Origin of the sequence: Pseudomonas fildesensis (assembly GCF_001050345.1) — a bacterium.
Lineage (GTDB): Bacteria > Pseudomonadota > Gammaproteobacteria > Pseudomonadales > Pseudomonadaceae > Aquipseudomonas > Aquipseudomonas fildesensis.
Window position 1 is genome coordinate 173,015 of the sequence record NZ_LFMW01000005.1, and the last position, 57,671, is coordinate 230,685.

Below are 57,671 nucleotides of genomic sequence, written 5' to 3' on the forward strand. Positions count from 1 at the left end.
CCGCCGCGTCCAGCGCCGAACTCGCACGCTTGGGCATCTACTTGCAGACCCTGGTGGGGCGCTTCCGCATCTGACCCGCCCTTCGCGGCGGCCAATCGAGGCCGCCGCACTTCGGCAACTTGTGAAATTTCCTACACAGTTATCAGCCCGCACTCTCTCCGAATCGATATAGCGTTTCCTTGATTGCGAAGTGCTCTCTCGACTGTGGAGGCTCACCATGTTTTCTCGGCTGACCCGCTTGCTGGTCAACGCCAGCGTCCGTATGAAGCTCGTGCTGGGTTTCGGCCAAGTACTGGTCCTCAGCATCATCATCGCCGTGACCGGCTGGCAAGCCCTGAATACTGCGCTGTTCCGTTCGAACAATTTGACGGTGCTGGGGCAACTGACGGCCGCCGCTGAAGCGATGCGCGCGGAACGTATCGTTTACCGAACCCTGACGGACCGTGCCAGCCTGGGCAACATGGCCACGCAGATCGAGAAAATCGACCAGCACCTGCGCTACCTTTCGGATCACCTTGTGGACCCGGCCGACGTGCAACGCATTCAGGACGCGGAACAGCAGGTGGCGAGTTTCAAAAGAGCACTCGTGGACTTGCCTCCGCTGATCGAACAACGGGAAAACACCCGACCTCCGCTCAGGAGCATTGCCCTCCAGGCCAACGACATTCTCGATCAACTGGCCCTCGAACTGCCTGACCAGCGCGACCCGAAAGCCCTCGACGCCATCGACAACCTGCGTCAGGCCATGGAGCACGCCGAGGATCGCACCCAGAGCCCCGCCTGGGCTGCCGAGTCGCTGCAAGCCTATGCCGAAGCGGTCGGCCAGACCCTCGACGCCATGGACATCGCTCAGGCCGCCGTCACGAGCCTGCCCGTGGATGCATCACGGCTCAAAGCCGAACTGGCGAGCTACCGGGTGCAGCTGATAAAACTCAAGGACGCTCAAGTCACCACCGAAACCGCGCAGAACCACTTTGAACAACAGCTCAACCAGTTGCTGGAGCACAGCGACCGGGTCAGCCAGGGTCAGATTTTCAAGCGCGACCGCGAGGCGGATCACACCCGTACGCTGCTCGTCAGCGTCACGCTCACCGCACTGCTGCTCGGCTCACTGGCCGCTTGGTGGATCGCCCGGCAGATTGCCGTGCCGTTGCGCCAGGTGCTGTCCGTCGCCAACCGTATCGCCGGGGGTGATCTCAGCCCCGGCGCCGAGGTGGAGCGCCGGGATGAGGTGGGCCAATTGCAACAAAGCATGCAACTGATGACCCGCAACCTGCGCAGCCTGATCAGCGGCATTGGTGACAGCGCCCGGCAGATCGCCAGTGCGGCCGGGCAGCTATCGACCGTGACCGAACAGACGCGCGCCGGGGTCAACCGGCAGAAACACGAAACCGACCAGGTCGCCACCGCCATGAACGAAATGCTCGCCACGGCCCACGAAGTCGCCCGGCATGCCGAACACGCGTCGCTCGCGGCCAATGAGGCGAATAAACAAGCCAGCGCCGGTGACAAGGTCGTCGCGCAGGCCATTGAACAGATCGGCTATCTGGCCAGCGAAATGGCCCTCTCCAGCCGGGCGATGCTCACGTTGCAGCAGGAGAGCCAGAAGATCGGCAGCGTGCTGGACGTGATCAAGTCAGTGTCCCAGCAGACGAACCTGCTGGCGTTGAATGCCGCCATCGAAGCGGCTCGCGCGGGCAGCGCTGGCGAAGGGTTTGCCGTGGTGGCCGACGAGGTCCGCAGCCTGGCCCAACGCACCCAGGACTCCGCGGAAGAAATCGAAGGGCTGATCCTCGGCCTGCATGCCGGCACCCAGCAAGTGGCGGACATCATGGACAGCAGCCGCAGCCTCACCGACAACAGCGTCGGCCTGACCCGCGATGCCGGTGACGCACTGGCGGCCATTGCCCGGACGGTGTCGATCATCCAGGAAATGAACCCGCAGATCGCCGCCGCCGCCGAGCAGCAAAGCGCGGTGGCCGAGGAGATCAATCGCAGTGTGTTGAAGGTGCGGGATGTGTCGGAACACACCGCGGCCGCCAGTGAAGAAACGGCGGCGGCGAGCGTTCAATTGATGAGGTTGAGCATGGATTTGCAGACGCTGGTCGGCAGGTTCCGACTCTGAGGCTCACAGCACGCGCCTTTGTGGCCACAGCGTTTTTTTGTGGCGAGCGAGCTTGCTCGCGCTGGGCTGCGAAGCAGCCCCAATAAGCTCACCGCGACTTTCCAGACAGCGCGCTGTTGGCAGGTTTCAGGGCCGCTACACGCCCCAGCGCGAGCAAGCTCGCTCGCCACAATAAGTGCTTTTATTACAGGACCTGGCGCAGGAACGCCTGGGCCCGAGGGTCTTTGGGCGCAGCGAAGAATTCGGCCGGGGCGGCGTCTTCGAGCAGCTTGCCGTGGTCGAAGAACAGCACCCGGTCGGCCACCTCACGGGCAAAGCCCATTTCGTGGGTGACACAGACCATGGTCATGCCTTCCAGGGCCAGGGTCTTCATCACATCCAGCACTTCGCCGACCATTTCCGGGTCGAGGGCCGAGGTGGGCTCATCGAACAACATCACCTTGGGCTCCATCGCCAGCGCACGGGCAATCGCCACGCGCTGCTGCTGGCCGCCGGATAAACGTGACGGGAACTCGTTAGCCTTCTGCGCAATGCCGACCTTTTCCAGCAGCGCCATGGCCTTGGCTTCGCGATCCTTTTTGCCACGCTTGCGCACGACTTTTTGCGCCAGGCAGAGGTTTTCCAGCACGGTCATATGGGGGAACAGATTGAAGTGCTGGAACACCATGCCGACTTCACGGCGATAGGCGTTCACATCGGTTTTCGGGTCGGCCAGTTGCAGGCCGTCGATGCTCACGGAGCCCGAGTCGAACTCTTCCAGGCCGTTGAGGCAGCGCAGGAAGGTCGACTTGCCGGAACCGGACGGGCCGATCACCACCAACACTTCGCCCTTGGCCACCTGGGTGGTGACGTGGTCCACCGCGCGCACCACGTGCCCACGGGTGTCGAAGACTTTTACCAGATCGCGGACTTCAATCACTTTGCGCGAGCCTCCGCTCAAGCCGGCTGGCCATTTTCGACAGCGGCAGGTTGATCAGCAGGTACAGGCCTGCGACACAGAACAGGATTTCAAATGGCGAAAACGAGGTGGTGATCACTTCGCGGCCGCTCTTGAGCAATTCGGTAATGGCGATCACCGACACCAGCGAAGTGTCTTTCACCAGGCTGATAAATTGCCCGGCCAGCGGTGGCAGCACGCGTTTGAACGCTTGCGGCAATACCACATGGCGCATCGACTGGCTGGCACTCAGGCCCAGTGAACGCGCGGCTTCGTTTTGACCACGGGTGATGGACTGCACGCCGGCGCGGACGATTTCCGCCACATAGGCACCGGTGAACAGCGACAGTGCCGCGATCCCGGCAAATTCCCGGGACAGGTTGAGCACCGTGCCAATAAAGAAATAGAAAATGAAGATCTGCACCAACAGCGGCGTACCGCGCACCAGTTCGACGTAGATCGTCGACAGATCGCGCAAGGTCGGGTTGCTGGACAGCCGACACAAACCCGTGGCCAGGCCAATCGCCAAGCCGAGAATCCCCGACACCACCGACAGCCACAGCGTGGTCCACAACCCCCACATCAGCGGCCCCAGCGCCCAATGGCGGGTCACGCCGACTACATCGCCTTCGGCCACATCGTCACCGCGTGCCACTTGCAGGCTGTTGCCAGCCACGCTCAGCGTTTGCTCGACGCCCGAGTCGTTGCGCAGGGTAACTTCGGCCACATCGCCTTTGCGCACCAGCTCAACGACAGTGGAAATATCCGCCGCACGCTGGGACGTTTCGGCTTCGTAGGCGAAGTACTGCGGCACGCGGTTCCAGCGCCATTCGTAGGACATCAACGAAGTGGCGTAGTACAAGGCGCCAGCCAGACCGACCAGCACGACCATGGTCAGCAGGTGCCAGGGCCATTGGGCTTTTTTCTGTTTCATTGCGAGTTCCGGGATTGATTGAGATCGTTCCTACGCTCTGCGTGGGAATGCCTCACTGGACGCTCTGCGTCCGCTTTTTGACGCGGAGCGTCACGGGCTGCATTCCCACGCAGCGCGTGGGAACGATCGAGGCTAGGCGGCCTCCCTTGCCACAGCAGCTCTTATTCCATGTCCTTGAGCCACTCGGAGCTCTTGAACCACTTGTCATGGATGCGATCGTAGGTGCCGTCGTTACGGATCTGGTGCAGAAAGTTGTTGATGAAGTTGAGGCTGTCGTAATCGCCTTTTTTCAGGCCAAACGCCAACGGCTCAAAGGTGAACGGTTCTTCCAGGAATACCAGCTTGCCGTTACCGACTTTTTTCTCGGCAACCACGTTGTACGGCGCGTCATACACAAAGGCATCGGCCTTGCCATTGACCACGTCCAGCACGCCTTCCTGCTCGTTGTCGTAGCCGTGGTACTTGGCCTTGGAGATCAGCTTCTTGGCGACCATCTCACCGGTGGTACCAAGCTTGGAGGTCAGGCGGTACTTCTCGTCGTTCAGGTCTTTGTAGGACTTGATGGTGCCTTCCAAATCCTTGCGGATCAGCAAGGTCTGACCGACCACAATGAAGGGTTCGCTGAAGTTCAGGCGCAGGTTGCGTTCCTGGGTCAGGGTCATGCCGCTGCCGATCATGTCGAACTTGCCGGTGAGGAAGGCCGGGATGATGCCGTCGTAGCCGGTGGAAACCAGTTCCAGCTTGACGCCCATGGACTTGGCCATTGCCTTGAGGATGTCGACTTCGAAGCCGATGATTTCACCGCGTTTGTCGGTCATTTCGAACGGCATGTAGGTCGGGTCCATGCCGACTTTCAGCGTGCCGCGCTTGACCGCCTCATCGATGGCGCCCGCCTGTGCCGCAGTCGCGGCAACCAGCGCGGTGACGCCTAGCAGCAGCATCGAAAGATACTTTTTCATCATCAAGTCCCCTGAACGATTCGTATGAGGTCGGCGCGCAAAAAGGGCTGCACCATTTCGGGGTGCGATCCTAACCCACTCGCTGCCCGTCACAAAGGTTTCACCGGCATTTGTTGTCGGGGTATGTCAGAAAAGCCCTACAACGGTGCGGCGAAGCACACGCGCAGACACCTCGCGACACTTGATTGATGTGTAAGCAGTTATGACTTTCAGTCGACTTCAGCCATCCAGGCGGTGTCCTTGAACCACTTGTCGTACAGGCGATCGTAGGTCCCGTCCTGGGCCACCTGGTTAAGGAAATGGTTGATCCAGTTGAGGCTGTCGTAGTCGCCTTTTTTCAGGCCAAACGCCAGCGGTTCGTAGGTGAAGGGCTGTTCCAGTGACAGAAGGGAGCTGTTTTCAGGCTTGGCGATGGCGATCAGGTTGTAGGGCGCGTCATGGATAAAGGCGTCGGCCGCGCCAATCACCACCCGCTGCACCCCCTCCTCCGGCGTTGCGAAACTGCTTAACCGAGCATTCCCCAGAAACCGTCGCGCTGCGGCTTCCCCGGTGGTGCCTTCAGTGGCGGCAATGCGGTAGCTCGCGTCATCCAGGTCCTCGATGCTTTCGACCTTGCCAGCCAGCCTCGGATGCAGCAGCACGGTTTGCCCAACCACGATAAAGGAGTCGCTGAAATTGAGCTTCAAGTTGCGCTCCTGCGTCACCGTCATGCCGCTGCCGATCAAATCAAACTTCTTCGCCATCAACCCTGACAGTAACTCGGTGTAAGGCACCGCGACCAGTTCAAGCTCCACGCCCAAGGCGCGGCTCATTGCATGAAGCAGGTCAATCTCAAAGCCGACGATGCGCCCCTGTTTATCGGTCATTTCGAAGGGGACGTAGGTGGGCGTGGTGCCCACCTTCAGCACCCCACGCCGAACAGCGTCGTCAATCGCGCCAGCCTGCACCAGGCCTCCGTAAATCAATGCGACAGCGCCGATCAGCAATGCCGAACCATACTTTTTGATCATGAATCCTCCGTGACCGAGTCAAATTTGGGGGGCGATGCTAACTCAGCAGCGGGCACGGAAATACGCCTCGAACGAGGGTCTTTTGTTTCGAAATAACAAGGAGTTAGGACTAAAAGGAAGAAGCTGTAAACGCTGTAGGATCAGCGCTACGAACGCCCCCGAGGTGAGCCCTCGGGGGCGTCTGAATCAGGCCGGTTGGGCCTGGGACGACAGCGGTTGCAACGGCAGCAACGGCGCGTGAGGGTCGGATTTGATCGACTCACGCCAGGCCGCCAGCCACTCAGGGTGACCTTCGCTCCAGACCTGTTCATGCAAACGGGCCAGCGCGACCGGGTCGCTGAGCAGCGCCAGACGCTCGCCGTTGTTAAGGCCGGCAGGGCCGACTTTCAACGCATGGCGAATACGGTCGGTACGCAGCCATTCAATCGGCTCCGCCTGACCATGCCGCGAGGTCGCCAAGGCGCAGGCCAGGGCGTTCTGCTGCGGGTCGACCACCGAACGCACAAACCCGTCATTGAGGGCGTGCCAACGGTTTTCGTGGGTGTACTTCTCGGTCGACAGCAGCGCTTGCGGCGGGTTGTATTCCTCAGGGATCAGGAACAGGCTCTCGTCGCGCGACTTGAGGCCCAGCTTGACCCGGCTGGAAATCACCGACACCGGGATCGACAGCATCAGCGAACCGACAATCGGAATCAGCCACCACAGGAAGCTCGGGTTCAACCACACCACCAACAGCGCCCAGAGGAAGCCGAGCAGGGTTTGCGGACCGTGGCGCTTGACCGCCTCGCTCCATGGCGTGGAGTCGTCGTCACGCTGTGGCGAATTCCAGGTCGCCGCCCAGCCGAGGAACGCGGCGAGTACGAAACGCGTGTGGAAAATCATCCGCACCGGCGCCAGCAGCATGGAGAACAGCATCTCCAGCAGCATCGACAAGGTCACCTTGAACTTGCCGCCGAACTCTTTCGCGCCCTTGGCCCAAATCAGGATGATGCTCAGCAATTTAGGCAGGAACAGCAGCACGATGGTGGTGGAGAACAGCGCCACCGCCTTGTCCGGATGCCATTGCGGCCACAGCGGGTACAACTGGCGTGGCGCCATGAAGTACTGCGGCTCCATCAAGGTGTTTACCGCCAGCAAGGCTGTCGACAGCACCAGGAAGAAGAACCACAACGGCGCCGACAGGTAAGACATCACGCCCGTCAGGAACACCGCGCGGTGCACCGGGTGCATGCCTTTAACCAGGAACAGGCGGAAGTTCATCAGGTTGCCGTGGCACCAGCGACGGTCACGCTTGAGTTCGTCCAGCAGGTTCGGCGGCAGTTCTTCGTAGCTGCCCGGCAAGTCGTAGGCAATCCACACGCCCCAGCCGGCACGGCGCATCAGCGCTGCTTCAACAAAGTCGTGGGACAGAATCGCACCGGCAAATGCGCCTTTACCTGGCAACGGCGCGAGGGCGCAGTGCTCGATAAACGGTTTCATGCGGATGATTGCGTTGTGACCCCAGTAGTGGGATTCACCCAACTGCCAGAAGTGCAGGCCGGCCGTGAACAGCGGGCCGTATACGCGGGTGGCGAACTGCTGCATGCGTGCATACAGGGTGTCCATGCCCGACGCACGCGGCGCGGTCTGGATGATGCCCGCATCCGGCGTGGCTTCCATCAAGCGCACCAGGCTGGTCAGGCATTCGCCGCTCATGACGCTGTCGGCGTCGAGAACGACCATGTATTTATAGTCACCGCCCCAACGACGGCAGAAGTCGTCGAGGTTGCCGCTCTTGCGTTTGACGCGACGGCGACGGCGGCGATAGAAGATCTTGCCGAAGCCACCGGCTTCGCGGCAAACGTCGAGCCAGGCTTGCTGCTCGGCGATGCAGATGTCGGCGTCGTTACTGTCACTGAGGACGAAGAAATCGAAGCGGTCCAGGTCACCGGTAGCGGCCACCGACTCGAACGTCGCGCGCAGACCGGCGAATACCCGCGGCACGTCTTCGTTGCAGATCGGCATCACCAGTGCGGTGCGCGCGTCCTTAGGAATCGGTTCGTCGCCGGCACTTTTACCGGAAATCCGGTATTTATCGTGACCGGTAAGCAGTTCGAGGAAGCCCATCAGCGCGGTCCAGAAACCGGCCGAAACCCAGCAGAACAAGATCCCGAACATGATCAGGATGCTGGTTTGCAGGGCGTAAGGCAGTACCTGGGTAGCGGTTTGCAACAGGGTCTGGTTGCGAACCTCGTCGAAGTCGACCAGCGACCAGCCCTGGTACGGCATGATGCCTTTCATGTACCAGCCGGCAACGATGGTTTGGCCGAGCATCAGCACCAGCAGGATATAACGGCGGATCGAACCGACGGTGCGCCAGCGCGCAGCCGGCAACACACGATCATCTTTCGGCGGCTTTGGCGGGTTGGTGCGACCGGTCATCCGGCGCCAACCGCGCACCAGGATATTGGTGCGCCATGGCTCCGGCACGACCTTGGTCCGACGAATCGGCGGCGTGGCCTTGAGGCACACGCGACCACTGGCGTCGAGCGCCAGCATCTCGGCGTCCTGCAGTTCTTCGGCCGTGCCGAGGGTCAACCGGCGGCCGACCGACGCCTGGGCGGCGTCGGTGGGCGCGTCGAACGTCGAGGACGACAAGCGTTCGTGCAGTTCGGTGAAGGATGAGCAACCCGCCAGTTCGGCGCGCTGCTCAGCGGTCATCGGAAGATGCGCCAGGTACTCGGACAGAGTCTCTGGCTGGACTTGAGAATTACTCATCGGCAGGCAACTGATAGCTCCAGGTTTCGGTCAGGACTTGCTCTGTCTTGATCGGCTCCGGTGTGGCTGGGGCAGCTTCTGGCTGCTTGGCTTCCTTGTCTTTCGCGTCTTTCTTGGCCTGTTTCTCGTGTTGCTTGGCCAAAACCTTGTCGGCCTTGAGCACTTGGGTCGAAACCTGCTCCGGCTCCGGCTGCACGATGTCTTGCACCAGGGCCGCGCGCATTTCGGTTGGCTTGCCGGCGTCCTTGATCTTCATGCGCAGGGTCAGGCGCCAGCCTTTGGTGTGTTCGTTGTAGCGCACGCTGTTCTCAACCAGTTCAGCGTTGTCACCCACGCTCACCTGGCTGCGCACCGGGGCGTCCGGCAGCAGTTTCTTCAGGGACGGGCCCTCGAAGTCCACCAGGTAAGCCACGCTGCCATCCGGCTGACGGATCAGGTTGGATTGCTTCACGTCACCCGTGGAACGCAGGGTCTGCTTGACCCAGGCGCTTTCCGGCGAATGGAACGCAGCGTCGTCCAGGGTCCAGTGCAGGCGGTAGGCGACGTCAAGCGGCTCACCGACTTTAGGCAGTTCGGCCGGGCTCCAGAAGGCAACGATGTTGTCGTTGGTTTCGTCGGCGGTCGGGATCTCGACCAGGTCGACGGAACCCTTGCCCCAGTCACCTTCAGGCTCGATCCAGGCGCTTGGGCGCTTGTCGTAGTTGTCGTCCAGGTCTTCGTAGTGGCTGAAGTTGCGGCCGCGTTGCAGCAGGCCGAAACCACGCGGGTTCTCTACGGTGAAGTTGCTGACCGACAAGTGTTTAGGGTTGTTCAGCGGGCGCCAGATCCACTCGCCGTTACCGGCATGAATCGACAGGCCGCTCGAATCGTGCAGCTCGCGACGGTAGTTGAGCACCTTGGACGGCTGGTTGGCGCCGAACAGGAACATCGAGGTCAACGGGGCAACGCCCAGCTTGCTGACCTTGTCGCGCAGGAACATCTGGGATTTGACGTCGACCACGGTGTCGGTGCCCGGACGCAGGATCAGGCGATAGGCAGCGGTGGCGCGCGGCGAATCCAGCAGGGCGAAGATCACCAGGTGCTTGTCACCCGGCTTCGGACGCTCGATCCAGAACTCGGTAAACCGTGGGAACTCTTCACCGGACGGCAGCGCGGTATCGATCGCCATGCCACGGGCGGACAGGCCATAGACCTGGTCCTTGCCGACGACGCGGAAGTAGCTGGCGCCGAGCATGGTCATGATTTCGTCTTGCTTGTCGCCCTTGTTGATCGGATACAGGACACGGAAGCCGGCATAACCCAACTGTTCGGTGGCCTTGGGATCAAATTTGACGTCGCCGAAATCGAAGCGAGTCGGGTCGTATTTGATTTCATTGACGCTGTCAGCGGTGACTTCGTTGATTTTCACCGGTGTATCGAAGTGCATACCCTGGTGATAGAAGGACAGCTTGAACGGGGTATTTTGATCGGCCCACTCGGCTTTTTCGTTGCGGAAACGAATCTTCTGGTAATCGGCGAATTTCATTTCGCGGAATTCGTTCGGCAGATTGCTGCGCGGAGCTTCGTATTTCTGCCCGGCCAGCTCTTTTGCCTTGGCCGACACATCATCCAGACTGAATGCCCACAGTTGACCCGCGCCGAACAGGCAAAACAGGGCAGAGCCCGTTACCAGTACGTTTCGTAACCGTTTGGCAGACAATTTTGGTGCATTACAGGGACTAACAATCACGAGCAACCCTCGCCGAAAACAGATCAAAAAACCAACGGCCAGCTATCTATATGCCAGGTTGGCGAGCATTGTTCCGACTCCCCTGGGGCTAAATGATTCCCCAATGGCTATCGGACAAGTCTCTACCTAAGTCAAAAATGGACCAAACAACGCTGATCCCCGTAGCGCGCGATTATCTAGTAGCCCGCGATACAACGCATCAGGGACAACCAAGTATTTGTAGTGAAACCCTGCGTTTTTAAGCATTAAAGTCGTTTTTAATACATTCATGTCTGTAAGAGGAAGGTCACAGGGCCATCATTGACCAAATGCACCTGCATATCGGCGCCAAAACGCCCGGACGCCACCTTGCCATGCAATTGTTGCGCTTGTAACAGCAAGTGTTCAAAAAGCGCCGCTCCCAACGCCGGAGGGGCCGCTGTAGAGAAGCTTGGCCGCAGCCCGCTTTTTGTATCCGCCGCCAGGGTGAACTGTGACACCAGCAGCAAACCGCCGCCGATATCCTTCAACGACAAGTTCATTTTGCCCTCGTCGTCGCTGAACACCCGGTAGTTAAGCAGCTTGTGCAGCAGTTTGTCGGCGCTCTCGGGTGTATCTGAAGGCTCAACGGCCACCAGCACCAGCAAACCCTGGTCAATCGCCCCGACAATTTCTCCTGCCACTTCTACCCGGGCGCCACGCACCCGCTGCAACAGACCCTTCATGCTTCTTCAGGCGGCAGATCAAGCAGGCGCCGTGCCAGCTCGCCGGTCGCACGCACCAGCGCATCGGTAATACCGGGCTCGGACGCCGCGTGGCCCGCCTCGCGGATGACCTGCAGTTCACTGTTCGGCCACGCCTGATGCAGCTCCCAGGCATTATCCAGGGGGCAGATCATATCGTAGCGGCCGTGGATGATTACGCCAGGCAGATGGGCGATCTTGTGCATGTCGCGGATCAGCTGGTTGGGTTCCAGGAAAGAATTGTTGGTGAAATAGTGGCACTCAATGCGTGCAATCGACAGCGCACGCTGGGGCTCGGCAAAACGCTCGATCAACTGCGGGCTCGGGCACAGGCCCAACATACGGCCTTCCCAGGTAGACCAGGCTTTGGCGGCGTGCATCTGGGCGATCTGGTCGTTGCCGGTCAGGCGCTTGTGGTAGGCAGTGAGCAGGTCGTGACGTTCATCCTGGGGGATCGGCGCCAGGTAGTCCTGCCAGTAATCCGGGAACATCCGGCTGGCGCCTTCCTGATAGAACCATTTAATGTCCTGCGGGCGCGCCAGGAAGATGCCGCGCACGATCAGGCCATGCACGCGCTCGGGGTGGGTTTGCGCATAGGCCAGGGCCAGGGTGGAACCCCAGGAGCCGCCGAACAACACCCATTTGTCGATGCCCAGGTGTTCGCGGATGCGCTCAAGGTCGGCGACCAGGTCCCAGGTGGTGTTGTTTTCGAGGCTGGCGCGGGGGGTGGAGCGACCGCAGCCGCGCTGGTCGAAGGTGACGATGCGGTACAGGTTCGGATCAAAATAGCAGCGGCTGTTGGCGTCGCAACCGGCGCCAGGGCCACCGTGGATGAATACGACAGGCAAGCCTTCGCGGGAGCCACTTTCATCGACGTACAGCGTGTGGGTTTCATCGACGGCCAGATCGTGCCGGGCGTAGGGTTTGATCTGCGGGTACCAAGTCTGCATTGCGCGCTCCGTAAGGGGTCGGGTTCATCCCTGGGGGGACGTCTATTATTTTGCCGTCTGGCATCATAAACCCGAATTGTGCAATGAGCATGCCCTTGAGCATTTAGACCTGTGTCAGCAGTTCGCCATGCAGGTAACGCAGCAGAGCGTCGTACAGCTGATCGACCTCCGCCACCGCACCCCGCGCCCGTAAACAGCCGTGGATCAAACCTTTACCGGGGTACAGCAGCACGTCAACGCCCCCCGCTTGCAAGCGTTCGGCGTAAAGCCTGCCGTCGTCGCGTAGCGGGTCGAACTGTGCCACGGCGATGAACGCCTTGGGTAAACCGCTGAAATCCTCGGCCAGCAGTGGCATGGCGTAGGGCGACGGTTTTCCCGCGCCCAGCAGGTAGAGCGCCAGGTAGCTGTCGGTGTCGGCGGTGCTGAGCAGAGGCGCGTCCATGCAGTCGCGGCGCGATGGCAAGTCGGCCGGCCCACCCAATCCCGGGTAAATCAGTACTTGGGCGTTCGGCAGCGGTTGCCCGTCGTCCCGCAAGCCCAAACACAACGCCGCCGCCAGATTGCCGCCCGCGCTGTCACCGGCCACTACTAAACGCTTCAGGTTAATGGCGTGCGGCCCCTCCCCAGCCTGGACCGCCTGCCACACGGCGCGGCAATCGGCGTAGGCCGCCGGAAACGGATGTTCAGGCGCCAGCCGATAATCAATGGCGATCACCAGTACCTGCAGCGCGGTGGCCAACTCGAAGCAGATGAAGTCATGGGAATCCAGCCCACCGACCACCCAGCCACCGCCGTGCATATAAAGGAGGCATGGCCAGCCTTCGGGCGGAGTGGGCGTTGTGGGTAGATAGCTGCGCACACCTAAGCCGCCCAGGGCAAAGTCCGAGACCTGCAACCCTTCAGGTGGCGGCGCAGTGAAGGTCTGGCACATGCGGTTGTAGCTTTGGCGCAATCCTGCCAGCGATGAGTCGGTGCTGGTGAAAGATTCGGTCTTGGCGACGAAGGCTGCTAGCTGCGGGGATATTGGGTACATACGCAATTATCCTTAATGATGGAGATTCCAATGTGGGAGGGGGCTTGCTCCCGATTGCGGTGTGTCAGTCACTTAATTAGTTGCCTGAAACGGCGCTATCGGGAGCAAGCCCCCTCCCACATTGGAATCTTCGCTTGGCTTAGGGTTTTAGGCTGGCTTGTACGGCCGCGACACCATCACCGCCATCAAACGCCGCGACCCCGGCCAGCCAGCGCTGCAAATCCTCAGGGTGATCGCGCAGCCATTGCTTGGCCACGTCCTGAGGCGACTGGCGCTCCATGATCGGCACCATCAACTGGCTTTCCTGGGCGGCGGTGAAGGTGAGGTTTTCCAACAATCGGTTGGCGTTGGGGCAGCGCTCGGCAAAGTCCGGTGCGGTGACGGTCGAGACCGTGGCCCGGCCTTCGTCGGCGCCGAACACATCCTCACTGCCGGTGAGGTAGGCCATTTTCATGTTGATGTTCATCGGGTGCGGGGTCCAACCGACGAAGACCACAAACTCCTTGCGATTCACCGCGCGTTGCACGGCAGCCAGCATTCCTGCTTCGCCGGAGGCCACCAGCTTGAAACCGCCCAGGCCGAAGTGGTTGGTGTCGATCATTTTCTGGATATCGGTGTTCGCGCCGCTGCCGGGCTCGATGCCGTAGATCTTGCCGCCCAGTGGGTCCTTGAAGCGAGCGATGTCGGCGAAGGTTTTCAGGCCGGCATCCGCCACGTATTGCGGCACCGCCAGTGTGGCCTGGGCGTCGGACAGGCTGGGCGTACTGAAGACCCTGACCTGCTTGGCGGCCAGGAACGGCGCGATGTTGTTATCCATCGCCGGTTTCCAGTAGCCGAGGAAAATATCCAGGCGTTTGTCGCGGATGCCGGCAAAGATGATCTGCTGCACGGCGCTGGTCTGTTTGCTGTCGTAGCCGAGGCCATTGAGCAGCACGTCGGCCATGCCGGAGGTCGCGACCACGTCGGTCCAACTGACTACGCCCATGCGCACGGTTTTGCAGGAGGCCGGTTCAGCCGCCAGGACTTGCGCGCTGAGCAATGCGGCGCCGGTGAACATCAACAGGGAACGGTTGAACAGTCTTTTCATGAAAGAGGTCTCACTCGGCAGCTTTTATTGTGGGGGGTGGCGTCTGACGCGCCGTACCCACAACCTTACCCAGCGGGATCTCGATTAACACGACCTGTGGCGACCGGCAGTTGCACTGGGGCGACCGTGAGGCCGCCATCGGGGGCAAGCCCCCTCCCACATTCGACCGCGTTTCGTCAGGATGAACGCGGCCCTATGTGGGAGGGGGCTTGCTCCCGATAACTATTTCAGCAACGCCGCAAATCATCGGTAATGCGCTTGCCCCCAAGACAAAAGCCCTTCCAGCAATTGCTTCAACACCACCCGCGTCGGCTCGGCCAAATCCTTGCGATAACGGAACGGCTCGAACTCTTCCATATACGCGCTCTGGCACAACTCCAACTGCACGGCGTGGATATCCTGAGCCGGGTTGCCGTAATGCCGGGTGATATGGCCGCCCTTGAAGCGCCCGTTGAGGACGTGGGTGTACTGCGGATGACTGGCGCAGATGGCTTCCAGTTGGCTGGCCAGCTCAGGGTCGCAAGCGGCGCCGTTGAAGGTGCCGAGGTTGAAGTCCGGCAGTTTGCCGTCGAACAGGTGCGGGATCACCGAGCGAATCGAGTGTGCATCAAACAGCAGCGCATAACCGAACTCGGCCTTGAGCCGCGCCAGCTCCTCTTGCAGCGTGCGGTGGTATGGGCCCCAGACTTTTTGCAGGTAACTGGCGCGCTCTGCCTCGCTCGGCTCCAGCCCTTCCCGGAACAACGGCACGCCGTCGAACAGCGTCGCCGGGTAGAGGCCAGTGGTCGCGCCGACGTACAGCGGCTTGTCGTCGGACGGCCGGTTCAGGTCGATGACAAACCGCGAATATTCCGCCGCCAGGGTGCTGGCACCCAGCGCGTCGGCAAAGTCATACAGCGTAGGGATGTGCCAGTCGGTGTCCGGCAAGCTTTGCGCCTCGGGGATCAACCCGGCTTCCACCGCAGGCGTCAGGCGCAGGCCGGCGTGGGGCATGCTGATCAGCAGCGGTACGCGGCCTTGTTTGAAGTTCAGAACCTTATCCACAGTGATACTCCTCGTTCACAAAGGCAGCCTTAAACAGTGACGTCGACACCGTGGCGCACGACGCGTTTATCCAGCTCGCCACCCAGCCAGTAGGCGAGGTCGGCGGGGCGATCAATCTGCCAGGCGACAAAGTCAGCGACCTTGCCCACTTCCAGGGAGCCGTGCGTGTCGCCCATGCCCAGCGCGGTGGCCGCGTGTTGCGTGGCGCCGGCGAGAGCTTCTTCCGGGGTCATACGGAACAGGGTGCAGGCCATGTTCAGCATCAGGCGCACCGACAACGCCGGCGAGGTGCCGGGGTTGAGGTCGCTGGCGATGGCGATCTTCACGCCGTGCTTGCGCAGGGCGTCCATCGGCGGCAACTGGGTTTCACGCAGGAAGTAGAACGCGCCGGGCAGCAATACCGCGACAGTGCCGGACGCGGCCATGGCGATGGCGTCTTCTTCGGTCATGAATTCCAGGTGGTCCGCCGACAGCGCGTGGTAACGCGCGGCCAGGCTGGAGCCGTGCAGCGACGACAACTGTTCGGCGTGCAGCTTCACCGGCAGGCCGAGTTGTTGCGCGACCTTGAATACGCGCTCCACTTGCTCCGGGGAAAACGCCAGGTATTCGCAGAACGCATCCACCGCGTCCACCAGCCCTTCCGCCGCCAGGGCCGGCAGCATCTCAGTGCAGATGTGATCAATGTAATCGTCGGCGCGGTCCTTGTACTCCGGCGGCAACGCGTGGGCCGCAAGACACGTGGCACGCACGCTGACCGGCAGCGCATCACCGAGGCGACGAATCACCCGCAGCAATTTGCGCTCGCTGGCGAGGTCGAGGCCGTAGCCGGATTTGATCTCCACCGTAGTCACACCGTCACGCAGCAAACTGCGCAGGCGCTTGTGAGCGCTGGCGAACAGTTCATCCTCGCTGGCAGCGCGAGTGGCGCGCACGGTGCTGGCAATACCGCCACCCTTGGCCGCGATCTCGGCGTAGCTCACGCCTTCGAGGCGCTGCTCGAATTCGCCGCTACGATTGCCGCCAAACACCGTGTGGGTGTGGCAGTCGATCAACCCGGGGGTGACCCACGCGCCTTGCAGGTCGTAGACCTGGGCGTAATCCGCCGTGGGCACTTGGCTGCGCGGACCGATCCACTCGATGAGCGAACCGGCAGTCACCAAAGCGGCATCCTCGATGATCGAGTATTTGCCGTGGGCCATGGTTGCGACGTGGCAGTGTTGCCAAAGCGTTTTCATCAACGCCTCCCTAAAGTTATCGATGAGACAAAGACGGTTCGTGATGGACCCTGGCTGCTTGCCCGGCTGCAGGCTTGACCCACAGCAGGTAGGCGATGACCAGCAGCGCGATCCAACCCGCGCCGACCATCAAGGCGGCCTGGGTGTCCGGGAAGTACCCCAGCACGCCAAACACGAACAGCATGAAGACAATGGCCGCCGCAGGGGCGTAAGGCCAGAACGGTACCGGGAATTTCAGCTCGGCAACCTGCGCCTTGGTCATCGAACGGCGCATGGCGACCTGGGTGAACAGAATCATCAGCCACACCCACACGGTGGCGAAGGTGGCAATCGAGGCGATCACCAGGAACACGTTTTCCGGGATCAGGTAATTGAGCACCACGCCGCCGAGCAGCGCGGCGCCCATGACCACCACGGTCATCCACGGCACGCCTTGCTTGGAGAGCTGGGCAAAACCCTTGGGCGCCTGCCCTTGCTGGGCCAGGCCGTACATCATGCGGCCGGCGCCGAAGATGTCACTGTTGATCGCCGAGACCGCCGCCGAGATCACCACAATATTCAGGATGGTCGCCGCAGAGCCGATCCCCAGGTTGCTGAAGATCTGCACAAACGGGCTGCCTTGGCTGCCGATCTGCGGCCACGGGTAAATAGCCATCAGCACGAACAGCGTCAGCACGTAGAACAGCAGGATGCGCAGCGGCACAGCGTTGATCGCCTTGGGGATCACGCACTGCGGGTCCTTGGCTTCACCGGCGGTGATGCCGATGATTTCGATGCCGCCAAACGCAAACATCACCACTGCGAACGAGGCGATCAGGCCGCCGATGCCGTTGGGCATGAAGCCGCCGTGGGCCCACAGGTTGCTGAGGCCGCTGGCCTGGGTGTCGCCCGCCGAATGGATGCCAAACAGCATGATGCCGAAGCCGCCGAGGATCATCGCGACGATGGCGCCGACCTTGAGCAGTGACAGCCAGAACTCCATCTCGCCAAAAACTTTGACGCTGCACAGGTTCAGGCCGCCGATCAAAAACACGATGCCGAGCACCCAGACCCAACGCGCGACCTCGGGAAACCAGAAGCCCATGTAGATGCCGAAGGCGGTGACGTCGGCGAGGCAGACGATGATCATTTCAAATGCGTAGGTCCAGCCGAGGATAAACCCGGCCATGGGGCCCAAGTAGGTGCTGGCGTACTGGCTGAAGGAGCCGGCCACCGGATCGTGCACAGCCATTTCGCCGAGGGCGCGCATCACCATGAACACGGCGGCGCCGCCGATCAGGTAGGCGAGCAGCACGGCGGGGCCGGCCATCTGGATGGCAGAGGCGGAACCGTAAAACAGCCCGGTACCGATGGCGGAACCGAGTGCCATGAAGCGAATATGTCGGGCTGAGAGCCCGCGTTTCAAACCCTTTTCTTGCTGGTGCATTTCTCGTCCCTAATTATTTTTATCCTGAGAAAGTTGAACGCCTGCGAACGGCGCGCTTTTGTGGCGAGCGAGCTTGCTCGCGCTCGAGTGCGAAGCGCTCGCGGCCTTTTTTGGGGCTGCTGCGCAGCCCAGCGCGAGCAAGCTCGCTCGCCACAGAGAGCCATGCCGTCCTCTGAACCGCTTACAGGCTCGGCAGCAACGTGGCCGGCACCAGCTCATTCAGGCAGCGGCTGGCAAGCAGTTCGCTGGCAGCGATGATGTCCGGGGCGAAGAAGCGGTCTTTGTCGTAGAACGCCACTTTGGTGCGCAGGATGCCGCGTGCCTTTTCCAGCTTCGGCGAGGTTTTCAAACCATCGCGCAGGTCCAGGCCCTGGCACGCGGCGAGCCATTCAACGGCCAAAATGCCACGGGTGTTCTCGGCCATTTCCCATAGGCGCTTGCCCGCTGCCGGCGCCATCGACACATGGTCTTCCTGGTTGGCCGATGTCGGCAGGCTGTCGACGCTATGGGGATGAGCCAACGCCTTGTTCTCGCTGGCGAGTGCGGCTGCGGTCACCTGGGCGATCATGAAACCGGAGTTCACGCCGCCATTGCCCACCAGGAACGGCGGCAGTTGCGACATGTGCTTGTCCATCATCAGCGAGATACGACGCTCGCTCAGGGAGCCGATTTCAGCGATGGCCAACGCCATGTTGTCGGCGGCCATGGCCACCGGTTCGGCGTGGAAGTTACCGCCCGAGATCACATCGCCTTCGGCGGCAAATACCAGCGGGTTATCCGACACGGCATTGGCTTCGACCACCAGCACTTCGGCAGCCTGGCGGAACTGGGTCAGGCAGGCGCCCATGACTTGTGGCTGGCAGCGCAGGGAGTACGGGTCTTGCACCTTGTCGCAGTTCTGGTGCGACTGGGACACCTGGCTGCTTTCGCCGAGCAGGTCACGATAGGCCGCAGCCGAATCGATCTGCCCACGTTGGCCGCGAGCGGCGTGAATGCGTGCGTCGAACGGCGAGCGCGAGCCCAGCACCGCTTCCACGGTGAGGCCGCCACAGGCCACGGCGGCGGCGAACAGGTCTTCGCCTTCGAACAGGCCACGCAGGGCGTACGCGGTGGACACCTGGGTGCCGTTGAGCAATGCCAGGCCTTCTTTGGCGGCGAGGGTCAGCGGCGTCAGGCCGGCGACTTTCAGCGCGTCGACAGCTTCCAGCCATTCGCCTTTGTAGCGCGCCTTGCCTTCGCCGAGCAGCACCAGGGACATGTGGGCCAATGGCGCCAGGTCACCGGAAGCACCGACCGAACCTTTCAAAGGAATATGCGGGTAGACCTCGGCGTTGATCAGCGCGATCAGCGCGTCGATCACCTGGCGACGAATCCCGGAGAACCCACGGCTCAGGCTGTTGACCTTGAGCACCATGACCAGCCGCACCAGCGCATCGCTGATCGGCTCACCGACGCCAGCGGCGTGGGAAAGCACCAGGGAACGCTGGAGGTTTTCCAGGTCTTCGCTTGCGATGCGGGTCGAGGCCAGCAGGCCAAAACCGGTGTTGATGCCGTAGGCGGTGCGGTTCTCGGCGAGAATCTGCTCCACGCAGGCAACACTGGCTTCGATCTGGGCCGAGGCACTGTCATCCAGACTAAGGGTTACCGGCTGCTGGTAGATGGCTCGCAGTTGGGCAAGGCTCAGTTGGCCTGGAATCAGGTTTAGCGCGTTCACATTCATGCTCCTTCTTGAATTGTTCTTTTGAATAAGTGTTCAGTGCAAATGGGGGATTGCTGAGTGCAGCAAAGCGGTGTCCTGGAGCAGCGCGGCCGTGGTCGCGATATCCGGCGCCAGCCAGCGGTCCTGCTCATAGGCCGGGACGACTTCACGCAACAAGCGCCAGGCACTGTCGGTGCCTGCGCCAAAGCGTTGGTCCTTGAGAAACTCGAAGGCCTGGGCCGCCAGCAGGTATTCGATGGCGAGGATCTGGGTCACGTTGGCCAATAGCTGATGCAGCTTGAGCGCGGCGTTGGTGCCCATGCTCAGGTGGTCTTCCTGCAGGCCCGAGGTGACGAAGTTGTCGAGCACTGCCGGTTGCGCCAGTTGGCGGTTTTGCCCGCACAGCGACGCGGCGACGTATTGCACGATCATCATCCCGGAGTTGACCCCAGGGTTGCTGACCAGGAACGCCGGCAAGCCGCTGACGTGGGGGTTGATCAGGCGATCCAGGCGGCGCTCGGCTACGGAGCCGATCTCGGCCATGGCGATGGCCAGCATGTCGGCCGCCAACGCCACCGACTGCCCGTGCGGATTGGCCTGGGACACCACGCGGTAGTCATCCGGCGTACCGAGCACCAGTGGGTTGTCGGTAGCGCTGTTGAGTTCGGTCTCGATCTGGCGGGTCGCGTGTTCAACCTGATCGCGCGCCGCGCCGTGGATCTGCGGGATCGAGCGCAGGCTCAAGGCGTCCTGGGTGCGAAGGCCTTTACTGCTGGCGATCACTTCACTGCCGTCGAGCAACGCGCGTAGGTTGATGCCGACGTGCTGCATGCCTGGATGCGGTTTGAGGGCGATGATTTCTTCGTCGAAAGCGTCGATCTGACCGCGCTGGGCCTCGAAGCTCATGGCGCCGATCACGTCCGCCCATTGCAGCAAATGGTGCGCATCGGCCAGGGCCAGGCAACTCAGGCCGGTCATGCACGGCGTGCCGTTGACCAGGCACAGGCCGTCCTTGGCGCCGAGCACCACCGGCTGCAAACCTTCTTCGCTCAGGGCCTGTTGAGCCGGGACGATCTGGCCGCGATAGCTCACAGTGCCGACGCCGAGCAAGGCCACGCCAACATGGGACATATGGGTCAGGTAACCCACCGAACCCTGGGACGGCACTTGCGGCGTGATCCCGTGATTGAGCAGCGCCAGCAGCGAATGCACCACCTGTGGATGCAGGCCGGATTTGCCGTGGCTGTAGTTGATGATCGCGGCGCACATGATTGCGCGGGTCTGTTCGTCGCTGAGTACCGGGCCGACGCCGCAGGCATGGCTGAGCAGAGTGTTGCGTGACAACTGGCTGAGTTGCTCGCCCTTGAGCGACACGTTGCACAGCGCGCCCAGGCCGGTGTTGACCCCATAGGCGCGCTCGCCGCGGGTGACGATGCGCTGCACGATGGCCTGGGCATTGTCGATACGCGCCCAGGCCTGGCCCGAGAGTTCGAGCACCGCGCCGTGACGGGCCACGGCGACCACGTCCTGCCAACGCAACGGGGCGTCGGCAATGATGATTTTTGCAGCCTGGGACATTGTTGACCTCTTCATACAAACCGTTGATCGTTCCCACGCTCTGCGTGGGAATGCCGTCTGGGACGCTCCGCGTCCCGCTGTGGGTGCAAGGCTCAAGAGCTGCGCACGGGTGACGCGGAGCGTCACGGGATGCATTCCCACGCAGAGCGTGGGAACGATCATTCAAACCACCGCCGCGCGCCGCTGAACGAACCGATCCACATACTCATCCGCCGGCGAATGCAGGATCTCCCGAGGGGTGCCGACCTGGATCAGCTTGCCGTCCTTGAGAATCGCAATGCGGTTGCCAATGCGCACGGCCTCGTCGAGGTCGTGAGTGATGAACACGATGGTTTTGTGCAGGGTCTTTTGCAGCTCCAGCAACTGGTCCTGCATCTCGGCGCGGATCAGCGGGTCGAGGGCGCTGAACGCTTCATCCATCAGGATGATGTCGGTGTCGGCCGCCAGGGCGCGGGCCAGGCCGACGCGCTGGCGCATGCCACCGGAGAGCTGGTGCGGGTACTTGTTTTCGTAGCCTTTGAGGCCCACGGTTTCGATCCAGTGCAGCGCGCGCTCGGCGCAGACCTGCTTGGTTTCGCCGCGCACTTTGAGGCCGTAGGCAACGTTGTCGAGCACGCTCTTGTGGGGCAACAGGCCGAAGCTCTGGAACACCATGCTGATCTTGTGCCGACGGAATTGGCGCAGGGCGTCCATGTCCAGTTGCAGGATGTCTTCGCCGTCCACCAGGATCGCGCCACTGGTAGGATCGATCAGGCGGTTGAAGTGGCGCACCAGCGTGGATTTGCCGGAGCCCGACAAGCCCATGATCACGAAGATCTCGCCGGTAGCGATGCTCAGGGACAGGTCGTTGACGCCGACCACGCAACCGGTTTCGGCCAGCACCTGGTCCTTGGTCTTGCCTTGCCCGACCATGGCCAGCGCTTCCCTGGAGCGGTTGCCGAAGATCTTGAATACGTTTTTGACTTCGATTTTGCTGACGGTAGTCATTTGCTCGCCTCATGCCGTGGACGACCATAGGCCTGGGTAATGCGGTCGATGACCACTGCGAGAATCACAATCGCCAGCCCGGCTTCGAGGCCACGGCCAACGTTGAGGGTCTGGATGCCGACGAGTACGTCTTCACCCAAGCCACGGGCGCCGATCATCGAGGCGATCACCACCATCGACAGCGCCATCATGGTGGTCTGGTTGATACCGGCCATGATGCTGGGCAGCGCCAGCGGCAGTTGCACGCCGAACAGTTGCTGCCAACGGTTGGCACCAAAGGCATTGATGGCTTCCATGACTTCGCCGTCGACCTGGCGAATCCCTAAGTCGGTGAGGCGAATCAAAGGGGGGGCGGCGTAGATCACCGTGGCGAAAATCGCCGGGACCTTGCCCAGGCCGAACAGCATCAGCACCGGGATCAGGTACACGAAGCTCGGCATGGTTTGCATGATGTCGAGCAGCGGCATCAGCACCGAGCGCAGACGATTGCTGCGCGCCGACAGAATGCCCAAGGGGATGCCGATCAGCACCGAGATCACCGTGGCGACCATCATTAGCGCGAGGGTCTGCATCAGCTTGTCCCACAGGCCAACAGCACCTACCAGGAACAACAGGCCGACGATCACCGCCGTGGTCACCAGCTTGCGGGTGGCGTGCCAGGCAACGCCGCCGACGATGGCCAGCATCAGCCACCAGGGCGCCGCGCGCAGCATGCCTTCCAGGTTGACGATGGCCCATAGCAGGGTGTCGGAGATGTGCCGGAACACATCGCCGTAGTTGGTGACCAGCGAATCCACCCAACCGTTGACCCAGTCGGCAATGGAAAACGTAAAACTCTCAGGAAACATAGCGTGCTCTCGATCCAGTGGGTTGTGGCCGGGCGCCCGGTTGCCTGTGGGGGCAACCGGGAACGCTCAACCTACAAGGCCGCGTCGATTTTCTTGGCTGCGTCTGCGCTCACCCATGCGTGCCAGACTTCAGGATGTTCCTTGAGGAAAATTTTCGCCAGTTTTGGCGATTCAATCCGCTCTTTGGCCATGCGACCGAGGTTCTGGTTCAGCAGGTCGATCGGCAGGTTGACCTTTTCCAGCATCGCCACCAGTTCAGGGGCTTGATCGTGGAAGGTCTTGGACAGGCCGACCTTGATGCTCACGCTTTTATCCACACCGGGTTTTTCTTCCAGCTTGACCAGGTCAACCTGGCCCATCAGCGGGGTGGGCGACCAGTAATAGAACAGGATCGGCTCGCCACGCTTGTAGCTCGACAACACCGCCGCATCCAGTGCCGGGCCGGTGCCTGGACGGAAGTTGGTGTAGGTGCTTTCCAGGCCGTAGCTTTTCAGCATTTCGCTGTTGTCCAGCTCACAGGTCCAACCGGCCGGGCAGTTGTAGAAACGGCCCTTGGAGGGCTCTTCCTGGTCCCTGAACACCGAGGCGTACTTGGCCAGGTCGGCGATGGTTTTCAGGTCCGGTGCCTTGGCTTCCAGCTTGCGCTTGGCGTCGCCCTCAATCACGTAACGCGGCACGTACCAGCCTTCGATAGCACCCACCACTGGGGCACCGACGCCGACGACTTTGCCGGCCTTCTCGGCCTTGTTCCAGACTTCGCTGCGGCCGACCCATTCTTCGGCAAACACCTGGATGTCGTTGCTGCCCAGGGCGTTTTCCATGGTGATGGAGTTACCCGGCAAGCTGTCGGTTTTGCAGTCGTAGCCTTTTTCGAGGACGGTTTGCAGGATGTCGGTGAGCAACATGCCGCTTTCCCAGTTCAAACCGGCGAATTTCACCGGTTTACCGGACTCGCACCAGCCTGCCGCCTGGGCGCCGGCACTGGCCAGCAAGCCCATGGAAAGCACTGTGGTCAGCAGGGTCTTGTTCGATTTCATTGTGTGACGCTCCTAATCATGAATGGGCTTACGGCAGTCAAGAGGCATCCTGCCCTGTCCACGTCCAATCAGGCCTGCGCCGCAGCGCGACTGGCACCGCTCGTTTCAGGTTGTACCGCGCTGTCCTGCTCGACCGGCAGAATCAGTTGATCGGGCACGCTGCCGTGCCATTTTTTCGCACACACGTAATACAGGGCTGCGGGAAGTACCAGACCGATGATCCAGGAAATATCCACTTCACCCAGGGCGGCCACCAGCGGGCCGGTGTAGAACTTGGTGGAGATGAACGGCAATTGCACCAGCACACCGAAGACGTAGACGCTGATACCGAGCGGGTTCCAACGGCCATAGCGGCCCTTCGGATCGGCCAGCGCCGGCACGTCATAGCGCTCGCGGGTAATGCAGTAGTAGTCCACCAGGTTGATCGCACTCCATGGCGTAAAAAACGCCAGCAGGAACAGGATGAAAGACTTGAACGCACCGAGGAACGAGTGCTGGCCGAGCAACGCGATCAGGGTCGCCGTACCGACGATGACCAGCACGAACACCAGACGCTGTAAGCGTGTGACCTCCAGGCGACCACGAAAGCCGCTGATGATGGTCGCGATGCACATGAAGCTGCCGTAGGAGTTCAGCGTGGAGATGGTGACCTTGCCAAACGCGATGCTGAAGTACAGCAGCGCAGCGGTGGCTCCCGTACCCCCCAACCCCACGATGTAGGCTACTTCGTGCCCGGCGAATTGCCCGTTGGACATGGCGGCGGCAAACACGCCGAGGATCATCGCCACCTGTGCGCCAATGACCGACCCCGCACCCGCGGCCAGGAAAGTTTTCACCGAGGACGTCTTGCTCGGCAGGTAGCGTGAATAGTCAGCCACGTAAGGGCCGAAGGCGATTTGCCAGGATGCCGCGAGCGACACCGCGAGCAAAAAGCTGCTCCAACTGAAGTGGCGGATTTGCAGGAGTGCGCCAACGTCGGTCTGGCTCATCAGACGACTGAACAGGTAGACAAAGGCAATCACGCCAATGACGCTGGCGACTCGGCCGATGAAATGGATCACCCGGTAACCGAGCACCGTGACCAGCACGATGACACTGGCAAACACAAGGATGCCGAAGCTGTCGCTGACACCCAACAACTGGCCCAACGCCTGGCCGGAAAGCACGGTGCCCGTTGCGGTAAAACCGAGGTACATCAAGCAGACCAGCACGATCGGGATGGCCGCGCCATAAACCCCGAACTGTACGCGGCTGGAGATCATCTGCGGCAGGCCCAGCTTGGGCCCTTGCGCCGCATGCAACGCCATGACGCCGCCGCCGAGCAGTTGGCCGATCAACAGACCGATCAACGACCAGAACACGTCACCGCCCAACACCACGGCCAGGGCCCCGGTGACAATCGCGGTGATTTGCAGGTTGGCACCCATCCACAGGGTGAACTGGCTCAATAGACGACCGTGTCTTTCCGCTTCCGGGATGTAGTCGATCGAACGTTTCTCGATCAACGGGGTGGTGCTTGCACGTGCGTCAGCCATTTACTTTCAACCTCTGATGGATTGTTCGTACACAAACCTTTTAGGAGCCAGCTTGCTGTGGCGAGGGCGCTTGCTCCCGCTCGAGTGCGCAGCAGCCGCTGGCTTTTTTGGGGGCGCTTCGCACCCCAGCGCAAGCAAGCTTGCTCGCCACAACAAGCCGGCGCCTACAGGTGTCAGCCGTTGATCATCGGGAGATTGAGACCCTGCTCCTTGGCGCAATCGATCGCGATCTGGTAACCGGCGTCGGCGTGACGCATCACCCCGGTAGCCGGGTCGTTGTGCAGCACGCGGGCAATCCGCTCGGCCGCTTCGTCGGTACCGTCGCAGACGATGACCATGCCGGAGTGCTGGGAGAAGCCCATGCCCACGCCGCCGCCGTGGTGCAGCGAGACCCAGGTCGCGCCGCTCGCGGTGTTGAGCAAGGCGTTCAGCAGCGGCCAGTCGGACACAGCGTCGGAGCCGTCCTGCATGGACTCGGTTTCGCGGTTCGGGCTGGCGACCGAGCCGGAGTCGAGGTGGTCACGGCCGATTACCACCGGTGCCGACAACTCGCCGCTGCGCACCATTTCGTTGAACGCCAGGCCCAGCTTGGCGCGCTGGCCCAGGCCTACCCAGCAGATACGCGCCGGCAAGCCCTGGAAGCTGATGCGTTCGCGCGCCATGTCCAGCCAGTTGTGCAGGTGGGCGTCGTCGGGGATCAACTCTTTGACTTTGGCGTCGGTCTTGTAGATGTCTTGCGGGTCGCCCGACAGCGCAGCCCAACGGAACGGGCCGATGCCACGGCAGAAGAGCGGGCGGATGTACGCCGGTACGAAGCCCGGGAAGTCGAATGCGTTTTCCACGCCTTCTTCCTGCGCCATTTGGCGGATGTTGTTGCCATAGTCGAAGGTTGGAACGCCCATTTTCTGGAAGTCCAGCATCGCCTGCACGTGCACGGCCATCGACTGCTTGGCGGCCTTGATCACCGCCGCCGGTTCGGTCTTGGCGCGGGCGCGGTATTCGTCCCAGGTCCAGCCGGCCGGCAGGTAGCCATTGAGCGGGTCGTGGGCGCTGGTCTGGTCGGTGACCATGTCTGGGCGCACGCCGCGCTTAACCAGTTCCGGGAGGATTTCGGCGGCGTTACCCAGCAGGGCAATGGAGATCGCCTTGCCTTCCTGGGTGTATTTGGCGATGCGGGCCAGAGCGTCGTCGAGGTCAGTGGCTTGCTCGTCGACGTAGCGGCTGCTCAGGCGGAAATCGATGCTGACCTGCTGGCATTCGATGTTCAGCGAGCATGCACCGGCGAGGGTTGCGGCCAGCGGCTGGGCACCGCCCATGCCGCCGAGGCCGGCGGTGAGGACCCAACGGCCCTTGAGGTTTGAATCGTAGTGCTGGCGACCGGCTTCAACGAAGGTTTCGTAAGTGCCCTGGACGATGCCCTGGCTGCCGATGTAGATCCAGCTGCCGGCGGTCATCTGGCCGTACATGGCCAGGCCCTTGGCATCCAGTTCGTTGAAGTGTTCCCAACTGGCCCAATGCGGCACCAGGTTGGAGTTGGCGATCAGTACACGCGGGGCGTTGCTGTGGGTCTTGAACACGCCAACCGGTTTGCCGGATTGCACCAGCAGGGTTTCGTCGTCGTTCAGGTTGGTGAGGCTCTCGACGATCTGGTCGTAGCACTCCCAGTTACGCGCCGCACGGCCGATACCGCCGTACACCACCAATTCTTTCGGGTTCTCGGCCACTTGCGGGTCGAGATTGTTCATCAACATGCGCAGCGGCGCTTCAGTCAGCCAGCTTTTGGCGGTGAGCGTGTTACCACGGGCGGCACGGATTTCGACGTCACGGTATTTTGTAGGCTTAGCTTTCGAAAAATCGGTCACTGCGGGACTCCTCGGCACGATGCGCGAACATTGATGGTGCGAAGGCGACTCTTACGCACACATCTTTACTTGTACATACAAGCATATGCAATCAAGCGGCCAACTTTCTGGACGAGGTGTTTTGATTTTTTTGAAAGCGCGTACGAGCCTTGAAAACTAAGGCTTCGCGGCTTGATGAATTTTCTTACGAGGGAGTTTTGATGCGGGGAGGCTTGTCACCAACGCGTGGTTTTGCGCCACGCTGGGGCATTCGGTAACAATTTGGTGCGGGGTTGGAAACAGATCTTGTGAACCCACATTTTTTAATCGCGTGCGGTCAGTTCGATAATGCAGCTGCGGCCAGTGACGGTGATATCCAGCAAGCCAGTGTTACCGCCCACTTGCAGGCAGTCATGATGGCCGAGCTTCTCGCCCAGCACCTTCACTTCATCCGCCACGCTGAACACCAGCACGGTCTGCGCCGAACTGAAAAGGCGCTGCACACCGTCTACCCACTGCAAGCGCGCGTGGTAACGCTGGGGGGAATAGATCAGGTTGAAATCACGGATCGGCCCGGTGATCAAACGGCACGCCACCTGGCTGTCGCCCTTGAAGGCGAACGGCTGCAGCGGTAACAGGCCGCGCTGCTCTTCGCCGTCCACGGTCAACACCATGCCCGCGCCTTTGATCACGGTGATCACGCGCTGGTAGCCGGCGAAGGTGGAAAACCCGCCCGACTCACCGATATCGGCAATCGACAGGCGCCAGCCAAAACCATCCAGGCCATCGCCGGCATCCCGGCTGATTTCTTCAGTGCTGCCGCCGCCGTTTTTCCATGGCATGCGCACGTAATCGGCGGCGCGCCAGACTTTCACTTCACTCATTTACTGAAACGTCCTTCCAGGCTATGTCGGGAACCGGGGTGGATCAAACGCGCGGCGGTCACCGGCTGGCGGCCGGACCAGGTGCGTCGGCGAATCAACAGGCACGGCTCGCTCGGCTCGATCTGCAACAGCTTGCACTCGGCGGCGTCGGCGAGGATCGCTTCAACCACATGCTCGCCCTCGGTAAGCGGCGCGACCTGGTTGAGATAGGCATAGGGGGTTTGCTGGGTAAAATCCTGCTGCAGGTATTCCGGCGCGACCAGGGCGTTGACGAAACGGTCTTCGATTTGCACAGGAATATCGTTTTCGAAGTGCACGATCAGCGAGTGGAACACACGCCCGCCTTCGCGCATTTCCAGGGCGACGGCGCGCTCGGAACCCGCGGCCTCTTCGCCCAGGGTGATGACCTGGCACGTATGACGATGACCGCGGGAGGCGATCTCATCGGCAATATTGTGCACTTCAAACAGCGCCGACTGGCTCTTGGGCTCGGCGACGAACGTGCCGACGCCTTGCATACGCACCAGCAAACCTTCGGCGGTGAGCTCGCGCAGGGCGCGGTTGATGGTCATGCGGCTAAAACCCAGCTGGCTGACCAGCTCGCTCTCCGACGGCACGCGGTAATGGGGCGGCCAGTTGCCGCTGAGGATCTGCTGGCTGATCATCTGTTTGACGCGGGCGTACAAGGGCGCCGGACTTTCGTCCATGTGGGCAGCCAGTGAAGACTTGGCGGGCGGAGTCGGCACAGGGAATCCTTGCAGGGGGGAAAGATGCATAGATTGCCGGAGTTTACCGAGCAGGCAAACGTCTGTATATGTATATACAAATAAACACACGACCGGGGTGCCTTGATCATGTCCGCTTTCTTTGCCGAACGCGCGCTGCTGCCTAATGGATGGGCCAACGATGTACGTCTTGAAGTCAGCGCCGATGGCGCGCTGACCCACGTAGAGGCCAATGCCAGTGCAGACGGCGCCGAACGGCTGAGAGGCCCGGTGCTGGCGGGCATGCCGAACCTGCATTCCCACGCATTCCAGCGCGCCATGGCAGGCCTGGCCGAAGTGGCCGGCAACCCGAATGACAGCTTCTGGACGTGGCGCGACCTGATGTACCGCATGGTCGGCAAGATCAACCCGGACCAACTGCAGGTCATCGCGCGCCAGCTGTATATCGAGATGCTCAAGGCCGGCTACACCTCGGTCGCCGAATTTCATTACGTGCACCACGATGTCAGCGGCCAGCCGTATGCCGACCGCGCGGAGCTGTCGCGCCAGATCAGCCAGGCTGCCGTCAGCAGCGGGATAGGCCTGACGTTGGTGCCGGTGCTTTACACCCACTCAGGGTTTGGCGGCCAGGCACCCAATGAAGGACAGCGACGGTTTATCAACAGCACTGAAAACTATCTGGACCTGCAGGCGCGCTTGCAGCCGATCCTCGCGGCGCAGCCGGCCCAGCAGTTGGGCCTGTGCTTCCACTCCCTGCGCGCCGTTACGCCACAACAAATCAATGAAGTGCTGGCTGCCAGCGACAAGACGTGCCCGGTGCATATCCACATCGCCGAGCAGCAGAAAGAAGTCGACGACTGTCTGGCCTGGAGCGGCAAGCGCCCGCTGCAATGGCTGTATGACAACGTAGCAGTGGATGAACGCTGGTGCCTGGTGCATGCCACTCATGCCGATGCAGACGAAGTCACGCGCATGGCCAAGAGCCGGGCGATTGCCGGGTTGTGCCTGACCACGGAGGCCAACCTTGGCGACGGAGTTTTCCCGGCGGTGGAATTCCTCGCCCAGGGTGGGCGCATGGGCATCGGTTCCGACAGCCATGTGTCGCTGAGCGTGGTGGAAGAATTGCGCTGGCTGGAATACGGCCAGCGATTGCGCGATCAGCGGCGTAATCGCTTGTATCGCAGTGACCAGCCGATGGTCGGCCGCACGCTGTTCGATGCTGCGCTGGACGGTGGTGCCCAGGCGCTGGGGCAGCCGATTGGTCGATTGGAAGTAGGCAAGCGTGCCGATTGGCTGGTGCTGGACGGCAACGATCCCTACCTGGCGACGGCCACCGAGGACGGAATTCTCAATCGCTGGTTGTTTGCCGGTGGTGATCGGCAGGTACGCGACGTGCTGGTCAACGGGAAGTGGGTGGTGCGGGACGGGCATCATGCCGGCGAAGAAGAAAGCTGCCGGGCGTTCACCCAAGTTTTGAAGGATTTACTCGGTTAAAACCGTGGGAGGGGGCTTGCTCCCGATGGTGGTGGATCAGTCGATACATTAATGACTGAAATACCGCTATCGGGAGCAAGTCGAATCGTCGCACCGCCCCTCCCACATTCAGCGTGGGAATGCAGCCGGGCACGCTCCGCGCCCCACTACTGAGAGGTTTTTGCCATCTGTTTGTCCGACGTACGCCAGATCAAACGCGTGGTGTCATACCCCTGCTGCCGCGCCCTGCTCAGCAGGTCTTCGCGGGTGTCGGCGCTGACCGTCGGCGTGCGTGACAAAATCCACATATAGCGTCGGCTCGGGCTGCCCACGAGTGCTGTCTTGTAGTCATCGCTGACGTACAACACCCAGTAATCGCCCTTGGCGACGCCCGGCAACAGTGCGGTAAACCAGTTATTGAATTCAACCCAGAGCTTGTCGGTCTTGCCCGGCACTTGCGGCGTAGCCGTGCCCTTGGCTTCCTGCCACTTCCAGTCCGGCGTCAGGCAGCGGTTGAACACCGACATATCGCCATCGGACAGCAAAGTGTAGCGGGCTTCGGACTGTGCGCAGTTGCGCTGGAAGTACATCGGCAATCGGGCCAACTCATACCAGGTGCCCTGGTAACGCTTGAGGTTGACGCTGCCAACGGTCTTGGGTTGCAGATCATCGCCAGAATGGCTGGCGCAGCCCGCCAAAAACAGGCTGGCGCAAAGGAACAAAACAAAACGCATCATTCTTCTTCTCCCGCAGGCTCGCGCCCCGGTTTACTTCAGGCCTTGCCCGGAAAACATCAGAACTTTGTCACCGGCATATTGAACGCTGATAAAGCTGTTTTTATCGCCCCAGGTGCAGCTGGACATGCCCAGCGCGCCGGAACAATCGGTCGGCTTACCCAACAGCGACTCCACCTCAACCTTGGCCATGCCAGCCGACAACTTCGCGTAGTTTTCTTGGGTGACCTTGCTGCAAGCGGCCAGCAGCACGCAAAAAGCCAGCAAAGCGAGACGGCGTAACGACATGGAAAAACTCCTGGAGGGACGAAGCAGCTAGGGTATCTGCCAGAAGCTTAGAAGGGAAAAGAGGTGTCTGGTTCCCGACGAACGAAAACAAAAAAAGCCCCGAAAACGCTGAAACGTTTCGGGGCTTTTTCAGTTACCGCGATGCCTGTGACAAGCGAGCTTATTGTGGCGAGGGAGCTTGCTCCCGTAGGGCCGCGAAGCGGCCCCAAAGATGGGACCGCTACGCAGTCCGACGGGACGGTGCGGCGGTCCAACAAGCTCCCTCGCCACAGGTTATTTTTCGCTCTTTCTACTGCTTAACTGAACAGCATCAGGGCAAGCCCGCTCACCACAAGGAGTATCCGCAAGTCATTACTTCTTGTGATAGCCCGTCACACGCTCAACCTCTTCCTTGGAGCCCAGGAACACCGCAACACGCTGGTGCAGGCCTTCCGGCTGGATGTCGAGGATGCGCTGGTGGCCGTCGGTGGACACACCGCCCGCCTGTTCAACCAGGAACGACATCGGGTTGGCTTCGTACATCAGGCGCAGCTTGCCAGGCTTGGACGGCTCACGGGCGTCGCGCGGGTACATGAACAAGCCACCACGGGTCAGGATGCGGTGTACGTCGGCTACCATCGCAGCGACCCAACGCATGTTGAAGTTCTTCTTCAACGGGCCTTCTTCGCCAGCCATCAACTCGCCCACATAGCGGGTGACCGGTTCTTCCCAGTGACGCTGGTTAGACATGTTGATCGCAAATTCCTGGGTGGAAACCGGAATCGTGATGTCTTCGTGGGTCAGCACGAAGCTGCCCATTTCGCGGTCCAGGGTAAAGCCTTTGACGCCATCGCCCAGGGTCAGCACCAGCATGGTCTGCGGGCCGTAGATCGCGTAACCGGCTGCGACCTGCTCGGTGCCTGGCTGCAGGAAGGCCTTTTCGTTCAAGGCTTCGTTCTGGCTCAGGTATTCGTTCGGGCAACGCAGTACCGAGAAGATGGTGCCGACCGGTGCGTTGATGTCGATGTTGGACGAACCGTCCAATGGGTCGAACACCAGCAGGTAGGCGCCTTTCGGGTACTTGCCCGGGATCTGGTAGGCATTGTCCATTTCTTCGGACGCCATGCCGGCCAGGTGGCCGCCCCACTCGTTGGCTTCGAGCAGGATCTCGTTGGAGATCACGTCGAGCTTCTTCTGCACTTCGCCTTGGACGTTTTCAGTGCCCATGCTGCCCAGGACACCACCCAGTGCGCCTTTGGACACGGCGTGGCTGATTTCCTTGCAAGCACGCGCCACCACTTCGATAAGGAAGCGCAGATCAGCAGGCGTGTTGTTGCTGCGGGTCTGCTCGATCAAATAGCGACTCAGGGTAACGCGGGACATGGAAGGCTCCGATGAATGGGGGGGGGCTAAAAACCCGCGCAGTTTAACGCGAGTCGGGGCGTATTTCCTCCTATCAGAGGATATAAACCCAATAGAGTTCATGGACTTTATTTAACGTGCCACCGGCGGCTTGCGCAGCAAACTGTAGGCCATGGCCCCCAGGGCCGCCACACCAAGCAGTAACACCGCCCATAGCCCGAATTTTTTCCAGTTCGACCCGGTATCAACAGCAGCTGTGACCGCAGGCGACGTGACCGCCACTTCCCCCGCTACCCTGGCCAGCCCTAACGTGTTGAGACGCTCGGCGCTGTAGTCAGGAATCAGGGTCGACAGCGGCAGGTTCGCCGCCTTGGCCGACGCATTGCCCAGCGCCAGGGTAAATGGCGGTTCGCCTCGCGCCAGGAACACTAACTGCGTGGCGCGCACGGCAAAACGCAGGGCCGGCGCTTCAACACCCAGGCCACCGCCGCGCTCATCGACCTGCAACTTGAGCTCGGTAACCACCTGGCCCGGCAACTGCACTTCATCCTGCACCACGTCCTGGCCGTTCTGGCTCAGGCGATACAGCAAGGCATTACTCAACGGCTGCCAGGCTTGATTGCTCTCGCGCCGCCCCGACAAGGTCACGGGCGCCAGCGTGTTGGGCTGCTTCAGTTCGACGCGCAAACGTTCGACGCTCAATCCCGTCGGCAACTGCCAACTGTATTCGCCGGCCTTGAGCCGCGTGCCCGTCAACGGTTGTGACCACACCAGCGGCGTCGACAGGCTGCTGGTGGCGCTCATCAACTTGGCGGAAGTCAGCACCGGCGCCGCCTGCCCCTGCCACACCAAGCGCAGGTAGCGCGCCGATTGCCCCGGCAGGCCGACGTCATGTTGCTCGACCCGCTGATCGGCAAACGACAAACGCGCCACTTGCCCGTCGCCCCAGGATTCCCAGTGCTGCAAGTCGTCGCTGGCTTCAATGCTGAAACGCTGGAAGCCATCTTGTTCGCGGCTCCAGTCGAGGCTCAGTTGCTGCAACGGCGCCTTGATCGCGCTGGCATCCAGCACCCAGCCGCGCAGCACCTGCTTGCCGGCCTGGGAGGCAGCGGCCGGGCGGACTTCCAGCAGCGTGCCTTCCGCCGTGGCCTTCAGCACCACGCCGGGCACCGTTTCGCGAGTGTCCGCGGCGTACAGCGGGAACCACTTCACGTCGACCACGTTGCGGCTTTCGGTGCGTTGCGATGACTGGCGCGACAACGCGTAGGCCTGAGGTTCGCCGGCGGCGTTGAATACCCGCACATCACTGAGGTCGGCCTGGCGCGCGCTGAGTTGCACCGCCAACGGTAACTCCAGGCGATACCACGGGCCGTTGCCGCTGACGCTCAGCGGTACTTGGGTGGTGAAGTCGGCCGGCGCTTCCTGCGCCCACACAAACAACGTCGTACACAGGCCGACGACAGCCACGCTCAACTTACCGATCAAGAGGATGCTCCTTCAGTTTCCAACACAGGTTCAGCACGCTTGGGCGGCAGCGGTGCGAAGTAACCCACCACCAGCAACAGCCCGCCTACACCGATAAACGAGACGATCCGCGCCAGGCCGCCACGGTTACTCAGTTCGACAAAGAACAGCTTGGCCACCACCACGGCAATCAGCGCCGCACCGATCAGCCACACCTCGCGACGATGACGCAGGTGCCCGCCGATCATCAGGCCGAGGGCGATCAGGGTCCAGACGATGGACAGACCGGCCTGCACCAGCATCGATTCCAGCAACGCGTCCAGCTGGAACGGCACGCCACCCCAATGGTGAGCCGTGCGCATCACCAGCGCGGTAAAGAAGGCAAACAGCGAGACACCCGCCACACCCTGGGCGATCAGCTCAACACGCGGCCCACGCTGCGGCGCCACGCTGCTCGACCACAAATACACCCCAAGCAGTGCAAACAGCAGCCCCAGGTCCAGCGGGTTGAGCAGCGGCACATACGGCAGCGGGTTGGCCGTACCGTCGCTGAAGATATTGGCCAGCCAAAACCAGCCGAGCATCAGCACCGCCAGTGGCAGCGCCGCCAACACGCGGTATTCACGCAGATACGCCGACACCGGCCATGGCCAACTGCGTGGCGCAGCGGCCAGCACGAGGTACAGACTCGGCAGAATCGCCCAACCCAGCCAGCGCCAGGCGTTGTACTCGCTCGACAGCAACAACAGGCCGTAACGCAACTCCAGCGCCAGCACGCCGATCAGCATCCAGCAACCGAGCACATGGGCAACGGTCAGCGCCTTGGCCGGAACCACCGCCGCCAAACGCCGCAGCGCGATGAAGTGCACGACAAACACGGCCAACCATGCCAGCCAGCCGAACTGCGCCGCCGGGTGGTAATAGTCATGGGCCGACACCAGCAACACGACGCCCGCCGCCGGCATCAGCACGGTGCAGAGCATGCCCAGCGACGCCCAGCGCAGGCGTACCACGAGCAATGCCCAGATCGCCACGCTCAGCGCCGCGATGCCGAGCAGGAACGTTCCCTGCAATGCCTGCGGGATAAACCGCAGCACTTCGCCGATCAACGCCAACGCCCACCAGGCCGCGCCCCACACCAGCAGCAGGTCGGACAGGCGTTGCAGTTTGAGCACGGCAAACAGCGGCGCATGAGGCTCGCGCTGCAAACGCCAGGCGCCGACCAGGGCGGCCAGGCCCAGCACCATCGGCGTCCAGAAACCGCTATGGCCCAGCGGGCGCAAACCTTCACCGGTCAACGGCCCGAGCAGTTCCGGCACCGCCACCAGGAACGAGGCGCCGCCAAGCACTTGCAGCAGCAGACCAAACACAAAACTGACGCGCTGTTGCAGGTACAGGCTCAGCCAGATGATCAACACACCGCTGGCCGCCCACACGCCGCTGGCGCTCTCCCATGGCAACACAAACAGCACCGCCAGGTTGATCAACGCCAGGCCGGCGAGCAGCACCACCGACAACCCGCGTAGTAGCCGCACATCGCTGCGCACCATGTCGTCGCGTGCCGCCAGCAGCATGCCGCCGATCAACGCCAGGCCGATCAGCGAAGCGCTAAGCAAACCGCTCCAACCGGCGCTGAACACCGCCGCGCCGTCACCGCCTTGCAGGCGCAGCAAGAACAACGCGCCGCCCAGCAGCTGCACCGCAAACGCGGTGAACAGGAAGGTACGCGAGCCGATGCGCAGGCCGATGAAGAGGGTCACCAGCCCGGCGATTGCCCAACTGATGGCGGTGCCTTGGGTCAGCAACAGCAACGGCGCAAGCAAGTACAGAAAGGTCAGGCCGAGACTCGCCAATAGCGGCAGGCCTTTGCGCTCCCAGTCGGCCGCCTGCTCCGTCGACGCCTTGCGCAACTGATCGAAGCTGAACAGCAACGCCGCGCCCAGCAGCAGCGCGCCCAATGGCGCACCGTCGAGCAAGGTGAGTTCGCCGACGCGCAGTTCACTGAGGAATGCCAGCGCCGAGCCCAACTGCAACAACAGGCCAAACACCCGCGCCAACGGCCGCTGCTGGAGCAAGCCCAGCCAAAAGATCCCGGCGCCCTCCACCGCCCACGCAGCTGCGGTCCAGCGCGCGTCGAGGCCGAGGGGAATCGCCAGGCTGGCGAAGATCACGCCCAAGGCCAGGCAGGTTTCCGCCAGCAGCAAGGCCCGCCCGCCACTCAGCAGGCGCGCCAGACCCATGTAGATAATGCCCAGCCCCAGCGCACTGAACGCAGCGGCAAATTCCAGGTGCTGGACCAAGGCGAACTGCAAGCCAAAGCCCACCAGCGGCGGGCCAAACAGCATGCTGCCGTCGACATAGTCACCCTTGGCCGCCGACCAGCGCAGCAGCGCGCCCCGGCTGTCGTCTTCGGGCGCGTCGTTCATTTCCAGCAACTTGCGCCGGGCGAACAACAGCCCGATGGCCAGGTACATCAGGAAAAACAGAATCAGGAATGGCTCGGTACTCCACAGCAGTTCCGGGGTGTACGAGCGCATGCCCCAGGCAAAGCCGATGCCGAAGGTGCCGACAAAGCCGATCAGGTTGAGCAAGCGCCAGGCCTTGAACCAGGCGATGGCAAGGATGCCCGCATTGAGCAGGGCGAAATAACTAAACAGCGCCACAGGGTTGCCGGCGCCGGTTGACGTGAGGATTGGCGCGGCAAAACCGCCGAGGGCGGCGGCGCAGGCCAACCCGAGGGCATCCTGGGTGATCGCAAGGATCGCCGAAAACACCGTGACCGCCACCAGCAGGCCCAACGCCGCGCCAGGGTCGATCAACGGGTGCAGGCGCATCGCGGCGAACACCGTCAGGTACAGTACCGCGATCCCGGTGCCTTGCAGCATCAAACCGTAATTGCTGTTGCGCAAGCGTAACCACCAGCCCAGGCCCAGCAGGCCGACGGCGGCAGCGGCCACGCCGGCGTAACGCAGTTCGATCGGCACTACCATGCCTTCGGTGGCGTAGCGCAGCAGGAACGCCAGGCCGAGAAACAACAGCACAACGCCAACGCGCAGCACAGTGTTGCCGCCGAACAGCCAATTGCGCGCGCCGCTGATGGCGCGCTCGATCAGGTTGGGGCCACGGGGGGCAACAGGTTCAGCCGGGCGGGGTTTATCGGCAGGCTTCCAGACATCTTCAGGCAGCGGCTGGCTCAGCTCGGCAACCCTGGCGACGGGCGCCAATTCGGCAGGCAGTTCCCAAACAAGTTCGGGCGCCTTGGCGACAGGTGTCGGCTCAGGGATGGACGGTTCGACTGTGACACTGGCCGTCGGCGTAGGGGGCACTTCCAATTGCCGCAGGCGCTCGCCCAGCGCGATCAGCGCCTTCTGCGTGGTCTCCAACTGACGGCTTTGTTCATCCGCACGTGAAGCCAGCATCGACAGACGGATCGCCTGGCCAATGCCCAACCCCAGCAGCGCACCGATGCCCGCATCACTGAACGACTCATCGAGCGCCCAGCCGAGCACCAGCCCAATCAGCATGAAAATCCATTGCATGGTCGATATCCCTAAGCAAACCGGCGCCTAGTATATCTACGCAGACCCAATGTGGGAGGGGGCTTGCTCCCGATAGCGGTGTGCCAGTCGACATATCTGCAAACTGACACTCCGCTATCGGGAGCAAGCCCCCTCACATTTTGGTACTGCGCTGGTTAGTCGAGCGCTTTCCAGATCTCCGTCGCGTATTCCCGGATGGTCCGGTCCGAGGAGAACCAGCCCATACGCGCCGTATTGAGCACCGCCGAACGCCACCACGCCTTCGAGTCGTGCCAATGCGCCTCGACCCTGGCCTGGGCGTCCCAGTAGGAATCGAAGTCGGCACACACCAGGAAGCGGTCGTAGTCGATCAGCCCGTCGATCAACCCCACATAGCGGCCCGGATCATCCGGCGAGAACACCCCGCCACGGATCGCTTGCAGTACATCGCTCAAACGATGGGACGCGGCGATTTCCGGCCCCGCATGGAACTCGCCGGCGTGCTTGCGGGCTTCCACTTGCTGGGCGCTGAGGCCGAAGATAAACATGTGATCAGCGCCGACAAGCTCGTGCATCTCCACATTGGCGCCGTCCATGGTGCCGATGGTCAGCGCGCCGTTGAGGCCGAACTTCATGTTACTGGTGCCCGATGCTTCGAAGCCGGCGGTGGAAATCTGCTCCGACAAATCCGCCGCCGGAATGATGCTTTCCGCCAGGCTGACGTTGTAGTTGGGCAGAAACACCACCTTGAGCAAACCGCGCACGGTCGGGTCGTTGTTCACGGTGCGGGCGATGTCGTTGGTCAACTTGATGATCAACTTGGCCTGGTGATAGCTGGCCGCCGCCTTGCCCGAGAAGATTTTCACGCGCGGCACCCAGTCGGTGCCCGGCTCGGCACGGATCGCCTGGTACAGCGCGACGGTGTGCAGCAGGTTCAGCAACTGGCGTTTGTATTCGTGGATGCGCTTGACCTGCACGTCGAACATCGCCGCCGGGTTGACCGAAATGCCCAGGCGCTCGTGGATGATCTCCGCGAGTGCGCGCTTGCTGTGCAGGCGTTGATCAGCGAAGGCTTTGCGGAAGGCTTGCTTCTCGGCGAAGGTTTCCAGCTCCGTCAGGCGGGTTTCCATGTTGTCGAGAATGTCCGGGCCCAACGCGTCCACCAACATATCGGTGAGCTTGGGGTTGGCCTGGAACAGCCAGCGACGGAAGGTGATGCCGTTGGTTTTGTTGTTGATGCGCTCCGGGTAGAGCTTGTGCATTTCGGAGAACACTGTGCTGCGCATCAGCTGGGTGTGCAGGCCGGACACGCCGTTGACACTATGGGAGCCGAGGAACGCCAGGTTGCCCATGCGCACGCGGCGGCCGTTGTCTTCTTCGATCAGCGACACGGCGCGCAGCACGTCGAAGTCGTGGATGCCCTTGGCCCGCAGCGAATCGATGTGCTGGGCGTTGATCAGGTAGATGATCTGCATGTGCCGGGGCAGCATGCGTTCCATCAGGCCGACCGGCCAGGTTTCCAGGGCTTCGGGCAAGAGGGTGTGGTTGGTGTACGACAGGGTCTCGACGGTGACGTCCCACGCCGCTTCCCAGGGAATGTCGTGCAGGTCGACCAACTGACGCATCAACTCGGCCACCGCGATGGACGGGTGGGTGTCGTTGAGCTGGATCGCAGCGTGTTCGCCCAGGCTCAGTACCGAGCCGTGCATGTTCTTGTGGCGGCGCAGCAAATCCTGCAACGACGCGGAGACGAAGAAATACTCCTGGCGCAGGCGCAATTCCTGCCCCGCTTCGGTGCTGTCGGCCGGGTAAAGCACGCGGGAGATGCTCTCGGCGCGGGCCACTTCGGCGACAGCGCCCAAGTGGTCACCGGCGTTGAAGCGCTCCAGGTGCAGGTCTTCCACCGCCCGTGCACGCCACAGGCGCAGGGTGTTGACGCTGGCACCGCGCCAGCCGACTACCGGGGTGTCGTAGGCCACCGCACGCACGGTTTCATTGGGCGTCCACACCTGAATCAGCTTGCCGGCAGCATCGGGCAGGGTTTCGACGCTGCCGCCAAAACCGATCGGGTAAATCACTTCGGCCCGCTCGAACTCCCACGGGTTGCCGAAATCCAGCCAGCGTTCGGTCTGTTCCTGCTGCCAACCATCGACAATCGCCTGGCGGAACAGGCCGTGCTCATAACGGATGCCATAACCGTGGCCGGCAATGCCAAGGGTCGACATGCTTTCCATAAAACACGCGGCCAGACGGCCCAGGCCACCGTTGCCGAGGGCCGCATCGGGCTCCAGCAGGCGGATGCGTTCAAGGTCGACGCCCAGTTCGGACAGTGCTTCGCGAGCGATCTCGAGCACGCCGAGGTTGCTCAGGCTGTCATAGAGCAAGCGGCCGATAAGAAATTCGAGGGACAGGTAGTAAACCCGCTTCTGGCCTTTGCGGTAGATACGCCGTGTATGGTCCATCCAGTGGTCGACCATCTGGTCGCGCGCGGCCAGGGCAATGGCTTCGAACCAGTCATGGTCGAAGGCGTGGTCGGGGTCTTTACCCACCGCATAAGTGAGTTTGGTCAAGACAGCATCGCGAAACGCGGCTACCTCTGCTTCTCGTGCAAGCGGTTCCTGAGACATCGGTGCGACCTCGGGCGAGATTGAAGGAGTTGCTAGAGCCTAGTCGGTCTGACAGACCGTGGGCGCTCTGGTTCGGCAGTTTTTTAACTCATTCACGTTTGCGGGAAATTGATGCAGGGGCCGTGCCCGTTCACCCCGTGCAGAACCCTTTGAGCTGAAACCTGCAAAATATTGTTCAAAAAACCACCAATCCCGGTATGATCGCGCGCCCGGATACCGCCCCACCTTGGAACCCTGATGAAGCCTCAACTGATCGCCGCCGCGGAACTCGACCGTCTCGAGACTTGGCAGAAATATTTCGCCCACATGTGCGGTGGCTGCGTGTCCAGCTGTTGCACACTGCCGGTCGAGGTGAAGATCAAGGACCTGATCCGCATTGGCATCGTTGATGAGTTCGAGCGCGGCGACCCGCCGAAGAACATTGCCAAGCGTTTGCAGAAGGAAGGCATCGTCGAGCGCTTCAACTCAAAATCCGAGATTTTTACCCTGCAGCGCATGAGCAACAACGACTGCCTGTACCTGGATCGTAAGACGCGCTTCTGCACTATTTATGACAAGCGCCCGGATACCTGCCGCAACCACCCGAAAATCGGACCGCGGCCGGGGTATTGCGCGTATAAGCCGAAGGAAGTGGTGCGCGAGACCAAGTTCAAGACCCTCGATAAGTTCTGACCCGCCCTTGATCGTTCCCACGCTCCGCGTGGGAATGCAGCCCTGGACGCTCCGCGTCCGCCCTTGAAAGCCCGACGCAGAGCGTCCCAAGAGGCATTCCCACGCAAAGCGTGGGAACGATCAACACAAAACCTGCAGGCATAAAAAAACGCCCCCGACCGTAAGGCCGGGGGCGTTTTTTTTGCCAGCTAACTAAACGACTTAGTTACCGGATTTCTTCGCAGCGCGGGTACGCTCGCTTTCGCCCAGGATCTTCTTACGAAGACGGATGGACTTAGGAGTGACTTCGCACAATTCGTCTTCTTGAACGAATTCCAGAGCCTGCTCCAGGGTGAAGCGGATAGGCGGAACCAGAGCGATGGTTTCGTCTTTACCCGAAGCACGCATGTTGTCGAGCTTCTTGCCTTTGGTTGGGTTAACGCCCAGGTCGTTGTCGCGGCTGTTGATGCCGACGATTTGACCTTCGTACACGTCTTCACCGTGACCCAGGAACAGCTTGCCGCGAGCTTGCAGGGTTTCCAGCGAGTAAGTCAGAGCCTTACCGGTAGCAACCGAAACCAGCACGCCGTTCTGACGGCCGGACATGTCGCCGGACTTCATTACGTCGTAACGGTCGAAGATCGAGGTCAGGATGCCTGCACCGGAGGTCAGGGTCAGGAACTCGTTACGGAAACCGATCAAGCCACGTGCCGGGATGTTGTACTCAAGGCGCACACGGCCCTTGCCATCCGGAACCATGTTGGTCAGGTCGCCTTTACGGATACCGATCTGTTCCATGATCGCGCCCTGGGATTCTTCCGGCAGGTCGATGGTCACGTTTTCGTACGGTTCGTGCTTAACGCCGTCAACCATGCGGATGATCACTTCCGGACGACCAACACCCATTTCGAAGCCTTCGCGACGCATGGTTTCGATCAGTACCGAGAGGTGCAGCTCACCACGGCCGGAGACTTTGAACTTGTCAGCGGTGTCGCCTTCTTCAACGCGCAGGGCAACGTTGTAGAGCAGTTCTTTGTCCAGACGCTCTTTGATGTTCCGGCTGGTCACGAACTTGCCTTCTTTACCGCAGAAAGGCGAGTCGTTTACCTGGAAGGTCATCGAAACGGTTGGTTCGTCAACGGTCAGCGGCTTCATCGCTTCGACGTTCAGTGGGTCGCACAGAGTGTCGGAGATGAACAGCTGGTCGAAGCCGCTGACGCAGACGATGTCGCCGGCAGAAGCTTCTTCAACGTCGATACGGTGCAGACCGTGGTGACCCATCAACTTCAGGATACGACCGGTACGCTTCTTGCCGTCGGCGCCGATAGCAACAACCGGGGTGTTTGGCTTGACGCGACCACGAGCGATACGGCCAACGCCGATAACACCCAGGAAGCTGTTGTAGTCCAGTGCGGAGATTTGCATCTGGAACGGACCATCACGGTCAACAGCCGGCGCCGGTACGTTGTCGACAATCGACTGGTACAGCGGGGTCATGTCTTCAGCCATGTCGGTATGTTCCAGACCGGCAATACCGTTCAGGGCCGAGGCGTAGACGACTTTGAAGTCCAGCTGTTCTTCGGTAGCGCCCAGGTTGTCGAACAGGTCGAAAATCTGGTCCAGAACCCAGTCCGGACGTGCGCCCGGACGGTCAACCTTGTTGATTACCACGATTGGACGCAGGCCGGCTTCGAAAGCCTTCTTGGTCACGAAACGGGTTTGCGGCATAGGGCCGTCTTGGGCATCAACCAGCAGCAGAACGGAGTCAACCATCGACATTACGCGTTCTACTTCGCCGCCGAAGTCGGCGTGGCCCGGGGTGTCCACGATGTTGATGTGGTAGCCGTTCCAGTTGATAGCGGTGTTTTTAGCCAGGATGGTAATACCGCGCTCTTTTTCCTGGTCGTTGGAGTCCATCACGCGCTCGTCGTTGAGCTCGTTGCGCTCCAGGGTGCCGGATTGACGCAAGAGTTTGTCTACCAGGGTGGTTTTACCATGGTCAACGTGAGCAATGATGGCGATGTTACGTAGATTTTCGATCACTTGTGTATCTCGATCAGAGGATTCGGTGTGCTGACAGGTCGTGGCAGCGATTAACAGTAGAGTCAGGCCTTGCCGTTACAGCTTGACGGCAGAGTCGGGGGGCCGGTGACGCAGGCCACAGGCAAACAGCCCCGGGCTCTTAGCTCGGTCGATAAACGCGCACATTGGCATGCCCCTCACTGAGCAAATGGTGGGCATGCAGGCGACTCATCACGCCTTTGTCGCAATACAGCAGGTACTGACGGCTGTCATCCAGTTCCTTGAAACGCGCGTTCAATGCATAGAACGGCAGCGCTTGTACGTCGATGCCAGCAATTTCCAGCGGCTCATCTTCAGCGGCATCCGGGTGACGGATGTCGACAATGATCTGGCCCGCCAGGGCTTCGCTGACCTCTTCGATCTGTACATCCTGGCCCAATTCGTCGATCACGCGATCGATTGGCACCATTTTGGCGTTCGCAAGCGCTCGCTCGAGAATCGCCATGTCAAACTGTTGTTCTTCATACTCCACGCGGTTGCGCTTGGCGTGGGTCTTGGGGTTCACCGAGATGACCCCGCAGTACTCAGGCATATGCTTGGCAAAGTCGGCAGTGCCGATTTCTTCTGCCAGGTCGATGATGTCCTGTTTGTGGCTGGCGATCAGCGGGCGCAACACCAGCTTTTCGGTTACGCAGTCGATCAGCGACAGGTTCGGCAGCGTCTGGCTGGAAACCTGGGAGATCGCTTCACCGGTCACCAGCGCGTCGATCTGCAATTGATCGGCAATTCGGGACGCAGCGCGCAACATCATACGCTTCAATACTACGCCCATATGACTGTTATCGACTTTACCGAGAATTTCGCCCAGCACTTCCTCGAACGGCACGCTCACAAACAGCACACGTTGGGAGCTGCCGTACTTCTTCCAGATAAAGTGCGCGACTTCCATCACGCCCAATTCATGTGCACGCCCGCCCAGGTTAAAGAAGCAGAAGTGGCTCATCAGGCCGCGGCGCATGATCTGGTAGGCCGCCACTGTGGAATCGAAACCGCCGGACATCAGTACCAGGGTCTGTTCCAGGGCGCCCAGCGGGTAGCCGCCGATGCTGTCGTGCTGGCCGTGGATCACAAACAACCGTTGGTCGCGAATTTCCATGCGCACTTCAATTTGCGGCGCTTTCAGGGAAATTCCGGCGGCGCCGCACTCGCGACGCAGCTTGCTGCCGACGTATTTCTCGACGTCCATGGAGCTGAACGGGTGCTTGCCGCCACGCTTGCAACGCACCGAAAAAATCTTCCCCTCAAGCTCACCGCCGAAGTGCAGTTTGCACTTTTCGGTGATGTCGTCGAAGTCGCCCAACGGGTACTCGTCCACCTGCAGGAAATGCGCGATGCCCGGCATGCAGCTCAGGCGCTCGGTCATGTCCTTCAAGGCTTTGGCGTCGGTGACACGGGTTTCCAGCTCGAGATTGTCCCACACGCCATTCACCACCACAGCCGGGTCCAGATCGCGGAGCACGGCACGGATGTTCTTGGCCAATTGACGGATGAAACGCATCCGTACCGGTCGGCTCTTGATGATGATCTCGGGGAAGACTTTAACGATTAATTTCATGGAAACAGCGCGCGCAGGGCCTGCCGAAAAAGGGGGGCGCGGATTATAGCGGAAATCGCTCAAGGTTTAACCAGTTAATATGCATCACACCTTTGGCGCACCAAAACAGGTCACTTTCATGAATTGGCGCTACATTGCAGTGCGTAATTTATTCCGTTTCGGCTGATTGCACTGTTATAGGGGCCATTTTGAGGCAAAAAGGCCATGTTGGCGCACTGGCATGCAATTTGCTCTCTTGTGAGGCAGGTTGCCTTGGCGGAGTATCCGCGCCGGCATCACCCACATTCTAAGGGCTAACTCCACTACCAGCCCGAAGCCACCCGGAGGACACCATGTCGAAGTCGGTTCAACTCATCAAAGATCATGACGTTAAATGGATTGATCTGCGCTTCACGGACACAAAAGGCACTCAGCACCACGTGACCATGCCGGCTCGCGACGCGCTGGATGATGCTTTCTTCGAAGAAGGCAAAATGTTCGACGGTTCCTCCATTGCCGGCTGGAAAGGCATCGAAGCTTCCGACATGATCCTGATGCCGGACGACAGCACTGCCGTGCTGGACCCGTTCACCGAAGAGCCTACCCTGATCATCGTCTGCGACGTGATCGAGCCTTCGACCATGCAAGGCTACGACCGCGACCCGCGTGCGATCGCCAAGCGCGCCGAGGAATACCTGAAGTCGACCGGTATCGGTGACACCGTATTCGTAGGTCCCGAGCCAGAATTCTTCATCTTTGACCAAGTGAAGTTCAAGTCCGACATCTCCGGCTCCATGTTCAAGATCTATTCCGAACAAGGTTCGTGGATGTCCGACCAGGACGTGGAAGGCGGCAACCATGGCCACCGTCCAGGTATCAAAGGTGGCTACTTCCCAGTTCCGCCATTCGACCATGACCACGAAATCCGTACCTCCATGTGCAACGCCATGGAAGACATGGGCCTGGTCATCGAAGTGCATCACCACGAAGTGGCGACTGCCGGCCAGAACGAAATCGGTGTGAAGTTCAACACCCTGGTCGCCAAGGCTGACGAAGTTCAGACCCTGAAGTACTGCGTACACAACACTGCCGTTGCTTACGGCCGTACCGCTACCTTCATGCCTAAGCCTCTGTACGGCGATAACGGTTCGGGTATGCACGTTCACCTGTCCATCGCCAAAGATGGCAAGAACACCTTCGCTGGCGAAGGTTATGCCGGCCTGTCCGACACCGCCCTGTACTTCATCGGCGGCATCATCAAGCACGGTAAGGCGCTGAACGGCTTCACCAACCCGTCGACCAACTCCTACAAGCGTCTGGTCCCAGGTTTCGAAGCGCCGGTAATGCTGGCCTACTCGGCTCGCAACCGCTCCGCGTCGATCCGCATTCCCTACGTGTCCAGCCCTCGTGCTCGCCGTATCGAAGCCCGCTTCCCGGATCCGGCAGCCAACCCGTACCTGGCCTTCGCTGCGCTGGTAATGGCCGGCCTGGACGGTATCCAGAACAAGATCCACCCTGGCGACGCCGCCGACAAAAACTTGTACGACCTGCCGCCTGAAGAGGCCAAAGAGATCCCACAAGTGTGCGGCAGCCTGAAAGAAGCCCTGGAAGAGCTGGACAAGGGCCGTGCGTTCCTGACCAAAGGCGGCGTGTTCAGCGACGACTTTATCGATGCGTACATCGAGCTGAAAAGCGCAGAAGAAATCAAGGTTCGCACCTTCGTACACCCACTGGAATACGAGCTGTACTACAGCTGCTGATCCGGTAGCGCTACTTAACGTGGCGTGATGAAAAAGGCCTCCTTCGGGAGGTCTTTTTTTTTGCGCGAAATATATCCCCTGCAGGAGCCGGCTTGCTGGCGAAAAAACGCACAGGCGCCGCGTTCATTCTGGAAAACCGCGCTATCGTTAACGTCCATCGCTGGCAAGCCAGCGCCTACAGGGGATTGCCTTTGAAACATCGACTCGTACTTGCCTTGCTGTTCGCCACTGCCACGGCCAACGCTGCACCACCCACCCTCGAACCGTTGCTCAACAGCATCGCCGAACGCCTGGCGATTGCCGATCAGGTGGCCCTGAGCAAATGGGATAGCAAAAAACCCGTAGAGGACAAGAAACGCGAACAAGAGGTGATCGCCAGCGTCGTCGCCCAGGCACCAGGCTACAAACTGGACCCTGCCGCTGCCGAGCAATTTTTTTCGGCGCAGATCGAGGCGAATAAAATGGTGCAGTACACCCGCCTGTCCGACTGGCAATTCCAGGGCAAGGCGCCCGACGACCCGCGTCCGGACTTGGTTGGGCAGATTCGCCCACAGCTGGACCAGTTGCAAAAACGTCTGCTGCAGCAACTGGCGGACTTCAGCCCCGAACGCAGCAACCCCCAATGCTCGCAGTGGTTGGCCACGGCCGTCCACAAACCGCTTCACGACCCACTACAGCAGATCGCAACGATCCGCGCGACCGCTGAACTGTGCATCCAGACGCCATCCACTCAATAAAGTATCGGGACTACTTGATTTGAGGCACCGTCCGGCATCTTCGCCTCGAACGGTAAACGTAGCCTGACCGGCCACTTACCGAACAGGATGGAACCATGGACGCCCTCAAACACTTGATCGCGACAGCGGCCTGCTTGTGTGCGCTCGGCTGCAGCAGCCCGCTGAAAGACACCGCGCAGGTCGACAAGGAGCTACTGCTGCAGAGCAGCGCGTCATGGGATGGCGCGCCCTACACAGCCTACCCTTCCGGCGCGCCGCAACTCACGCTATTACGCCTCAGGATACCGGCAAATACGCAACTGCCCTGGCACAGCCATCCAATGCCTAACGCCGCGTATATCGTATCGGGGGAACTGACCGTTGAAACCCGCTCGGGCGGACTGGTTCGCACGCTGAAACCAGGGCAAACCCTGGCCGAGATGGTCGGTACAGTCCATCGCGGCACCACCGGCAACACGCCAGTCGAGCTTTTGGTGTTTTACGCCGGTACCCCGGACATGCCACTGTCACAGCCACACTGATACCGCCCCCTTCGCCAGAATCGTTTTCGAGCGCGCCGAAAACGATTCCGCCACTTCCTGAACAACCTTCACAAATTCGCACTATATTGGTGCAACACATCGCACCCTTCCCACCTACCCAACCCATTTTGGTTCGAAACTTCCCGATGAAGCAGGCAGAACGCCACAGTTTCGAGCCTGAAATACCTATTTCATGGCTTTAACGCTTCTTTTCGGAGCCTTGGTTTGTTTTTTGCAGTTTCCTTTTATCAGCGTGCGCCTCAAGCCCGCGCCTTGCTCCAAAAGAGGTCCTGATGACCATTAGCGATGCACTGCACCGTTTGTTACTCGACAACCTGACCACCGCGACCATTCTGCTCAATGACGACCTGCGCCTTGAGTACATGAACCCGGCGGCGGAGATGCTCCTGGCCATCAGCGGCCAGCGCAGCCATGGGCAGTTCATCAGCGAATTGTTCACCGAGTCGGCCGAAGCCCTGAGCTCGTTGCGCCAGGCCGTGGAGCAGGCACACCCGTTCACCAAGCGCGAGGCGATGCTCACCGCCCTGACCGGGCAGACGCTGACCGTCGACTACGCCGTGACCCCGATCCTGAGCAACGGCAGCACCCTGCTGCTGCTCGAAGTGCACCCCCGTGACCGCCTGCTGCGGATCACCAAGGAAGAAGCGCAGCTGTCCAAGCAGGAAACCAGCAAGATGCTGGTGCGCGGCCTGGCCCATGAGATCAAGAACCCCCTCGGCGGGATTCGTGGCGCGGCGCAACTGCTCGCCCGCGAACTGCCGGACGAGAACCTCAAGGACTACACCAACGTCATCATCGAAGAGGCCGACCGCCTGCGTAACCTGGTCGACCGCATGCTCGGCTCCAACAAGCTGCCGTCGCTGGCGATGACCAACGTGCACGAAGTGCTGGAGCGCGTCTGCCACCTGGTCGAGGCCGAAAGCCAAGGCTGCATCACCTTGGTTCGCGACTACGACCCGAGCATCCCCGACGTCTTGATCGACCGCGAACAGATGATCCAGGCGGTGCTCAATATCGTGCGCAACGCCATGCAGGCCATCAGCAGCCAGAACGAGCTGCGCCTTGGCCGTATCAGCCTGCGCACCCGTGCCCTGCGTCAGTTCACCATCGGCCATGTGCGCCATCGCCTGGTGACCAAGGTCGAGATCATCGACAACGGCCCGGGCATTCCTGCGGAACTCCAGGAAACCATTTTCTTTCCCATGGTCAGCGGCCGCCCGGACGGTACCGGGCTGGGCCTGGCCATTACCCAGAACATCATCAGCCAGCACCAGGGTCTGATCGAATGTGAGAGCCATCCTGGCCACACCACCTTCTCGATCTTTCTGCCTCTGGAACAAGGAGCCCCATCGACATGAGCCGTAGTGAAACTGTGTGGATCGTCGATGACGACCGTTCTATCCGCTGGGTCCTCGAGAAAGCCTTGCAACAGGAAGGCATGACCACCCAGAGCTTCGACAGCGCCGATGGGGTAATGAGCCGCCTGGCGCGCCAGCAGCCCGACGTAATCATCTCCGACATCCGCATGCCCGGCGCCAGTGGCCTGGACCTGCTGGCGCGGATTCGCGAGCAGCACCCGCGCCTGCCGGTGATCATCATGACCGCGCACTCGGACCTGGACAGCGCTGTCGCGTCCTACCAGGGCGGCGCCTTTGAATACCTGCCCAAGCCGTTCGACGTGGACGAGGCGGTGGCGCTGGTCAAGCGCGCCAACCAGCACGCCCAGGAACAGCAAAACCAGGAAGCCCCACCAGCCCTGACCCGCACCCCGGAAATCATCGGTGAAGCACCGGCGATGCAGGAAGTGTTTCGCGCCATCGGGCGCTTGAGCCACTCCAACATCACCGTGTTGATCAATGGCGAATCCGGTACCGGTAAAGAGCTGGTGGCCCACGCCCTGCACCGTCACAGCCCACGCGCAGCGTCGCCGTTTATCGCGCTGAACATGGCGGCGATTCCGAAGGATTTGATGGAGTCCGAGCTGTTCGGACATGAGAAAGGCGCGTTTACCGGCGCGGCCAACCTGCGGCGCGGCCGGTTTGAACAGGCTGACGGCGGCACGCTGTTCCTCGACGAAATCGGCGACATGCCGGCCGACACCCAAACCCGCCTGTTGCGCGTGCTGGCGGACGGCGAGTTCTATCGCGTCGGCGGCCACACGCCGGTCAAGGTCGACGTGCGCATCATCGCTGCGACCCACCAGAATCTCGAAACCCTGGTGCACGCGGGCAAATTCCGTGAGGACTTGTTCCACCGCCTCAACGTGATCCGCATCCACATCCCACGCATGTCGGACCGCCGCGAAGACATCCCGACGCTTGCTCGCCACTTCCTCAGCCGCGCCGCCCAGGAGCTGGCCGTCGAGCCGAAGCTGCTGAAAAGCGAGACCGAGGAATACCTGAAGAACCTGCCGTGGCCCGGCAACGTGCGCCAACTGGAGAACACTTGCCGCTGGATTACGGTGATGGCGTCCGGCCGCGAAGTGCATATCAGCGACCTGCCGCCGGAACTGTTGAGCCTGCCGCAGGATTCGGCACCCGTGACCAACTGGGAACAGGCACTGCGCCAATGGGCCGACCAGGCCCTGGCACGCGGCCAGTCGAACCTGCTGGACAGCGCCGTGCCGGCCTTCGAGCGGATCATGATCGAAACCGCGCTCAAGCACACCGCCGGTCGCCGTCGCGATGCCGCCGTGCTGCTGGGTTGGGGCCGCAACACCCTGACTCGCAAGATCAAGGAGTTGGGGATGAAGGTTGATGGCGGGGATGATGACGAGGGCGATGACGCCTGATCAAAAATCCCTGATCCACTGAAAATCCAATGTGGGAGGGGGCTTGCTCCCGATATCGGTGTATCAGTGACACATCTGTTGACTGACACACTGCTATCGGGAGCAAGCCCCCTCCCACATTTGGATCTCCACTAAGTTTCAGGACAGTGCACCGCTTCAATGCACCACGAACCGGCATCGAGCACCGATCCAAGCCCTGAAATATCAGCCTCACAGAAAAATATCTGAAAGCCGAAAACACCAAAGCCCCGTATTCCGGGGCTTTGCGCTTTCTGGAGATTTTTTTTGCACAACTTGGCGACTCTGGCACGCGCCCTGCAATAACCCTTGTACTACCCAGTTTCGGGGACCTTGGTACAGGCAGGCCGAGAATCCCCTCTTTACACCGGGGTGCTTGATGCGAACAGCGTCGCGCTCCACACCGCTTTGGGGAACCTCGGTACAGGCAGGCCGAGGACTCCCTCTTTAACACCGAAGCGCTTTACGGCTTCACCCCGTTTTGGGAGCCCTGGTACAGGCAGGCGGGAACTCCCTTCTTTATACCCGGGGCTTATGCGGCACAGCGCCCATAGCCCCAGCCCGTTTTGGGAACCTTGGTACAGGCAGGCCGGGGATTCCCTCTTTTATTGCTCTTGGAGATGGATCTCCAGCCGCCAGCGACCTTCGACCTTCTCCCCTTTCCATTCCCCGCGCAATGGCCGAGCCGCCACCAGGTTCAGCAGCAAGCCGCCATCGGTCTTGCGGATGTGCCAGTTCACATCCTTGTCATTGACCTTGAGTTGCCCACCGGCGGCCTTGCCCTGTGCATCGAACAACAGCGCCACAGTGCCGTCGACATGTTCGCCATGCAGCTTGGGTTCGCTGTTGAACCACACCACCACGCCATCAGCGGCAGGCTCGACCTGCTGCAGCTCAACCGGGTCTGGCGTAGTCAGGCGGCCGATCATCAGGCCCACCATCAAGCCGACAATCGCCAACGAGCCTAAAACCCGTGGCAATAGCTTCGGCCTGGGGTCTTCTTCAGGGGTAGAATGCAGCGCATCTTTGCCTTCGGAGCCGTGCATGTTTCACGTCATCCTTTTTCAACCAGAAATTCCGCCGAATACCGGCAACGTTATCAGGCTGTGCGCCAACAGTGGCTGCCACCTGCATTTGATCGAGCCCCTGGGCTTCGACATGGACGACAAGCGCCTGCGACGTGCCGGGCTGGACTATCACGAGTACGCCACGCTCCAGCGCCACGCCGACCTTGCCAGTTGCCTGGAAAGCCTTGGCCACCCACGACTGTTCGCGTTCACCACCAAGGGCTCGCGGCCGTTCCATGATGCCAGCTTTGCCGAAGGCGATGCCTTCCTGTTCGGCCCGGAAAGCCGTGGCCTGCCGGCCGACGTGCTCGACGCCCTGCCCGACGGCCATCGCCTGCGCTTGCCGATGCGCGAGGGCTGCCGCAGCCTGAACCTGTCCAACACCGTAGCCGTCGCGGTTTACGAAGGCTGGCGCCAACTCGGCTTCAAGTAACACACATAGCAAATGTGGGAGGGGGCTTGCCCCCGATGGCGGAGTGTCAGTCGACATCTATGTGACTGATCCACCGCTATCGGGAGCAAGCCCCCTCCCACATTGGGTTCTGCGTCGGGTTCGAAATTACTGAACCGTCGGTGCGCCTTCCTGTTGCATGCGCTGCAGCTCTTGCGCATACAGGGCATCGAAGTTCACCGGAGCCAGCATCAGCGCCGGGAACGAGCCACGGGTGACCAGGCTGTCCAGGGTCTCACGGGCGTACGGGAACAGGATGTTCGGGCAGAACGCACCCAGGGTGTGGCTCATGGACGCTTCGTCCAGGCCCTGGATCAGGAAGATACCGGCCTGTTGCACTTCAGCAATGAAGGCTACTTCTTCGCCGTTCTTGACGGTGACCGACAGGGTCAGCACAACTTCGTGGAAGTCGCCTTCCAGTGCCTTTTGACGGGTGTTCAGGTCCAGCGCAACGCTTGGGGTCCATTCCTGGCGGAAGATGGCCGGGCTTTTCGGCGCTTCGAACGACAGGTCACGCACGTAGATACGCTGCAGGGAAAATTGTGGGCCTTGAGCCTCTTCTGCTGCCGCTTCGGTGTTCTGTTGGTCAGTCATCGCAGATCCTTCTTGATCTTGGGGTCTTTTAGGGTTTAGGAGTCAGACGTGAAGCAGCGCATCCAATTTACCGGCGCGCTCCAGGGCGAACAGGTCGTCGCATCCACCGATGTGCTTGGCGCCGATCCAGATCTGCGGCACCGACGTGCGCCCCGCCTTCTGGGCCATTTCGGCGCGCACCTGGGGCTTGCCGTCGACCTTGATCTCTTCGAAGGCAACGCCCTTCTTCTCCAGCAAGGCTTTGGCCCGCATGCAGTAAGGGCACCAATCGCTGGAATACACGACAACCTGGCTCATATCACTTCACCAGCGGCAGGTTATCGCCGCGCCAGCTGCTGATGCCGCCGGACAGTTTGGCGGCGATGAAACCGGTCTTGAGCATTTCGCGGGCGTGGGTGCCGGCGTGCTGGCCTTGAGCGTCGACCAGAATAATGGTCTTGGCCTTGTACTTTTCCAACTCGGCCAGGCGCGCGATCAGCTTGTCCTGTGGAATGTTCAGGGCACCGACGATATGGCCAGCGGCAAAATCCTTGGCTGGGCGGATATCCACGACAACGGCCTCATCCTTGTTGACCAGTGCGGTCAGCTCCGACGTGCTCAGGCTGCGGCCACCGCGGCTCAACTCATGAGCGATCAGCAGCGCCAGCAGGATGACGAAGGCACCCGCGAGCAGATAGTGGGCAGTGGCAAATGCAATCAGGTGATCAACCATCAAGGAGGTTCCAGGGCGTTAAAATGGCGGTAAGTATACACAGCCGCCATGGTCGGCCAACCCCCGTAAAGCGGTGACGTGGTCGGAACTTCGCTTTAAACTGCCACTCCCTTTTTAATTGCCTTCCTTTATTACCGCCGCGAGAGGATCTATGACTACTACGCCTAAACCTTTGGTCCTGATAATTCTCGATGGCTTCGGACACAGTGAAAGCCACCACGACAACGCCGTGTGGGCGGCCAAGAAGCCCGTACTCGACCGCCTGACCGCCACCGTACCCAACGGCCTGATCTCCGGTTCCGGCATGGACGTGGGCCTGCCGGACGGCCAGATGGGCAACTCGGAAGTCGGCCACATGAATCTCGGCGCCGGACGAGTGGTCTATCAAGACTTCACACGCGTGACCAAATCGATCCGCGACGGCGAGTTCTTCGAGAACCCGACCATCTGCGCGGCGGTGGATAAAGCAGTCGCTGCCGGCAAGGCCGTGCACTTCATGGGCCTGCTGTCCGACGGCGGCGTACACAGCCACCAGGACCACCTGATCGCCATGGCCGAACTGGCCTTCAAGCGCGGCGCCGACAAGATTTACCTGCACGCCTTCCTCGACGGCCGCGACACTCCGCCGAAAAGCGCGCAGTCGTCCATCGAACTGCTGGACGAGACCTTCAAGACCCTCGGCAAGGGCCGCATCGCCAGCCTGGTCGGCCGCTACTTCGCCATGGACCGCGACAACCGTTGGGACCGCGTGTCCCAGGCCTACAACCTGATCGTCGACGGCCAGGCCGAATTCAACGCCGCCACCGCCCAGGAAGGCCTGGAAGCCGCCTACGCCCGTGGCGAGAGCGATGAGTTCGTCAAAGCCACCACCATCGGCGAGCCGGTGAAAGTCGAAGACGGCGACGCCGTGGTTTTCATGAACTTCCGCGCCGACCGTGCCCGCGAACTGAGCCGCGTGTTTGTCGAAGACGGCTTCAAGGAATTCGAGCGCGCGCGCCAGCCAAAAGTCCAATACGTAGGCCTGACCCAATACGCCGCCAGCATCCCGGCCCCCGCCGCGTTTGCAGCCGGCAGCCTGGAAAACGTGCTGGGCGACTACCTGGCGAAAAACGGCAAGACTCAACTGCGCATTGCCGAAACCGAAAAGTACGCCCACGTGACTTTCTTCTTCTCGGGCGGGCGTGAAGAACCGTTCCCCGGCGAAGAGCGCATCCTGATCCCTTCGCCAAAAGTCGCCACCTACGACCTGCAACCGGAAATGAGCGCGCCGGAAGTCACCGACAAGATCGTCGACGCCATCGTCAACCAGCGTTATGACGTGATCGTGGTCAACTACGCCAACGGCGACATGGTCGGCCACAGCGGCAACCTGGAAGCCGCCACCAAGGCCGTGGAATGCCTGGACCTGTGCGTCGGCCGCATCGTCGACGCCCTGGAAAAAGTCGGCGGCGAAGCCCTGATCACCGCCGACCACGGCAACTGCGAGCAGATGTCCGACGAATCCACCGGCCAGGCGCACACCGCCCACACTACCGAGCCGGTGCCGTTCATCTACGTCGGCAAGCGCGACCTGAAAGTGCGTGCTGGCGGCGTGCTGGCGGATGTGGCGCCGACCATGTTGATGCTGATGGGGCTGGAGAAGCCGGTGGAGATGACTGGTACTTCGATTCTGGTTTGATGATCGTTCCCACGCTCTGCGTGGGAATGCTCGGTTTAACCGCTAAACCAAACGATTAAATCGCCCTAAACGGCTTTTTAAGACGAACGCCTCAAAGCAGTTGGCTTTGAGGCGTTTTTTTTGCGGCGCTTGGCGGGCATACTAGGCCGTCCATTTCCCTGGTGTCGCCCGCCTCTATGCTTCGCGCCTTGATTACCCTCGCTCTTGTCTGCCTGCTCCAACCGGCGTTTGCCGATGAGCGCGCACAAACCCAACAACAGTTGGACGCTACGCGTCAGGACATTACCGAGCTGAAAAAACTGCTCGGCAAGCTCCAGGAAGAAAAATCCGGGGTGCAGAAAGACCTGCGCGGCACGGAAACCGAAATGGGCAAGCTCGAGAAGCAGGTCCAGGAGCTGCAAAAAGAATTAAAGAAGAGCGAGTCGGAACTGGAGCGACTCGACGCTGAGAAAAAAAAACTCCAGAGCGCACGCGTTGAACAGCAACGCCTGATCGCGATCCAGGCCCGCGCCGCCTACCAGAGCGGCCGCCAGGAATACCTCAAGCTGTTGCTCAACCAGCAGAACCCGGAAAAATTCGCGCGCACCCTCACCTATTACGACTACTTGAGCCAGGCACGCCTGGCGCAATTGAAGGGTTTCAACGAAACCCTGCGCCAGCTGGCGAATGTCGAACAGGAAATCGCCGACCAGCAGTCGCAACTGCTCGACCAGAAAAGCGCCCTCGACACCCAGCGCGACCAGCTCGACCAGGTACGCAAGGAACGCCAGTTGGCCCTGGCCAAGCTCAATGACGACGTGAAAGCCCGCGACGCCAAGTTGCAAGCCCGCGAGCAGGACCAGGCCGACCTCGGCAAAGTCCTCAAAACCATCGAAGAAACCCTGGCCCGCCAGGCACGTGAGGCCGAAGAAGCGCGCCAGAAAGCGCTGATCGCCCAGCAGGAAGCCGAAAAAAAGCGTCAGCGTGAGGCCGAACTGGCAGCCACGACTGACGCTCCGGCACCGCGTAAACCGGCGCATGCAGCCCCTGGCCCGCTGGTTTCCAGCGCCGGCGAGTCCTTCGGCGGCCCTTTTGCTTCAGCCCGCGGCAAACTTCCATGGCCAGTTGATGGTCGACTACTGGCACGCTTTGGTGAAACCCGTGGCGATGACACCCGCGCCAAGTGGGACGGCGTGATGATCAGCGCCTCCGCAGGCAGCCAGGTGCATGCCGTTCACGGCGGGCGCGTGGTGTTTGCCGATTGGCTGCGTGGCGCCGGCTTGCTGGTGATTCTTGACCACGGTAATGGCTATTTGAGCCTTTACGGCCACAATCAGACTTTACTCAAGTCGGCAGGTGATGTTGTAAAAGCCGGTGAATCCATCTCCACTGTCGGTAACAGTGGTGGCCAGGACACCCCGGCGCTGTACTTCGCTATTCGTCAGCAGGGCCGCCCGAGCGACCCTGCACAATGGTGCCGCACCCAAGGATAGGGTCTGACAGGTCGTGTTGACGGTTAATGACAGCCGCGCCGCGCCCCGGAAGGCGCAAGTCCGGCATGAGGAATTAAATGTGTATGTCCAAAATGAACGACGAGTAACGATGCGCCTTCCGTGGCGCGGCCCTTCGGGTTAAAGCTGTGAGCGCGCCTTGCCTGGCACACTCACAACTCCAACGCGACCATCATTAATCGTCAACACGACCTGTAATACATTAGGAGTTCGTTCGACATGCTGCATTTGTCCCGCCTCACTTCGCTGGCCCTGACGATCGCCCTGGTGATCGGCGCGCCTCTGGCTTTCGCCGACCCGGCCGCTGCGGCTGCACCCGCCGCCACGTCCGCGACCACGGCCGTGACCACCAAGGCGCCGTTGCCGCTGGACGAGCTGCGCACCTTTGCCGAGGTCATGGACCGGATCAAGGCAGCCTATGTCGAACCCGTAGACGATAAGACCCTGCTGGAAAATGCCATAAAGGGCATGCTCAGCAACCTCGACCCGCACTCCGCCTACCTGGGGCCGGAAGATTTCGCCGAGCTGCAGGAAAGCACCAGCGGTGAATTCGGCGGCCTGGGCATTGAAGTCGGTGCCGAGGACGGTAACATCAAGGTCGTCTCGCCGATCGATGACACCCCCGCGTCAAAGGCCGGCATCCAGGCCGGTGACTTTATCGTCAAGATCAATGGCCAACCAACCCGTGGTCAGACCATGACCGAAGCCGTCGACAAAATGCGCGGCAAGATCGGTCAGAAAATCACCCTGACCCTGGTGCGCGACGGTGGCAACCCGTTTGACGTAACGCTGACCCGCGCAACCATCGTGGTCAAGAGCGTGAAGAGCCAGCTGCTGGAATCAGGCTACGGCTATATCCGTATCACCCAGTTCCAGGTCAAGACCGGCGACGAAGTGGCCAAGGCACTGGCCAAGCTGCGCAAGGACAACGGCAAAAAACTCAACGGCATCGTGCTCGACCTGCGTAACAACCCGGGCGGCGTGCTGCAATCGGCGGTGGAAGTGGTCGACCACTTCATCACCAAAGGCCTGATCGT

At 61.0% G+C, this 57,671-nt stretch carries 46 protein-coding genes and 1 pseudogene (2 of these 47 running past the window's edge); 13 read left to right on the forward strand and 34 right to left on the reverse strand.

Going from position 1 to position 57,671, the window contains the following annotated elements; all coding sequences use genetic code 11:
* Positions 1-74, forward strand: partial view of a methyl-accepting chemotaxis protein gene (locus ACR52_RS31700; RefSeq protein WP_408003334.1) — the final stretch only. The gene continues 640 nt to the left of window position 1, outside the view; 74 of the gene's 714 nt are visible here — the last part of the coding sequence; the start codon falls outside the window, past its left edge; its stop codon occupies positions 72-74.
* 143 nt (positions 75-217) lie between these two features.
* Positions 218-2,125: a methyl-accepting chemotaxis protein gene (locus tag ACR52_RS09350; protein ID WP_048723303.1), complete on the forward strand. Its 1,908-nt coding sequence runs from the start codon at positions 218-220 to the stop codon at positions 2,123-2,125.
* Positions 2,126-2,309: 184 nt separating this feature from the next.
* Here the strand turns inward: ACR52_RS09350 and ACR52_RS09355 are convergent, their stop codons facing one another.
* The 22 genes and pseudogenes from ACR52_RS09355 to hutC form a co-directional block, all read right to left on the reverse strand.
* Positions 2,310-3,044, reverse strand: coding sequence for an amino acid ABC transporter ATP-binding protein (locus ACR52_RS09355; RefSeq protein ID WP_048723305.1), 735 nt, complete (start codon positions 3,042-3,044; stop codon positions 2,310-2,312).
* Positions 3,037-3,996 carry an amino acid ABC transporter permease gene (locus ACR52_RS09360; protein WP_048723306.1) on the reverse strand — a complete coding sequence of 320 codons (960 nt, stop codon included), beginning with the start codon at positions 3,994-3,996 and terminating at the stop codon, positions 3,037-3,039. Before ACR52_RS09360 ends, ACR52_RS09355 begins: the two co-directional genes overlap by 8 nt.
* A 161-nt stretch (positions 3,997-4,157) precedes the next feature.
* Complete coding sequence (locus ACR52_RS09365; protein ID WP_048723307.1) at positions 4,158-4,955, reverse strand: transporter substrate-binding domain-containing protein; 798 nt, start codon at positions 4,953-4,955, stop codon at positions 4,158-4,160.
* Positions 4,956-5,164: 209 nt separating this feature from the next.
* Complete coding sequence (locus ACR52_RS09370; RefSeq protein WP_048723308.1) at positions 5,165-5,965, reverse strand: transporter substrate-binding domain-containing protein; 801 nt, start codon at positions 5,963-5,965, stop codon at positions 5,165-5,167.
* Positions 5,966-6,149: 184 nt separating this feature from the next.
* Positions 6,150-8,722: pseudogene (mdoH, locus tag ACR52_RS09375) on the reverse strand (glucans biosynthesis glucosyltransferase MdoH); the annotation flags it as partial.
* Positions 8,715-10,451 (reverse strand): glucan biosynthesis protein G, encoded by a 1,737-nt coding sequence (locus ACR52_RS09380; protein WP_048723445.1) that lies wholly within the window; start codon positions 10,449-10,451, stop codon positions 8,715-8,717. The pseudogene mdoH and the gene ACR52_RS09380, both read right to left, overlap by 8 nt.
* A gap of 266 nt (positions 10,452-10,717) precedes the next feature.
* Entirely contained in the window at positions 10,718-11,155 is a 438-nt protein-coding gene (gene dtd, locus ACR52_RS09385) for a D-aminoacyl-tRNA deacylase (RefSeq protein ID WP_048723311.1), read from the reverse strand.
* A complete protein-coding gene (gene pip, locus ACR52_RS09390) occupies positions 11,152-12,123 on the reverse strand; it encodes a prolyl aminopeptidase (RefSeq protein ID WP_048723312.1) in 972 nt (323 codons plus the stop codon). The genes dtd and pip overlap by 4 nt, the downstream gene beginning before the upstream one ends.
* 103 nt (positions 12,124-12,226) lie before the next feature.
* Positions 12,227-13,156, reverse strand: a complete 930-nt coding sequence (locus ACR52_RS09395) for an alpha/beta hydrolase (RefSeq protein WP_048723314.1) — start codon at positions 13,154-13,156, stop codon at positions 12,227-12,229.
* A 139-nt stretch (positions 13,157-13,295) separates the two neighbouring features.
* On the reverse strand, positions 13,296-14,243 hold the full coding sequence (locus tag ACR52_RS09400; protein WP_048723316.1) for a choline ABC transporter substrate-binding protein: 948 nt from the start codon (positions 14,241-14,243) through the stop codon (positions 13,296-13,298).
* Positions 14,244-14,486: 243 nt separating this feature from the next.
* Complete coding sequence (gene hutG / locus ACR52_RS09405) at positions 14,487-15,287, reverse strand: N-formylglutamate deformylase (RefSeq protein ID WP_048723318.1); 801 nt, start codon at positions 15,285-15,287, stop codon at positions 14,487-14,489.
* Between the two features lie 29 nt (positions 15,288-15,316).
* Positions 15,317-16,522 carry an imidazolonepropionase gene (hutI, locus tag ACR52_RS09410; protein ID WP_048723319.1) on the reverse strand — a complete coding sequence of 402 codons (1,206 nt, stop codon included), beginning with the start codon at positions 16,520-16,522 and terminating at the stop codon, positions 15,317-15,319.
* A gap of 16 nt (positions 16,523-16,538) precedes the next feature.
* Positions 16,539-17,948: an amino acid permease gene (locus ACR52_RS09415; RefSeq protein WP_048723322.1), complete on the reverse strand. Its 1,410-nt coding sequence runs from the start codon at positions 17,946-17,948 to the stop codon at positions 16,539-16,541.
* A 181-nt stretch (positions 17,949-18,129) separates the two neighbouring features.
* Positions 18,130-19,668 (reverse strand): histidine ammonia-lyase, encoded by a 1,539-nt coding sequence (hutH, locus tag ACR52_RS09420; RefSeq protein ID WP_048723324.1) that lies wholly within the window; start codon positions 19,666-19,668, stop codon positions 18,130-18,132.
* Between the two features lie 33 nt (positions 19,669-19,701).
* Complete coding sequence (gene hutH / locus ACR52_RS09425) at positions 19,702-21,225, reverse strand: histidine ammonia-lyase (RefSeq protein WP_048723326.1); 1,524 nt, start codon at positions 21,223-21,225, stop codon at positions 19,702-19,704.
* A 162-nt stretch (positions 21,226-21,387) separates the two neighbouring features.
* Positions 21,388-22,212 carry a quaternary amine ABC transporter ATP-binding protein gene (locus ACR52_RS09430; RefSeq protein ID WP_048723447.1) on the reverse strand — a complete coding sequence of 275 codons (825 nt, stop codon included), beginning with the start codon at positions 22,210-22,212 and terminating at the stop codon, positions 21,388-21,390.
* Positions 22,209-23,060: an ABC transporter permease gene (locus ACR52_RS09435; protein WP_048723328.1), complete on the reverse strand. Its 852-nt coding sequence runs from the start codon at positions 23,058-23,060 to the stop codon at positions 22,209-22,211. The genes ACR52_RS09430 and ACR52_RS09435 overlap by 4 nt, the downstream gene beginning before the upstream one ends.
* A gap of 71 nt (positions 23,061-23,131) precedes the next feature.
* On the reverse strand, positions 23,132-24,097 hold the full coding sequence (locus tag ACR52_RS09440; protein WP_048723331.1) for an ABC transporter substrate-binding protein: 966 nt from the start codon (positions 24,095-24,097) through the stop codon (positions 23,132-23,134).
* Positions 24,098-24,165: 68 nt separating this feature from the next.
* On the reverse strand, positions 24,166-25,632 hold the full coding sequence (locus tag ACR52_RS09445; RefSeq protein ID WP_048723333.1) for a purine-cytosine permease family protein: 1,467 nt from the start codon (positions 25,630-25,632) through the stop codon (positions 24,166-24,168).
* 173 nt (positions 25,633-25,805) lie between these two features.
* Entirely contained in the window at positions 25,806-27,494 is a 1,689-nt protein-coding gene (hutU, locus tag ACR52_RS09450; protein ID WP_048723334.1) for a urocanate hydratase, read from the reverse strand.
* A 302-nt stretch (positions 27,495-27,796) separates the two neighbouring features.
* Positions 27,797-28,357 (reverse strand): HutD/Ves family protein, encoded by a 561-nt coding sequence (locus ACR52_RS09455; protein ID WP_048723336.1) that lies wholly within the window; start codon positions 28,355-28,357, stop codon positions 27,797-27,799.
* On the reverse strand, positions 28,354-29,064 hold the full coding sequence (hutC, locus tag ACR52_RS09460) for a histidine utilization repressor (protein WP_236692126.1): 711 nt from the start codon (positions 29,062-29,064) through the stop codon (positions 28,354-28,356). Before hutC ends, ACR52_RS09455 begins: the two co-directional genes overlap by 4 nt.
* Before the next feature lie 147 nt (positions 29,065-29,211).
* Here hutC and ACR52_RS09465 point away from each other — a divergent pair, with 147 nt between their 5' ends.
* Positions 29,212-30,576, forward strand: a complete 1,365-nt coding sequence (locus ACR52_RS09465; RefSeq protein WP_048723340.1) for a formimidoylglutamate deiminase — start codon at positions 29,212-29,214, stop codon at positions 30,574-30,576.
* A gap of 146 nt (positions 30,577-30,722) precedes the next feature.
* On the opposite strand, the gene ACR52_RS09470 is transcribed toward ACR52_RS09465, so the two are convergent.
* The 6 genes from ACR52_RS09470 to ACR52_RS09495 all read right to left on the reverse strand — a co-directional run bounded on the left by ACR52_RS09470 (position 30,723) and on the right by ACR52_RS09495 (position 40,527).
* Positions 30,723-31,292 (reverse strand): lipocalin family protein, encoded by a 570-nt coding sequence (locus ACR52_RS09470; protein ID WP_048723342.1) that lies wholly within the window; start codon positions 31,290-31,292, stop codon positions 30,723-30,725.
* Positions 31,293-31,322: 30 nt separating this feature from the next.
* Complete coding sequence (locus tag ACR52_RS09475) at positions 31,323-31,577, reverse strand: lipoprotein (RefSeq protein WP_048723344.1); 255 nt, start codon at positions 31,575-31,577, stop codon at positions 31,323-31,325.
* A gap of 351 nt (positions 31,578-31,928) precedes the next feature.
* The gene (locus ACR52_RS09480; protein WP_048723345.1) at positions 31,929-32,939 is read right to left on the reverse strand and encodes a class 1 fructose-bisphosphatase; all 1,011 of its coding nucleotides are present in this window, start codon (positions 32,937-32,939) and stop codon (positions 31,929-31,931) included.
* 111 nt (positions 32,940-33,050) lie between these two features.
* Positions 33,051-34,400 (reverse strand): DUF3999 domain-containing protein, encoded by a 1,350-nt coding sequence (locus ACR52_RS09485; RefSeq protein WP_048723449.1) that lies wholly within the window; start codon positions 34,398-34,400, stop codon positions 33,051-33,053.
* Entirely contained in the window at positions 34,400-37,921 is a 3,522-nt protein-coding gene (locus ACR52_RS09490) for a DUF2339 domain-containing protein (protein ID WP_048723348.1), read from the reverse strand. The genes ACR52_RS09485 and ACR52_RS09490 overlap by 1 nt, the downstream gene beginning before the upstream one ends.
* Before the next feature lie 155 nt (positions 37,922-38,076).
* Positions 38,077-40,527, reverse strand: a complete 2,451-nt coding sequence (locus tag ACR52_RS09495) for a glycogen/starch/alpha-glucan phosphorylase (RefSeq protein WP_048723349.1) — start codon at positions 40,525-40,527, stop codon at positions 38,077-38,079.
* A 237-nt stretch (positions 40,528-40,764) separates the two neighbouring features.
* On the opposite strand from ACR52_RS09495, the gene ACR52_RS09500 reads away from it, so the two are divergent.
* Positions 40,765-41,199 (forward strand): YkgJ family cysteine cluster protein, encoded by a 435-nt coding sequence (locus ACR52_RS09500; RefSeq protein ID WP_048723351.1) that lies wholly within the window; start codon positions 40,765-40,767, stop codon positions 41,197-41,199.
* 201 nt (positions 41,200-41,400) lie between these two features.
* Here ACR52_RS09500 and typA read toward each other — a convergent pair whose 3' ends face one another.
* Together typA and thiI are read right to left on the reverse strand one after the other, a co-directional pair.
* Positions 41,401-43,221, reverse strand: a complete 1,821-nt coding sequence (gene typA, locus ACR52_RS09505) for a translational GTPase TypA (protein WP_048723353.1) — start codon at positions 43,219-43,221, stop codon at positions 41,401-41,403.
* 139 nt (positions 43,222-43,360) lie between these two features.
* Positions 43,361-44,815, reverse strand: a complete 1,455-nt coding sequence (thiI, locus tag ACR52_RS09510; protein ID WP_048723356.1) for a tRNA uracil 4-sulfurtransferase ThiI — start codon at positions 44,813-44,815, stop codon at positions 43,361-43,363.
* 332 nt (positions 44,816-45,147) lie between these two features.
* Here thiI and glnA point away from each other — a divergent pair, with 332 nt between their 5' ends.
* The 5 genes from glnA to ntrC all read left to right on the forward strand — a co-directional run bounded on the left by glnA (position 45,148) and on the right by ntrC (position 50,624).
* On the forward strand, positions 45,148-46,554 hold the full coding sequence (glnA, locus tag ACR52_RS09515; RefSeq protein WP_003171128.1) for a type I glutamate--ammonia ligase: 1,407 nt from the start codon (positions 45,148-45,150) through the stop codon (positions 46,552-46,554).
* 191 nt (positions 46,555-46,745) lie between these two features.
* A complete protein-coding gene (locus ACR52_RS09520; RefSeq protein WP_048723450.1) occupies positions 46,746-47,291 on the forward strand; it encodes a chorismate mutase in 546 nt (181 codons plus the stop codon).
* 95 nt (positions 47,292-47,386) lie between these two features.
* Positions 47,387-47,812 carry a cupin domain-containing protein gene (locus ACR52_RS09525; protein ID WP_048723358.1) on the forward strand — a complete coding sequence of 142 codons (426 nt, stop codon included), beginning with the start codon at positions 47,387-47,389 and terminating at the stop codon, positions 47,810-47,812.
* Positions 47,813-48,105: 293 nt separating this feature from the next.
* On the forward strand, positions 48,106-49,191 hold the full coding sequence (gene glnL, locus ACR52_RS09530) for a nitrogen regulation protein NR(II) (RefSeq protein ID WP_048723365.1): 1,086 nt from the start codon (positions 48,106-48,108) through the stop codon (positions 49,189-49,191).
* On the forward strand, positions 49,188-50,624 hold the full coding sequence (ntrC, locus tag ACR52_RS09535) for a nitrogen regulation protein NR(I) (RefSeq protein ID WP_048723367.1): 1,437 nt from the start codon (positions 49,188-49,190) through the stop codon (positions 50,622-50,624). Before glnL ends, ntrC begins: the two co-directional genes overlap by 4 nt.
* Positions 50,625-51,247: 623 nt before the next feature.
* Here the strand turns inward: ntrC and ACR52_RS09540 are convergent.
* Positions 51,248-51,688, reverse strand: coding sequence for a hypothetical protein (locus ACR52_RS09540; protein ID WP_048723368.1), 441 nt, complete (start codon positions 51,686-51,688; stop codon positions 51,248-51,250).
* Between ACR52_RS09540 and ACR52_RS09545 the strand changes: the two genes are divergently transcribed.
* The gene (locus ACR52_RS09545) at positions 51,687-52,142 is read left to right on the forward strand and encodes a tRNA (cytidine(34)-2'-O)-methyltransferase (protein WP_046070509.1); all 456 of its coding nucleotides are present in this window, start codon (positions 51,687-51,689) and stop codon (positions 52,140-52,142) included. The genes ACR52_RS09540 and ACR52_RS09545 overlap by 2 nt on opposite strands.
* Before the next feature lie 126 nt (positions 52,143-52,268).
* Here ACR52_RS09545 and secB read toward each other — a convergent pair whose 3' ends face one another.
* Genes secB through ACR52_RS09560 form a run of 3 tightly spaced genes read right to left on the reverse strand, consistent with a single transcriptional unit; the run spans position 52,269 to position 53,466 of the window.
* The gene (gene secB / locus ACR52_RS09550; RefSeq protein WP_048723371.1) at positions 52,269-52,754 is read right to left on the reverse strand and encodes a protein-export chaperone SecB; all 486 of its coding nucleotides are present in this window, start codon (positions 52,752-52,754) and stop codon (positions 52,269-52,271) included.
* Positions 52,755-52,796: 42 nt separating this feature from the next.
* Positions 52,797-53,051 carry a glutaredoxin 3 gene (grxC, locus tag ACR52_RS09555; RefSeq protein ID WP_017849930.1) on the reverse strand — a complete coding sequence of 85 codons (255 nt, stop codon included), beginning with the start codon at positions 53,049-53,051 and terminating at the stop codon, positions 52,797-52,799.
* Position 53,052: 1 nt separating this feature from the next.
* Positions 53,053-53,466, reverse strand: a complete 414-nt coding sequence (locus tag ACR52_RS09560; protein WP_048723375.1) for a rhodanese-like domain-containing protein — start codon at positions 53,464-53,466, stop codon at positions 53,053-53,055.
* A 151-nt stretch (positions 53,467-53,617) separates the two neighbouring features.
* Between ACR52_RS09560 and gpmI the strand changes: the two genes are divergently transcribed.
* The 3 genes from gpmI to ACR52_RS09575 all read left to right on the forward strand — a co-directional run.
* Positions 53,618-55,144, forward strand: coding sequence for a 2,3-bisphosphoglycerate-independent phosphoglycerate mutase (gene gpmI, locus ACR52_RS09565; protein WP_048723377.1), 1,527 nt, complete (start codon positions 53,618-53,620; stop codon positions 55,142-55,144).
* Between the two features lie 176 nt (positions 55,145-55,320).
* Positions 55,321-56,616, forward strand: coding sequence for a murein hydrolase activator EnvC family protein (locus tag ACR52_RS09570; protein WP_048723379.1), 1,296 nt, complete (start codon positions 55,321-55,323; stop codon positions 56,614-56,616).
* A gap of 237 nt (positions 56,617-56,853) precedes the next feature.
* Positions 56,854-57,671, forward strand: the 5' portion of a protein-coding gene (locus tag ACR52_RS09575; RefSeq protein WP_048723380.1) for a S41 family peptidase. 511 nt of this gene lie beyond the right edge of the window; 818 of the gene's 1,329 nt are visible here — the first part of the coding sequence; its start codon is at positions 56,854-56,856; the stop codon falls past the right edge of the window.

Excerpts from the sequence above, each read along its gene's own strand:
- ACR52_RS09350 (WP_048723303.1), top strand. The coding sequence starts at position 218 with ATGTTTTCTCGGCTGACCCGCTTGCTGGTCAACGCCAGCGTCCGTATG.
- ACR52_RS09360 (WP_048723306.1), bottom strand. The coding sequence starts at position 3,996 with ATGAAACAGAAAAAAGCCCAATGGCCCTGGCACCTGCTGACCATGGTC.
- ACR52_RS09365 (WP_048723307.1), bottom strand. The coding sequence starts at position 4,955 with ATGAAAAAGTATCTTTCGATGCTGCTGCTAGGCGTCACCGCGCTGGTT.
- ACR52_RS09370 (WP_048723308.1), bottom strand. The coding sequence starts at position 5,965 with ATGATCAAAAAGTATGGTTCGGCATTGCTGATCGGCGCTGTCGCATTG.
- dtd (WP_048723311.1), bottom strand. The coding sequence starts at position 11,155 with ATGAAGGGTCTGTTGCAGCGGGTGCGTGGCGCCCGGGTAGAAGTGGCA.
- pip (WP_048723312.1), bottom strand. The coding sequence starts at position 12,123 with ATGCAGACTTGGTACCCGCAGATCAAACCCTACGCCCGGCACGATCTG.
- ACR52_RS09395 (WP_048723314.1), bottom strand. The coding sequence starts at position 13,156 with ATGTACCCAATATCCCCGCAGCTAGCAGCCTTCGTCGCCAAGACCGAA.
- ACR52_RS09400 (WP_048723316.1), bottom strand. The coding sequence starts at position 14,243 with ATGAAAAGACTGTTCAACCGTTCCCTGTTGATGTTCACCGGCGCCGCA.
- hutI (WP_048723319.1), bottom strand. The coding sequence starts at position 16,522 with ATGAAAACGCTTTGGCAACACTGCCACGTCGCAACCATGGCCCACGGC.
- ACR52_RS09415 (WP_048723322.1), bottom strand. The coding sequence starts at position 17,948 with ATGCACCAGCAAGAAAAGGGTTTGAAACGCGGGCTCTCAGCCCGACAT.
- hutH (WP_048723324.1), bottom strand. The coding sequence starts at position 19,668 with ATGAATGTGAACGCGCTAAACCTGATTCCAGGCCAACTGAGCCTTGCC.
- hutH (WP_048723326.1), bottom strand. The coding sequence starts at position 21,225 with ATGTCCCAGGCTGCAAAAATCATCATTGCCGACGCCCCGTTGCGTTGG.
- ACR52_RS09430 (WP_048723447.1), bottom strand. The coding sequence starts at position 22,212 with ATGACTACCGTCAGCAAAATCGAAGTCAAAAACGTATTCAAGATCTTC.
- ACR52_RS09435 (WP_048723328.1), bottom strand. The coding sequence starts at position 23,060 with ATGTTTCCTGAGAGTTTTACGTTTTCCATTGCCGACTGGGTCAACGGT.
- ACR52_RS09440 (WP_048723331.1), bottom strand. The coding sequence starts at position 24,097 with ATGAAATCGAACAAGACCCTGCTGACCACAGTGCTTTCCATGGGCTTG.
- ACR52_RS09445 (WP_048723333.1), bottom strand. The coding sequence starts at position 25,632 with ATGGCTGACGCACGTGCAAGCACCACCCCGTTGATCGAGAAACGTTCG.
- ACR52_RS09455 (WP_048723336.1), bottom strand. The coding sequence starts at position 28,357 with ATGAGTGAAGTGAAAGTCTGGCGCGCCGCCGATTACGTGCGCATGCCA.
- hutC (WP_236692126.1), bottom strand. The coding sequence starts at position 29,064 with ATGGACGAAAGTCCGGCGCCCTTGTACGCCCGCGTCAAACAGATGATC.
- ACR52_RS09465 (WP_048723340.1), top strand. The coding sequence starts at position 29,212 with ATGTCCGCTTTCTTTGCCGAACGCGCGCTGCTGCCTAATGGATGGGCC.
- ACR52_RS09470 (WP_048723342.1), bottom strand. The coding sequence starts at position 31,292 with ATGATGCGTTTTGTTTTGTTCCTTTGCGCCAGCCTGTTTTTGGCGGGC.
- ACR52_RS09475 (WP_048723344.1), bottom strand. The coding sequence starts at position 31,577 with ATGTCGTTACGCCGTCTCGCTTTGCTGGCTTTTTGCGTGCTGCTGGCC.
- ACR52_RS09480 (WP_048723345.1), bottom strand. The coding sequence starts at position 32,939 with ATGTCCCGCGTTACCCTGAGTCGCTATTTGATCGAGCAGACCCGCAGC.
- ACR52_RS09490 (WP_048723348.1), bottom strand. The coding sequence starts at position 37,921 with ATGCAATGGATTTTCATGCTGATTGGGCTGGTGCTCGGCTGGGCGCTC.
- ACR52_RS09495 (WP_048723349.1), bottom strand. The coding sequence starts at position 40,527 with ATGTCTCAGGAACCGCTTGCACGAGAAGCAGAGGTAGCCGCGTTTCGC.
- ACR52_RS09500 (WP_048723351.1), top strand. The coding sequence starts at position 40,765 with ATGAAGCCTCAACTGATCGCCGCCGCGGAACTCGACCGTCTCGAGACT.
- thiI (WP_048723356.1), bottom strand. The coding sequence starts at position 44,815 with ATGAAATTAATCGTTAAAGTCTTCCCCGAGATCATCATCAAGAGCCGA.
- glnA (WP_003171128.1), top strand. The coding sequence starts at position 45,148 with ATGTCGAAGTCGGTTCAACTCATCAAAGATCATGACGTTAAATGGATT.
- ACR52_RS09525 (WP_048723358.1), top strand. The coding sequence starts at position 47,387 with ATGGACGCCCTCAAACACTTGATCGCGACAGCGGCCTGCTTGTGTGCG.
- glnL (WP_048723365.1), top strand. The coding sequence starts at position 48,106 with ATGACCATTAGCGATGCACTGCACCGTTTGTTACTCGACAACCTGACC.
- ntrC (WP_048723367.1), top strand. The coding sequence starts at position 49,188 with ATGAGCCGTAGTGAAACTGTGTGGATCGTCGATGACGACCGTTCTATC.
- ACR52_RS09545 (WP_046070509.1), top strand. The coding sequence starts at position 51,687 with ATGTTTCACGTCATCCTTTTTCAACCAGAAATTCCGCCGAATACCGGC.
- ACR52_RS09540 (WP_048723368.1), bottom strand. The coding sequence starts at position 51,688 with ATGCACGGCTCCGAAGGCAAAGATGCGCTGCATTCTACCCCTGAAGAA.
- secB (WP_048723371.1), bottom strand. The coding sequence starts at position 52,754 with ATGACTGACCAACAGAACACCGAAGCGGCAGCAGAAGAGGCTCAAGGC.
- grxC (WP_017849930.1), bottom strand. The coding sequence starts at position 53,051 with ATGAGCCAGGTTGTCGTGTATTCCAGCGATTGGTGCCCTTACTGCATG.
- ACR52_RS09560 (WP_048723375.1), bottom strand. The coding sequence starts at position 53,466 with ATGGTTGATCACCTGATTGCATTTGCCACTGCCCACTATCTGCTCGCG.
- gpmI (WP_048723377.1), top strand. The coding sequence starts at position 53,618 with ATGACTACTACGCCTAAACCTTTGGTCCTGATAATTCTCGATGGCTTC.
- ACR52_RS09570 (WP_048723379.1), top strand. The coding sequence starts at position 55,321 with ATGCTTCGCGCCTTGATTACCCTCGCTCTTGTCTGCCTGCTCCAACCG.